The sequence below is a fragment of the Ruegeria sp. CDSC068 genome, assembly GCF_059610545.1.
Genome location: NZ_JBXWNV010000001.1, coordinates 908,642 through 963,915 on the forward strand (window position 1 = coordinate 908,642; position 55,274 = coordinate 963,915).

Consider the following 55,274-nt stretch of genomic DNA (forward strand, 5'->3'; position numbering starts at 1 on the left):
TTTGCCGGTGGCATTGTGGTGCATGAAACGGCAGGTCTGGCCGCGCTGATCATCGCCGTGGTCCTTGGCCCGCGCCGCAACCGCACAACCCCGCCACACAACCCTGGCTACGTCATGATCGGCGCCGCGATGCTTTGGGTTGGCTGGTTTGGCTTCAACGGCGGTTCACAATTGGCGGCAGATGGCGGTGCCGCTATGGCGATAACAGTCACTCATATCTCAGCCGCAACCGCATCGCTGACATGGGCGCTGTATGAACGCATCAAATACGGCAAAGCCTCGATGGTGGGCCTGGTTACAGGTACGATTGCGGGTCTGGCCTCTATCACCCCAGCCTCGGGATATGTTGATCCGGTTCAAGCGCTGATCATCGGTGCCCTAGCAGGCGTGTTGTGTCAGGAGGCCGTGAACATCATCCGTAACAAGCTGAACATCGACGACACTCTGGACGTGTTCGCGGTGCACGGCGTAGGCGGCATCTTTGGCACCATCATGATCGCTGTGTTCGGCCTGGGTGCCTGGACCGCGCAGTTGGGCGGGCTGGTCATCGTAGGTGTCTTTACGGCAGTTGTCACATTTGTGTTGATCAAGGTGGTTGCGCTGATCACCCCGCTTCGCGTAGATGCAGAAACCGAGACAAACGGGCTCGATCTTTCGGTACACGGCGAGCGTGCCTATGACATGAGCAGCTAAGCCCACCTTGGCTGCCTCTTGCCCGCAAGGGCCAAAGCGGGCCTCTTCGTGAGGTCCGCTTTTCTTTTGCGCACACCCCTCTCGACTCTGGGACGGGGGACAGGCTATCAGCCCGCAATGCCATTCAGTCCAGAGGTACCGTTATGATCCCCAGTTCCTTCCCCGACAGCACCGAGATTGCCCGCCTGACCGCGCGGATGTTGCTGGAGATCAAGGCTGTCCATTTCAATTCGCGCGAGCCTTTCACACTGGCCAGCGGCTTGCCCAGCCCGACCTATATCGACTGCCGCAAACTGATCTCGTATCCGCGCATACGGTCGACCCTGATGGATTTCCTGACGGTCAACGTGATGCGGGATGCCGGGTTTGAGGCATTCGACAATATCGCCGGCGGTGAGACCGCGGGCATCCCATTCGCCGCTATGGTCGCAGAGCGTATGGCGCTGCCGATGACCTATGTGCGCAAAAAGCCAAAGGGTTATGGCCGCAACGCCCGTATCGAAGGCGCGATGAGCGAGGGAGAGCGCGTGCTGCTGGTCGAGGATCTGACCACCGATGGCGGGTCCAAGCTGTCCTTCGTGGATGCGATCCGCGAAACAGGTGCCACTTGTGGGCACACGGCGGTCATTTTCTACTATGGCATCTTCCCCGAGACCGAAAAAACCTTGGGCGACCACGGCATCCAACTGCATCACCTGTGCACATGGTGGGATGTTCTGGCCGAGGCCAAAGCGCAGAAAGCCTTTGATCAGGAAACACTTGACGGTGTCGAAGCCTTCCTGAAAGACCCGCGTGGCTGGCAGGAAGCAAATAAATCCACGTGAACCTCTTGTGGACAGATTGGGGATAAGCCCAGAAGAATCGGTCGACCAGCCACGATATCTGGTGACTTTTTCCCCAATTCCTACATAATAAGCTACGCATACGCAGGTATCCAAACTGTCAGGAAAGTTATCCCAAGGCTTTATCCATAGTTAGCCACAGGTATTTCCAGATAGCCGACACGCCAAAATAGCGTGTAGAAAGCGCCGCAGGGCAGCGGGGACAAAATGAACGAGATAAGCAGCATCGAGCAGGCAGCAGCTCGGATTCAGAACGCCGAAACCATGCCGCATTCCATTGAGGCCGAACAGCAGCTTCTGGGTGCGATCCTGACCAATAACGATCTTTATGATCGGGTCGCTTCAATCATCGGGGCCGAGCATTTCTATGACCCGGTTCACTCCCGGATTTATGAGGTCGCCTCTACCCGGATCGCCAAGAATGCGCTGGCCTCGCCCGTGACGTTGAAATCCTTTATGGCCGAGGATGAGGGCTTGCAGGAACTGGGTGGCCCGGCCTATCTGGTCAAACTGGCGGGTGCATCGATCAGCGCCTTTGCGGTGCATGACTATGCCCAGATGATTTATGATCTGGCAATCCGGCGCGAGCTGATCCGCCTGGGCCGCGATATCTCGGACAAGGCAGCGCGGGTCGACATCAGCAGCGAACCAAAAGAACAAATCGTCGAAGCCGAGCAACAGCTTTATCAGTTATCCGAGCAGGGCCAGACCGAACAGGGATTTCAATCCTTCCTCAAGGCGGTCACAGAAGCCGTCAACGTCACCAACGAAGCGTACCAGCGCGGTGGTGGCATGGCAGGGATTTCCACCGGTCTGGCCGACTTGGACAAACAACTGGGTGGCTTGCACCCGTCTGACCTGATCATTCTTGCCGGTCGTCCGTCGATGGGAAAAACCTCTCTGGCGACCAACGTGGCATTCAATGTCGCCAAGGCGTACAAACGTGGGCTGAAACCAGACGGCTCAGAGGGCGCGGTTGACGGCGGTGTCGTTGGCTTTTTCTCATTGGAAATGAGTGCCGAACAGCTGGCAGGCCGAGTTCTGGCCGAAGCCTCCGAAATCTCATCCCATAAGATCCGCCAGGGTGACATGACCGAGTCCGAGTTCCGCCGCTTTGTCGACGCGGCCAAGGAACTGGAAGCCTGCCCGCTTTTCATTGACGACACGCCCGCCCTGCCGATTTCGCAGTTGGCGGCTCGGGCACGCCGTTTGAAACGGACACATGGTTTGGACCTGCTCGTTATCGACTACCTGCAGCTGTGCAGGGGAATGGCCGAAAACCGCGTCAACGAAATTGCCGAAATTTCGATGGGCATGAAAGCCATCGCCAAGGAATTGCAAATTCCGGTGATCGCCCTGTCCCAGCTTTCGCGTCAGGTTGAAAACCGCGACGACAAGCGCCCACAACTGTCCGACTTGCGGGAGTCAGGCTCGATCGAACAGGACGCCGACGTGGTGATGTTCGTGTACCGTGAGGAGTACTACAAGGAACGCGAAAAGCCCGGCGATCACGAACTTGAAAAGATGGAAGAGTGGAAGCAGGCCATGGAGCGTCTGCACGGCAAGGCCGAAGTCATTGTAGGTAAGCAGCGCCACGGTCCCATCGGCACGGTTGACCTCTCGTTCGAGGCGCAGTTCACCCGTTTTGGAAATCTGGTCAAACCCTGGCAACAGGACGGACAGATTGAGGGGTATTAATCCTCACCACAGCTCGGGTTTGTTGAATGCACTGACACATTGAGATGGCCCCTTGAACGGCGCCATCTCAGCCCCTGTCAACGATTGCCCCAACCACCCGTGCGGATGGCTTAACGGCAGAGGAGCTTGGGCGACTTTTTCTGAAATCGGAAAAAACCCGGTTTTGCCGTAGTAGTTCGGATCGCCGTAAGTCACCACAAAATCCACTTTGTCACGGCGCAGCTCGTCCAACCCAAACGCGATCAGTCGCTGCCCTATCCCCGCTTTCTGGCGATCCGTACGCACGGCAACCGGCGACATCAGGAACACCTGTCGCGGATCTTGGTCAAAGAGCAGCCGCGAAAACAGGATGCAACCCAGCACTTGGGGGCCAGCATGGGCAATGGCTGCACTCAAATCGCCGTCAGGCGTTGTGGCCAACAGATCCGAAACCAACGCGCCGATCGCGGTCCCTTCTTCATCGCTTTCTGAAGCCGTGAACACCCTCCTGAACAAGCCGGGCAGCGCGGCCTCCCAACCATCTTTCCCTGTCGTGAATTTCATGGTGAACTCTCTTCAATCGTCCGTGGGTCTGTATCTGGTTCAACGATTACACGCCGATGCACCCGGTTGAACATAGGACGGATACAATGGCGATGCAGAGGCGAGCCGAACATGTTTTTACGCCAATGCCTTGCACCGTTGGCCAATAGTTGCCCATGAACGCGGACAAGTTTGCATTTATAGCCGTCTACCCCCTTGACCTGCCGTGATCCAATGTCATGAACGGTTCCATGAGTACCGCACGTTTGACGATTAATCTTCAGGCGCTGGCCAGCAACTGGCGCGCGCTCGATGCAAAAACGGATGTCGAAACCGGCGCCGTGGTCAAAGCTGACGCCTACGGCCTGGGGGCCGAGCCTGTGTCCGCGACCCTGGCAGAGGAAGGCGTTCGAAAATTCTTTGTTGCAGTTGCCGAAGAAGGGGTTGCCGTGCGTAAAGCCATCGGCCCCGGACCGATGATCGCTGTATTCTCGGGTCATATGGAAGGTGACACCGATCTGCTGCGCGATCACGATCTGACGCCGCTGATCAATGCGCCCGAGCAATTCATGCGCCATCAACAGGCGCTTCCGGATCATCCCTTTGGTATTCAGCTGGACAGCGGCATGAACCGCTTGGGTCTGGAACCTGCTGACTGGGCTGAATTGCGCCCAAAGGCCGAGGCACTGAACCCCGTCGTAATGATGTCGCACCTAGCCTGTTCGGACGAACCCGATCATCCAATGAATCGCCAGCAACTAAAGACCTTCCGCGAGATGACTGATGGCACCGCATCACCAAGGTCGCTGGCGGCCACAGGCGGTACGTTTCTTGGGCCCGAATTCCACTTTGATTTCTGCCGCCCCGGCGTCGGCCTGTACGGCGGCATGCCTTTTGCCGAAGCGAAACCGGTGGTGACGGTTGACCTGCCGGTCATCCAAGTTCGCCCTGTCGAGGTCGGTGAATCGGTCGGGTACGGCAATAGCTGGATCGCGCGCCGCCCCTCTCGCATTGCGACCGTTGCCGCTGGTTACGCAGACGGTTTGCACCGTGCCATCGGCGGTGGGATCGACGCGTTTTCCGGCAGCCAGCCCTGCCCTGTTGTCGGACGCATCTCGATGGATCTGATCACGGTAGACGTCACCGATCTGCCCGAAGATCCCGAACGCCTGCGCATTCTGAACGGACATCAAACAGTCGACGACCTGGCCGAAGCCGCCGGCACCATCGGATATGAAATCCTGACGTCGCTGGGCGCGCGTTTTTCCCGGGGATACGTCGAATGAACCCTTTGGCCGTGCTGGGTGGGCTGGGCCGTGCTGTCCTGTCCATGCTTGCCAACTTTGGCAAGGTGGGAATTTTCGCGCTGGACGCGATCTCACACATCTTTCGGCCGCCCTATTATCCGCGCGAGTTTGCCGTTGCCCTGATGAATGTGGGCTGGCTTTCGCTGCCGGTTGTTGGCCTGACCGCAATCTTCACTGGTGGTGCGCTGGCCTTGCAAATCTATGCGGGCGGCGCGCGTTTCAACGCCGAGGCCGTGGTACCCCAGATCGTCGCCATCGGCATGGTGCGTGAACTCGGGCCGGTGCTGGTTGGCCTTATGATCGCCGCGCGCGTGACCTCGTCCATCGCGGCCGAAATCGCGACCATGAAAGTGACCGAGCAGATCGACGCGCTGGTCACCCTGTCTACCCACCCGATGAAATACCTGACGGCGCCGCGTGTTCTGGCCGCCTTGATTACAGTGCCCCTGCTGGTCGGTATCGGAGATATCATCGGCATTGCAGGCGGTTACGTGGTCGCGACCCAAAATCTGGGTTTCAACGCGGCGACGTACCTGCAAAACACGGTCAATTTCCTTGAAACCAAAGACATCGTGTCATCGCTGGTCAAAGGCGCAGCCTTCGGCCTGATCGCAGCCATCATGGGCTGTTACTTCGGCATGAACTCGGGTCGGGGTGCGCAAGGCGTTGGCCGAGCGACCAAGTCCTCGGTCGAATCCGCCGCGATCATGATCCTCGCTGCCAACTTCATTCTCACAGGGGTGTTCTTCTCGGTATGATCAGGATGGAGAACGTAGCAAAAGCCTTTGGCGACAATCAGGTTCTGCAGAGCATGAGCCTTGAGATCCCCAAAGGCACCTCGATGGTCATCATCGGTGGTTCGGGCACCGGCAAGTCCGTGGCGTTGAAGTGCATTCTGGGCCTGATCAAACCCGATAGCGGGATGATCTACGTCAATGGCAAAGACGCGGCCAAGGGCGACCGCGATAAGTTTCTGGCCCGCTTCGGAATGCTATTTCAGGGGGCGGCTTTGTTCGATTCCCTGCCCGTCTGGCAGAACGTTTCCTTCCGCCTACTGCGCGGTCCGTTGAAGCGCCCCGCCGAATACGCGCGCGAGATCGCCATCGAGAAGCTGCGCCGTGTGGGCCTGAAATCCGACGTGGCCGACCGCTTTCCGTCCGAACTGTCGGGTGGCATGCAGAAACGCGTAGGCCTTGCCCGCGCCATCGCCGCCGAGCCCGAAATCATTTTCTTCGATGAACCCACCACCGGCCTCGACCCGATCATGTCCGGCGTCATCAACGACCTGATCCGCGAAATCGTGACCGAGATGGGCGCCACCGCGATGACCATCACCCACGACATGAGCTCGGTCCGTGCGATTGCCGACAACGTGGCCATGCTGCACGGAGGCGTCATCCAGTGGACCGGCCCGGTCAGCCAGATGGACGCCTCGGGTGATCCCTACGTGGAGCAGTTCATCAGCGGGAGCGCAGAAGGGCCAATTGAGGCGGTAAGATAACCAAAGGTGAGTATTTTATGGATCCTTTTCAGCAAATTGAAATAGCCATTGCGTATGCAAAACGTTTGAATGGCGGTAACTTGAATGGAACCGAAGGCATGGATCACGCAACTAACATTGCGGGAGATCTGTTTGAAATATATGGGCAAATTTATGCGTTATCGAGCATAATCGAAGCTCCAATAACGCTATTGGATCCTTCTGAATCAGAGGATGTTGAAAAAGCCTGCGACAAAGCACTATTGCAAATTGCACAACTGGAATTGAAGGTAGCAATAAGAAAAGGTAACAATACTATCCGTGCAAACTACGATAGTCATTTAGTAGCCCTGTCTCTTGAGCAAGTTGAAGAGATAGAGAAACACATTCAAGCAGCGCGGACTAAAATTCGTTCCTCAAATGTATTTGAAGATTCGCATAAGAGACGTCTTCTAAAGCGTCTCGAACGACTTCAATCAGAAGTTCACAAAAAGGTTAGCGATCTGGATGTTATGCTTGCTGGCGTAACAGAAGTCACAGCCGTAGCAGGTCAAAGCGCTAAAAACCTGAACCCTGTTGTTGACCTGTTCAATAAGATTTTCAAAATCGCAGAAGGCGAAACGGACGAGCCCCTTGGTCTTCCAGCGCCGCCCAAGCAAATTGAAGATAAATCTGGAGAACAGGTATCTTAAAGATCGCCACCCTATCCCTTCTGATCCTCTACCCCATCGCTTGGTTCGCCCCGCTGATACGCGCAGGGTTCCTGCCGATCTTCGGCCTCAGCGAGATCAGCGTCATTACCGGCCTGCAGTCGCTGTGGAAGTCAGACGTCTTTCTGGCACTGATCGTCACCATCTTCGCCCTCTTCGCGCCCTATATCAAAACAATCGGCACCGCCCTGATCCAATGGGACATGCTGGACCCACGCGTCCAACCCGCACTCAACATCCTCGGGAAACTGGCTATGGCCGACATTTTCCTCATCGCGCTTTACATCACGCTGGCCAAGGGAATCTCTTACGCCACCATCGAAACTGCGTGGGGTCTTTACCTGTTTACGGCGTGCATTCTGGCCTCGCTCGCATTGGGCCACATTACCGAAATGACACGCAGATCACGAAATCCTCAGACGTAATTGATTGAAAACGCTTATCTGAGTATCATCTTTATATTTCGAGCAGAAAATTTTTGTAGTTTCGGTCCTGAGCGGATCATTCTGTGTGTGTTAGATGTTTCCCGCTTTGGGCTGGTGTGTTCCGGTTTCAAAAGGAGTTCGTCTAAGATGACCGCCCTCCACAACATCACATTGCAATTTCAGAATGTCTTTTTAAGATTGACTTTTTTCCTCATTTGCACCGCAGCCTTTTTCTCGGTCGGTGCCTGTCTTTTATCTGCCTTGGGGGTTCTGCCCTGGCTGTCCATGCAGGCCGGTTTTGGCACAGCTCCGGCTGTGGACGCAGGTATGTATGTCCAGATTGGTCTGACGGTGCTGATTCTCATGCTGGCGTTCTATCTGCCTGCAAATGCCCGGATGATGGCCCTTGAGAGGTCTCATCGTAAGTTCTCGCTAAACATGCACGACGTTGCTCAGGCCTACCACTTGGCCCATACTGCAGATCGCGGCGAAACGTTCCTGCTGTCGTCTGAGTTTGACGCAGTCAAGGAAAGAATGGCCTTCCTACGCCACCACCCAGACCTGCAATCGCTCGAACCCGAAATCCTGGAGCTGGCCGCACAGATGAGCCATATCAGCCAAGAGCTGGCAGAAACCTATGGCGATGCACGTGTCAGCCGCGCCCGCACGTTCCTGCAGCAACGTCAGGAAGAGATCGAAACGTTTCAGAAGCGGATCGAAGAAGCGCAGGTCATCCAGCATGAGCTGCGCCAATGGACCCACGATATCGAGATGGAAGAATCCATTGCCAAATCGCAGCTGGCGCGTTTGCGGGACGAACTGTTTGAACTGCTGCCCGAATTGTCGGCACAGCTTCAATCGCCCGTCGACGACCGCGATCCCAAGAAATCGAGCGTCATAGCAATGTCGCCGCCCCGCGCCGCCGAATAGGCGCGACAGCGCCCGCCGGGAACGATGGCCCATCGGGCCTGAGGACGCGGTGCGCCATCGGCAGAGATGAAAGCCCTGCTAGGGCTTGAAGAACCGCCCGCGCTCGGGCACCAAGGCCGAATGGCAAAGACAACTTTCTCCTGCTCGGCCTGCGGCGCAACGCATTCCCGGTGGTCCGGTCGGTGCGACGGCTGCGGTGAATGGAACACAATCACGCAAGACGTGCCTCTTTCGGCTGGCCCTGCAAAGAAATCCCTCGGCGGCAAACGTGGCCAGTCCATTACACTCACGGACCTGTCGACCGAGGAAACACCGCCGCCGCGCACCTTGTGCGGCGTAGAAGAACTGGACCGCGTTTTGGGTGGCGGTCTGGTCCCGGCCTCGGCCCTGCTGGTTGGGGGCGATCCAGGTATCGGCAAGTCGACGTTGCTGTTACAGGCCGCAGCGCGGTTTGCACGTGCTGGCGTCAAGACGATTTACGTGTCTGGCGAAGAAGCCAGCGCTCAGGTGCGCATGCGCGCGCGCCGTCTGGGTCTAGAAGACGCACCGGTTCAACTAGCCGCCGAAACCAACCTGCGGAACATTCTGACGACGCTTGAGGCTGAGAAACCCGGTCTGGCCATCATCGACTCGATTCAGACCATGTGGGCCGACAATGTGGACAGCGCACCGGGCTCGGTGTCACAAGTCCGGGCCGCGGCGCATGAATTGACCACGTTTGCGAAACGACACGGTGTTTCAATCATCATGGTCGGCCACGTCACCAAAGAAGGTCAAATTGCAGGTCCTCGCGTCGTCGAACATATGGTCGACACCGTCCTTTACTTCGAAGGCGAGCGCGGCCATCAGTTCCGCATTCTGCGGGCGGTCAAGAACCGCTTTGGCCCTGCGGACGAGATCGGCGTGTTCGAAATGACAGGCAAAGGCCTGGCACAGGTGACCAACCCATCGGCCTTGTTTCTGTCCGAGCGCGGCACACCCAGCCCTGGGTCAGCCGTATTTGCCGGGATCGAAGGCACACGCCCCGTTTTGGTTGAATTACAAGCGCTTGTAGCTCCGTCCCCGCATTCACAACCGCGCCGGACCGTTGTCGGTTGGGACAGTGGCAGGTTGGCGATGATCCTCGCCGTGCTCGAAGCACGCTGTGGCATCCCTTTTGCAGGTCTCGATGTGTACCTCAACGTCGCCGGCGGATTGAAAATCGGTGAACCCGCCGCAGATCTGGCCGTTGCCGCAGCCCTGCTGAGTGCCCGAGAAGACACAGCCCTGCCCGCAGATACCGTTGTTTTCGGAGAAATCTCGTTATCTGGGGCACTTAGACCGGCCCCACAGACCGAAAACAGGTTGAAAGAAGCCCAAAAACTTGGTTTCACATCGGCAATCGCTCCGGCGGGCGGCAAAACCGGTACTGTGGCAGGTCTGACACTCACCCGACCCTCTGATTTGGTTGGGTTTGTTGGCGAAACCTTCGGAGCAGGTTAAAGTCGCCCCCTGAGGGGCAGAAAAAAACAGGCGAGGGCCATGGAAGGTTTTACAATAATTGACGGGGTCGTTGCCCTGATCGTCGTCGTTTCAGGCATTCTTGCCTATTCGCGCGGCTTCTTACGTGAGGTTCTGGCCATAGCAGGCTGGGTCGCAGCCGCAGTGCTGGCCTTTATTTTCGCACCCCAAGCGGTGCCACTGGTCAAAGAGATCCCGGTTGTTGGGGATTTCCTGCGCGACAGCTGCGAATTGTCCGTCATCACGGGCTTTGCTGCGGTATTCGCAGTTGCACTTATTATTGTCAGCATCTTTACGCCCCTGTTTTCGTCGATCGTCCAGCGATCTGCTTTGGGCGGACTGGATCAGGCACTTGGCTTTTTCTTCGGCATCGCCCGCGGCATCCTGTTGGTTGCCATCGCGTTCTTTGTCTATGACACGGTGATGACGGGTCAGTCCTATACGATCGTTGACGAAAGCCGCTCGGCCAAGGTGTTCGAGCAGTTCAGCGACAAGATCGAAGAACAGAACCCCGAAGCGGCTCTTGGCTGGGTCACCCGGCAATATGAAGAACTGGTCGCCAGCTGCGCAGAAGGTTCCGCACCGGCCGAGGATCTGACAGCCCCCACAACTACGGAATAAATGCCTGGCACGGGTGCCACCCATGCTGCAATTGTTGAAACGAGCCGCCGCTTTGCCGGCGGCTCGTTTTCGTTTGTGCCCGTGCTTTTTTTGTAATTGTTTGGAAGATCTTTCCCTGAACGGTTGTCATTAAGTACTTCTTGGGTGTCTTGCCGGGTCTTCAAAAAACCCACACATCCCGATCAAAATCCTCCTAAAAGCGCACTTCTACTTGAGCTTCCAAGTGTTCTTTTTCGGTTGTCCGTTTTCGTAGATCCGAAACTCATTTGCGCCGATGCGTTCGACGCTCCAGCACTTTTGCCCCCAACTCCCTTTCTCACACCACTGATCGTCTTTGACGAACCAGTCCCCCGTGTATTTGTCCTTACCGTCCCAAAGCCCGTTGAGTTTGCCGTTCTTCTTGCTTGTTGCCTTGCTGTATGCCTGAATCCACGGCGTCTTTCCGTCATTGTTAGAGACGCCAGACAACTGGCCGCCAGGTATTGTGGCAAGAAGCTCTTCCTGAGTCATGAAAACCTGCGCAAACGCTGTTGTCGTCGTCATGGCTCCAAAGCCTGCAGCAATGACTGCCACGCTCAGAAATGAACGCACACTTTTGAGTTGAAAATTACAAAGTCCGTAAGACATGAAACACATCCTTTTCGACAAATCCGAGATTGTAATGACTACTTTTCCCGTTGAGCTACCAGAGAGTCTCAACGCTAGGATTGTATCATAATGACACTAAAACCCCAAAAACTGACGCTGATGGCGCACTGTGGAAGGAAATCACGTCTAATCCGGTCCCATTCCGGGCGCCCGACCAGAGTCACCGGATATCCGCTTGTCAGAGCCCAGTACAAAAACAATTAGCTGAAAAGTTTTCGAGATCTCTTTTCGACAAAAAAGGGCACTGGTTCGCAGCTACACCCGTTTTTTTTGCTTAGTAGATCTTCGGGCTCAGACGAACCCTTCGCCTGCACAAACCGTGCATCTGATCGTCTTCAAACCGAAACAACCGTCGCAGCGATTAAAAATCGGCTTTCCGTGAATGTCGCGACTTTTGATGACTTCACCCGATCCGTTACAGATCTGGCAAGGTGCCCGCCCCATACCCCTGCATCGGTGACACCGGCGCTTTACCGGTTCTTCTTTTTTGTTTCCTTGTTTGTGCTGCCACATGGCGGGTATCCGATCGAACCTTTATCATTGCCGAAAACTCACTATGTCGACCATGACACCACATGCCTGCGGTCCCTGTCACCTTTTCATGTTGTTTTTGACAAAATCCGCATGCGTCAAATCGCGAATGTGATCCTTTGATGACACAGGCGCGCTTAGGCATTATGTGAGTGGCGAACTGACATGGAATCGGAGCTGCCGATCTTGCTGTATCTGTTTTCTTACGCGCTTGCCCTTGCGACGCTGGCGTGTTTGCGCCGCCAATCGGCCGGGCGACAATGCGTACAGATACCGCTGTCCAGACGGCCCGACCCGCACACCTAATCAACATAAACACGTCATGGAAATTGGAGCCCGTATATGTGTGGCATTTTAGGGATCGCAAGCAGGACACATGATGTCTTTGCGGAAATCTATGACGGGCTGCTGATGTTGCAGCACCGGGGTCAGGATGCCTCGGGGATCGTGACCTATACCGGTGAGTTCTTCCGTGAGAAGAAAGCCAACGGGCTGGTCAAGGACGTCTTTAACGCCAGTGACGCCGAGACCCTGCTGGGACAGGTCGGTATAGGACATGTGCGCTATCCTACGGCCGGATCGCTCAGCGCGGCCGAGGCGCAGCCGTTTTTCGTCAACGCGCCTTATGGCATCTATTTGGTCCATAACGGCAATATCACCAACACCGCCGAGCAGCGCGAGAAAGTCACCGCCAAATACAGCCGCCATCTGCGCACCACTTCGGATTCAGAGATTCTGCTGAATGTTCTGGCGGACAAAGTGGCCGACGCAATCAAGGTCAATGGCAATGCCGAACCCATCCGCAATATCTTTGCCGGTGTAAAGATGACAATGGAACGCGTTCAGGGTGCTTATTCAGTGATCTGTCTGGTGGCCGGCGTTGGTATGCTGGCGTTCCGCGATCCCTACGGCATTCGCCCCCTGTCGGTTGCCAAGCGCGATGTGGATGGGGACGGCGACGATTATGCCTTTGCGTCCGAGGATGTCGCCTTCGGTATCAACGGGTTTGAAAAGCTGCGCGATGTGAAACCGGGTGAGGCCATCCTGATTGACCTCGACGGCAACATGCACACGTTCCAGGCAGTCGATGGTCAGCTGACCCCTTGTATCTTTGAGTACGTCTACCTGGCCCGTCCGGATTCGCTGTTGGATGGTGTTTCGGTCTACAAAACCCAGATGCGTATGGGTCAGACGCTGGCGCGCCAGATTGAGGCTGCAGGGCTAGAGATCGACCGCATCATCCCGGTACCCGATAGCGCACGCCCAGTGGCGCTTGAGGTCGCGAAAGCCACGGGCATTCCTTACCGTGAGGGTCTGGTCAAGAACCGCTATGTAGGCCGCACATTCATCATGCCCGGTCAGGAAGAGCGGCAGAAATCCGTGCGCCGCAAGCTGAACGCCGTTCCGTTGGAGTTCAAAGGCCACAACGTATTGCTGATCGACGACTCCATCGTGCGCGGCAACACGATCAAAAAAATCGTTCAGATGTGCCGCGAAGCCGGGGCCAAGAAGGTGTTCATCGCCAGCGCCTCGCCACCGGTAAAGTTCCCCAACGTTTATGGTATCGACATGCCCACAAAGCATGAGTTGATCGCAAACGGTAAGAACATTGAGGATATCCGTCAGGAGCTGGGCGCAGACGCCCTGTTCTATCAGGATCTCGATGACCTGATTTGGTCCGCCAAGGAAGGTAACCCGGATATCGAATCCTTCGATTGCTCGTGCTTTGACGGGAATTACATTACCGGCAGCGTCAGCGAAGACTATCTGGACAGCCTCGAAAACAGCAGCCGGGTCAGCAAGAAAAAGCAGGACATGCAGGTGCCCGGCGGGTCCTGGAATGCGGCCAAACTGGCGTCCGGCTAAGAATACGCCCCCGAATCAGATTGCAGTGATGGCCCGTTTCGCAATTGCTATGCGGGCCTTTTCACGTATTGGCTGCGCCTGATCGGTTGGTTTTCGCGCACAACTTTTCGATGAAGAAACCGCAATTGCAGGAACTTCGGCGACGCAGCTATTCAGCCGCGCTATCGCGCAATCCCCGCCTCTTTAGTTCCTGTCCTTCGTTTGATAGCGCATTTGCCGAACCACTTATAAAACAAGGGGTCAGGCCAACGTGGCCAGGCCGAAAATTATGTCAAACGCCAACGTCAAAAACGCGGCCACACAGACGGGCGCGCTAAAGAAGAACTCAGTCTCTGTGCTGGGCGTCTTTGGTCCAAAAGCTGACATGCGTGCGTTGGTGCGCCTGTCGTCAGGCCGGGTCAAAGAGGTCAAGCCCGGCAGCCGGGTGTCGTCGGGCACTGTGATTGCCATTGATGACGAAGGCGTCATGCTGCGACAAAGCGGCCAGACCAAGCGGATCGTCATCCCCGGAAGTTAATCTGTCTTGACGCCCTGCGCGCATGGGTTCAAACCGCCCTTATGACCGATCAGACTAAAATTGCCCTCATCACCGGGGCTTCGCGCGGATTGGGTGCTGCCCTGGCCGAAGCTCTGGCACCCGAGTATCACATCGTCGCCGTTGCCCGCACCACTGGTGGGCTGGAAGAGTTAGACGACCGGATCAAAGCCAAAGGTGGCGCGGCCACGCTTGCGCCGATGGACATCGCGGACCCGAACGCCATGGCGACCCTGTGCCGGGGAATCCATGACCGATGGGGCAAAGTTGATCTGTGGATGCACACTGCAGTCCACACCTCGGCCCTGACGCCTGTGCATTTCGTGGACCCCAAGGAATGGACGAAGGCGGTCAACATCAACGCAACAGCCACGTCGGTTCTGATCCCGTATATTGCGCCCCTGTTGGGCGACAGCGGCCATGCGGTGTTTTTTGACGATCCCAAAGCGGGTGAGAAGTTCTATGGCATCTATGGAGCAACCAAGGCCGCGCAACTGGCGCTTGCCCGCAGCTGGGCGGTGGAGACAGAACGCACGGGTCCGCGCGTGTCGATCGTGGAACCCGCGCCGATGCCCACGGCTGTGCGCGCTCGGTTCCACCCCGGCGAAGACCGCGATGTGTTGACCAGCCCTGCGGATGAGGCAGCCCGAATTCTGACGCTATTGTAGGAATAGCCCTTAAGGCCATGCCTCCGGTGGGGATATTTAGGCCAGATGTAGCGGGCGGTCTACGCGATATGTACGCCGTTGCGCCCAGCCAGATCGACAAAGAACTGCCATGCCACGCGACCCGAGCGTCCGCCCCGGGTGGCTTGCCATTCGATGGCCTCGGCGCGCAGGATATCGGCGTCGATGGACACACCATGAGCCGCGCAATACCGGTCAATCATCGCAAGGTATTCATCCTGATCGCAGGGATGGAAACCCAGCCACAGGCCGAACCGGTCAGAGAGCGAGACTTTTTCCTCGACCGCCTCTGACGGGTTGATTGCGCTGGAGCGTTCGTTTTCGATCATGTCCCGCGGCATCAGGTGACGGCGGTTCGACGTCGCGTAGAAAACAACGTTTTCAGGACGGCCCTCGATGCCTCCGTCCAGCACCGCCTTGAGTGATTTGTAGTGCTGGTCATCGTGGCTGAACGACAGATCATCACAGAATAGGATGAACCGGTGTGGGGCTGCGCGCAGATGGTTGAGAAGACGCGCGACCGAGCCCATGTCTTCACGCTGAAGTTCGACCAGTTTGAGGTCCGGAAAATCCTCCTGCAACGTACCGTGGACGGCTTTGACGAGGCTGGATTTACCCATGCCCCGTGCACCCCACAACAGCGCGTTGTTGGCCTTGTATCCGGCCGCAAAGCGGCGCGTGTTGTCCAGCAGCGTATCACGTGAGCGGTTGATGCCCACCAGCAGGTCCAGATCGACCCGGTTGACCTGTTTGACCGGCTCCAGCCGGTCCGGCTCGACTTGCCAGACAAAAGCCGGGGCTGCTGCGAAGTCGGGCGCAGCCAATGGGGCCGGTGCCATGCGTTCCAGGGCGTCAGCGATACGGTTCAGGGCTTGGTCGTTCATAGGCGCCTCCGGTCGGTTTTGGTGGTTTCAAACCATGTTCCGCCGGACGCAACAAGAGCTACGCACAAAAAAGGCGCGCCCCAACGGGCGCGCCTGATTGTTACCGATCAACAGGATTACTTGCCTTCTTCTTCCTGAATGATCTCTTCATCCGCTTCTTCTTCGTCGTCATAGTATCCATCGGCGCGCAGTTGTTCCTCGCGCTTCTTCTCAACACGTGCGACCAGGAAGATCGAAATCTCGTACAGCCCATAGACGACCACGAACAGGATGACCTGCGTGATCACGTCAGGCGGTGTCACCAGCGCGGCCAGAACCAGAATGGCAACCACAGCGTATTTGCGCACGCCCCCCAGACCTTCGGCAGTTACCAACCCGGCTTTGCCCATCAGGGTCAATAGAACCGGCAGCTGGAAACACAGCCCAAAGGCCACGATGAACTTGATCGTCAGGTTCAGGTATTCCTGTGCCGAGCCCTGGAAGACCACGCTCAGCGGCGCTGTGACCGTGCCGTCAACCACTGCCTCGCCTTCCGCTCCGAACTGCTGGAAACCCAGGAAAAAGTCGTAAGCTAGTGGCGTGACCACGTAAAACGCAAAGCTTGCCCCCAGCAGGAACATGAACGGCGACGCCAGCATGAACGGCAGGAACGCATTCTTTTCTGTCCGGTACAGGCCAGGTGCCACGAACCGCCACATCTGCATCCCGATATAGGGGAATGCCAGTATGAAGCCGCCCAGCAGCGAGACCTTGATGGCGACGAAGAAACCTTCCTGCGGTGAGATGAAGATCAGCCCACAATCCTGTCCCCGATCAGCTAGAACCTGACACAAGGGATTCGTCAGGAAGTTAAACAGCGGCGTAGCGACCGTGAAACAGATTATCATCCCGATCAGGAACGCCACGACGCAGTGAATCAACCGTGTGCGCAGTTCTGCCAGATGCTCGATCAATGGGGCCGAGCTGTCTTCGATCTCGTCGGTATTGCTCATGTCTTGCTTTCAGTATTCAGCGCGGCTTCGGCCTCTTCAGCCTTGGCTAGCGCATCCGCAGCTTCTTTGGCCTTACGCTCGGCAGCGGCACGCGCGGTCGAGGCCTGAATCTTCTTGGCCTGCTCGGCACGTTCTGCAGCCAGCTTGCCTGTCTCGCTGTCGGGGTCGAACTTGGTCGGGTCCATGCTCTTGGCCATTTCCTGCGCGGCTTCTTTGACACCGTCCATGGCGGTGTTCACAGGATTGGTGGCCGCATTCAGACCCTTCTTGATCTCGTTCACGCCCGCCTGATCCGCCGCCTCGTTCATGGCGCTGCTGAACTCGCGCGCCATGCCACGGGCCTTGCCAACCCAGCGGCCGACATTGCGGAACAACACCGGCAGATCCTTTGGCCCCACAACGATCAGGGCAACAACGCCGATGACCAGAAGCTCGGTCCAGCCCAGATCAAACATCTGCGCTTAGACCTTGTCTTTGTCTGTCTCGGGCGTGACGTCTTTGGCCACCTCGGACGCGTCCTGCTCCAACTCGTCCGCACCTTCTTTAACGCCCTTCTTGAACGAGGTGATGCCTTTGCCCACTTCGCCCATAAGCGAGCTGATTTTGCCGCGGCCAAACAGCACCAGCACCACAACGGCAATCAGCAGAAGACCGGGAAGTCCGATATTGTTAAGCATGTCTCTTCTCCTTTGAAGTCGGCGCAAGCGCGCCGGGAATGTGATCTGGCACTGTGTTTACGCCCGTGCGGTCCATCGCAAAAGCGTGTTGGCCCGGTTCTGTGCCCAAAAACGAACGGATCACGCGATTTTTGAGGACTCGCATTTCTCAACTGACAGGTTTATGTCAGTTGTAAACACGTACAACAGCCCTGTCTCATCAAAACAGGAGCATGACGTGACACAAATCGCAGAAACCGTAACCTTCAAACTCGCAGCCGATGTAACAGAAGAGGATTTCGTGAACATCATGAAAGGCACAGAATCCTTTGTTCGGAACGCGGACGGCTTTGTCTTTCGACGCCTCAGCGCAGGGGATGATGGGCTTTGGACCGACACAGTCATCTGGGCCAACATGGATTGCGCTCAATCCGCCGCCGCAGCCTTTCCAAAGCAGGATTTCGCTCCTGCGGTGATGGCCGCAATCGCGCCGGACACGGTCACCATGCGCCACGATGCAATCCATTGGACCATCGGAGCGTCATGACACACAGGACATCCCATGCGCCGCTCTGACCGGCTGTTCGATATCATCCAGATCCTGCGCGACGGTAAACTTCACCGTGCGCAGGACATCGCGGACCGGCTTGAGGTGTCGGTTCGCACCATCTATCGCGACATGGATACGCTGGTTGCCTCGGGCATCCCCGTCGAGGGCGAACGCGGTGTGGGCTACATGGTGCGTGAGCAGATCACCCTGCCCCCGCTGAATCTGACCCCTGCCGAGCTTGAGGCGTTGAACCTCGGTATGGCCATCGTAGCCGAAGCCGCAGACCCCGACCTCAAGGCCGCAGCCACGTCGCTGGCCGACAAGATCGACGCCGTGTTGCCCACGCAGGTCGTGGCCGAGGCTGACAGTTGGAAATTTGCAGTCTATCCCTTTGCCGATGCGGCGCGTGGGCTGGCGCATATGGCCCCGATCCGCGCCGCCATCAAATCCCGCCAGAAACTCCGTCTGTCTTACCGTCGGATCGACGGCGTTCTGACTGATCGGGTCATACGCCCGCTGCACATGGAATACTGGGGGCGCGTCTGGACCCTGACGGCATGGTGCGAGTTACGTCAGGGGTTCCGTGTTTTTCGCATAGACCTGATCGAAACAATCTTGCCCCTGCCCGAGGTCTTCGCAGACGAGCCCGGCAAGAGCCTAAGCGATTATGATCCGCACGCGTGACGGGCTTCATCTTTTCTCAAATACTCTGGCAGGAGGTACGGCCCGCTCAGGGCCATAACCCTCACCGCAGATAGGGTTCCGGATCGACAGATTCGAACCCTTTACGCACCTCGAAATGGACGTAGGCATTGTCGCCGCCGCGCAAGGAGGCGATCTTTTGGCCGCGCTTGACGCGAGCACCCTTTTTCACAGTGATGTTCTCGACATTCGCGTAGACGGTCAACAGATCGCTGTTGTGCTTTACCACAATGATCGGCACCTGATCTGCGTCGGCCGTGATTGCGGCGACGGTGCCCGCAGCGGCAGCGTTAACCGGGCTACCCGGCGAGGCCGCAATGTCGATGCCTTCGTTCGAGCCCTTTTTATAGGTGCGGATGATCGTTCCTGTGACAGGCAGTCCAAGCGCAGAATTGCTTTGCGTAGTCGGCGCTTCGGCGGTCACGTCAGGTGCGGGCTCGGCGGGCTTGATGACTTCATCCGGCAGAGGTTGCGTCGCGCTGGGCGGCGTCGGTGTCGGCGATCCCTGCCCAGGTTGGGTGATCGTAGTCGCAGGGACTGTTGTCACGGCGGCCGCCTCCTGACGGGGCGCAGGCTGGTTCTTGATGGGAATCAGCAGAAACTGTCCTTCGCGCACGGTAAAGTCAGACCCCAGCCCGTTCCACTCGGCCAAGGCATCTACCGGCACGTTATACAGGCGCGCGATCGTATACGCGGTTTCGCCGCGCTTGACCTTGTGGCGAATGGGTTCGGGTCCCGCCGGCGCAGAGGCCGGAGCAGGCGCGGCGGTTGGTTGTGCCGGTTCCAGCGTCGATGTGCGCACCGACCCATCCGCCGGAGCTGCGTCAATCGCAGTGCCTGCAATTGTCGCGATATCGACAGAGCTGGCCGCGCTGACGGTACGGGGCAAGGCGACCACCTCGCCATCACGCAGCTGGTCTGCAGCTTGCAATCCGTTAAAACGCGCGACTTCCGCTGCCGGTAATCCAACCCGGGCGGCGACATCGCCAACCGTGTCGCCCCGGCGCGCAACGGCCACTTGATAATTGGGATAGGTGATCACGCCACGCGCATCCGGAGCAGGCCGGTTCGCGGTGGCCGCCTGCGCCGCATCGGCCGTAGAAAACCCGCCGACGTTGCCTCGCAGGTCATAATCTATGGGGCCCTCGCATCCCGCGAGGAACGCCAAGGACGCAACACCTGCTGCGACTGCTGATTTGGAAACTGCTCTCATTTTACTGTCCTCACCGCCTGCCCCTGTTGTCCGGGGTTCCAGCGCTTATCGCGAAATATTTCTTTACGCTCCGTCTTTACCAAGCCCTTCTAGCAGGGGCACGAACCGAACGGGCAACAATTCATCATAGTCCAGGCCGGTTTCAGTGCGTCTGACCCGGATCAGGGTCTGAACCGCATCCGACTGTCCCACCGGCAAAACCATGATACCGCCGATTTTGAGCTGCGCCAAGAGCGGCCCGGGCGGGTCCTCGGCAGCGGCCGTCACAATGATACGATCAAACGGGGCTTGTTCCGACAAACCGAACGACCCATCCGACAGCATCGCCGTCACATTGGTCATCCCCAATTCGCGAAAAAGCTCGCCAGTTTCGCGAACCAGACGTTTATGACGTTCGACCGTGTAGACCCGGCGCGCCAGCTTGGACAGAACCGCGGCCTGATAACCCGAGCCTGTACCAACTTCCAGCACCGTGTCACGAGGGCGCACATCCAGCGCCTGCGTCATCAGCCCCACCACCGAAGGCTGGCTGATCGTCTGACCGCAGGCAATCGGCAGCGGTGTATCCTCATAAGCGCGCTCCGCGAACAGGCCCTTGACGAAACGGCCCCGATCGACCTGTTCCATCGCGGCCAGAACGCGCGCATCCGTTACCCCGCGCGACCGCAGGGCAAAGAGGAATTGCATGGTTGTTTCTGGATCAAGTCCGCTCATTCGATCGACTTCAGTTGTTCCAGAACGTCATGGGCCGTCAGGTCCGCACGCATCGGTGTGACCGAGATGTAGCCTCCCAGATTGACCGCTGCATCAGTACCGGGTGCTGTCGGGTTGTGCTGATAGCCACCCTTGATCCACAGGAAGCGGCGGCCCGAGGGCGAGCTGTGTGGTTCAACTGAGAAATTGGTATCCCGGCGAAAGCCCTGCGGCGCGATGCGCGTCCCCAGAACCTCATCCGCCGGCACAGGTGGGAAATTCACGTTGTAAAACAGGCGGTAATCCCCCTGCTCTTCAGGCGTTGCTTTCAGAATTCGCCGCACGAGGTCGGCCCCGTAACGCGTTGCAGCCTCAAAAGGATCATCCAGACCCAGGTTGCGCGGCCCGAAATACTGCGACAAGGCAATCGCAGGAATACCCTGCAGGGCGGCTTCCATCGCCCCACCCACCGTGCCGGAATACAGCGTGTTCTCGGCCGAGTTGTTGCCCCGGTTCACACCGGACAACACCAGATCGGGCGGCGTGTCTTTCATGACGTCGTGCAGCCCGGCCAACACACAGTCAGCGGGCGAGCCTTCGGCGGCAAAGCGGCGTTCGCCCAGCTTGGCGACCATCATCGGGTGGGTATAGCTGATGCAGTGGCCGACACCCGATTGTTCGAACGCGGGTGCCACGACCCAAACCTCGCCATCCGGGCCTGCCAGATCGGCGGCAATCGCCTCAAGTGCGATCAGCCCTGGGGCATTGATCCCGTCATCATTGGTCAGAAGTATACGCATAAGCCCCATCCACCCGGCGTTTTGCCCTTGATAGACCCGCCCCCGCGTCGCGGCAAGCAAAGCGCGCGTCCAATCTGATGCTTTCGCGCACCACTTGGCGCTAAACTGTGGCTTTCCAGCCTAAACCGGGAAAACGAAACACCTGTCACGTCGGATGGTCAGCCACATGACCCGTCCCGGACTGGGAACAAAGACATTGGGCACCGTCGCCCTCAGGATCGAGCCGTCATGGTCCATCCGAAATTCAACAAGGCTTTCGTTGCCCAAAAACCGTGCCCGCTCGACTACGCCCCGCGCGGCAACGCCGTCGGTCGGTGTCGGCAGCGGCCCCTTGCCGTTACGGTCAAAGTCCAGCCGCACGTGCTGAGGGCGGAATACGATTTCGACATCTGTATTGTCCGGAACGCCGGGTGCCAGAAATTGCCCGAATGGCGTTTCGGCCAAGGCTCCATTCACTTTGGATTGCAAAACATTGATATCACTAAAAAACGCCACCGCCGCCTTGTCCGCCGGGCGGGTGAAGACGTTGTAGGGCGCGCCTTGTTGCACGACTTTACCGCGCCGCATCAGGGCGATTTCATCCGCCATGCGCATCGCTTCTTCCGGCTCGTGCGTGACAAGAACAACAGCGGCATCCTCTTCCTTGAGGATCGCAAGCGTTTCATCCCGAATGCCGTCCCGCAACCGGTTGTCGAGGCCCGAGAAAGGCTCATCCATCAGCATGATCCGCGGACGCGGGGCCAATGCGCGGGCCAGTGCCACACGTTGCTGCTCGCCACCTGACAGATGATGCGGGTAGTCGTCGACGAAACGCATCAGGTCGACCTTGCGCAGCAGCGCTTCGACGCGGGCGCGTTTTTCGTCCCTATGCCCCTTCAGGCCAAAGGCCACATTGTCGGCAACGCTGAGATGCGGAAACAGGGCAAAGTCCTGAAACATCAGCCCTATTTCGCGCCGCTCGGGCGGCACACGAAACACCGTGTCACAGATCAACTTGCCATCGACATAGATTTCACCGGATTCCTGCATCTCGACCCCGGCGATCATGCGCAGGGTTGTCGACTTGCCGCAGCCCGAAGGCCCCAACAGACAGGTCACCTGCCCCGCCCGCACCATCAGCGAGACGTCATCCACAACAACCCGCCCTTCATACCGGGCGATCAGATTTCGGATTTCCAACCGAGGAGGAGTAGCGTTTTCTGTCACCGATGGGCCCCGTTGCATTTCCCGATCAATTCCATCGGGCTTAGGCGGGGATAACAACCCCGCCCCTCAGGTGCAAGAGATCAGCAACAGCCGCTGGATGGAGCCTCGCCCATGGCTTCAAACGGGCTTTCACCGCCACAGCCTTCGAAAATGCCGTAGTGGGTCGAGAAATCGCCGATGAACTGAAAGTGCCGGGCGAAACGGGTATCTTTCAACATCATCCAGGTGTTGCCGCAGACAGGAAATACCTTGCCCGCCTCGATCGCGTGGTGATCATCCAGTTCGAACAGATGCGGGGCGTTCGGGATGGTGCCCTTGTAGATCACGGCCTGGCCGTAATCCTCGCACGCAGGCTCCAACTCGGGCAGCTTGAACAGACGGTAGGTGGCGGAAAGGAATTTAAGAGGCGCAACACGCTCTTCGAGCACCACGTTTTCAATAGTCAGCGGACGATGCGTGACCCGGCGCGGATCATCAAATCCTGCCTTACGCGACATCGACAGGAAATCGTTCCAATACAACGCGCCGGACAGGCATTCACCGTACAGAACCTCATCCTCGGCCATCTCCTTGGGCACGCGGCGGTCTGAATAGACGTCCGAGAAATACATCTCGCCCCCGTCTTTCAACAACCGGTGCGCACCGCGCAAAACAGCCTCTTTATCGGTGGCCAGATTGATCACGCAGTTCGAGACGATGATGTCAAAAGAACCGGGTTCCAGATCAAGCTCATCCAGCTTTTCGATATAGCCATGGTGGAATTCTACATTGCTGGCAGAATGCCCAAAGGCCTGCGCGTGATAGTCCTGATGCGCGCGCGCGATGTCCAGTTGCTCCGGCGTCATGTCCACACCGACAACGCGCCCCTTTTCGCCTACCATTGCAGACAAGGCATAAACATCACGTCCCGCACCACAGCCGAGATCCAGAATGCTCATCCCCTCAAGGTCGTGCGGAGCGATCAGACCGCAGCCATAGTAGCGCGTCAGAACTTCGTCATGAATTTTCGACAAGATCTTTTTGACATGATCCGGCATGTCATCAGGCGTACAACACGCGTTTGTCTGCAAGTCCGAGCTGCCCTGCAGGACCTCGCCATAGTAATTCTGCACTGCCTCATGCTTCATCGCGGCTATCCTTCTGTCTGATGGCTGCATAGCAGCTAATGCAGTGCGGGGATTGGCGCAATCCGGACCTTTAGAATCTGACGAAAGCGTGAGGGCGTGTAGGGGTTATGCCAGCAGTTCGAAATCAACGCCCGCGCGCAGTTTGCCGTTCACCTGAATCTCAAGCCGATGCGCACCGGGGATCAGTTTGAACGTGGTCGCATCACCTTTAAGCTTGTGCTTTTTGATCAGGGTAAGAGCACCATCCGCTAACGCGGACCGTTTCAGCTTGTGAACTTTGGCTGACGTTTTGCCCCCAGGCCTTTGAAAATGAACAATATAATCCACCAGAACAGGTTGGTCGCCGTTTCCACTCAGCACTACATCGAATTCCAGCGCGCCGCCGATCTGAGCATCACCCTTAATGGTGACATCGGCCGAAACCTTCGCATCAGGGTCAAAGCCAAGCATTTTCATAGCGCGCGGATGGCCTGCTTTCACAAGCCCGCGCAAGGTATGCGAGGTCATCCAGTCCATCTCGGCCTGATCCTGCTGTCCGTTCCTAGTCCAGTCCTGCAACCGGTCCAAAACCAGATCCGGGTCTTTCTTGGTGATGTCATTCAGATGGTTGGCCACCGACCGGGTGACATAACGCGTCCCATCGGCATGCAGGCGATCCAACAACGGCAGCGGATCGGTCAGTTCCAGCGCAACGCCCTGCCCCCAAGGCAAGCGCGGCCGTGTGCCTTCGCTAACTAGTCGTCGCACGTGATAGCTGTCATGCGCGCACCATTCCTGCATCCGCGCCAGCACCTGTTCCTGATGGGTATTGAGGAACGGACGTATGGCCCATTCCATTGAAAACCTCTGGGTCAGTTCCTCAAGCACATCCAATGACTGCTTTGGATGATCCATCCCCACGGCAACAACCCAGTCACCCAGTGGCGCAAAGATGAAATCACCAAAATCATCATCCATTTTGCCGGGATCCAAGGGCGGAGGCAGGGCGCGCAGCAGCGTTGGTGCGATCTGAGGCAAGTCGCCCGGCACCGCCTGTTGCAGGCATTCGGCGATCCAGGCCATCCTCTCTTTCAGCTCCAGATCCAGCAGACGCGACATGACCTGCGCCTCAAACGCCTCGGCATCAAAAGACGGGTCCGCGCCCGCGAAAAGCCCCGCCAAATAGCGGGTCTTTTCGACATTAAACAGTTGATCTTTAAGCGAGAAGTTTTGAGCCATGATCACATCGTCAGGTTGGTGGCGCCACCATCCAGCAGTATGTTCTGCCCGACAATGAAACCGGCATTCTGCGAACACAGGAACGCACAGGCTGCACCAAATTCTTCACGCGTTCCATACCGGCGCGCCGGGATGGTTGCCGCGCGTTCAGCGCGCGCCTCGTCCATCGAAATTCCTTTTTGCGCGGCGACACCACCATCCAATGAGTCCGCCCGGTCAGTGGCATGAATGCCCGGCAGCAAGTTGTTGATCGTCACACCTTTTGGTGCAACCTGACGCGCAGTTCCGGCAACATAACCTGTCAGTCCGGTGCGGGCTGCATTCGACAGACCCAGCGCAGGGATCGGTGCGCGCACAGATTGCGAGGTGATATTCACCACCCGGCCCCAGCCCTTGTCCATCATCCCCGGCAACAGTGCCTTCATGAAGGCAATCGGCGTCAGCATGTTAGAGTCCAGCGCTTTGACAAAATCGTCACGATCCCAGTCCGACCACAAACCGGGCGGCGGACCACCGGCATTTGTCACAAGAATATCAACATTCTGCGCGACTTTTATCACCTGTTCTTGCCCGTCAACCGAGGTCACATCGCAGGCGACAGTTTGCACGTCCACCCCATGTTCAGATCGCAGGCGCGTGGCCTCGGCTTCCAAAGCCTCAGACCCGCGCGCGTTCATCACCAGATCAACACCCGCCGCGGCCAGTGCCTCGGCACAACCCAGACCCAAACCTTTGCTACTGGCGCAGACCAGCGCACGTTTACCTTTGATCCCAAGATCCATCTGATCCTCCCTGTCTTTGCCGCACATCTAGCACCAGCCTTTCAGGGAAGACCAGAAACCAAAACACGTTAGTAAAAGAACTCTTCGCGCACGATCTTGCCGTCCGCCACGTGGTAAATGGCGACTTCGCGCATATCAAAGCTGTCACCGCTTTCCAGCACAGTACCCTTCACTTCAAAAATTACGGCAAAGCGGTCCTCACCATGCACAAATGGGTCACTTACTGAAGCTTCGGTTACATCATGTGCGCCTTCCCACCATTCGTGTTTGCCGCGGATTGCGTCGCGCCCGGCGACTTCGCGCCCCATACCCGAGTAATCCACAGCTTCGACAGAAACGGCATTGTCTGCATAGAGCTTATCCAAATTCGCTTTGGCCCGGCCCTCGCGGCAACCAGCGACCAGTTCGTTTGCGATTTCTTTTAAATTCATCACACCTCTCCATCATTTGTTCACTATATGTTCTTTTTGCCATCGTCAGGCGATTCTGAACACCCCCTTTGTCTTGCCTCGGCAGAATTCCCCGCATATACGCGCGTTCATGCTTGATACCGCCTCGAACCAACCCGTTTTGCCGCCCGAGATCGCCCGGCGCCGGACATTCGCCATCATCTCGCACCCGGATGCGGGCAAAACGACGCTGACTGAAAAGTTCCTGTTGTACGGGGGCGCTATTCAGATGGCCGGTCAGGTGCGCGCCAAGGGCGAAGCCCGGCGCACCCGTTCGGACTTCATGCAGATGGAGAAGGATCGCGGCATCTCGGTTTCCGCATCGGCGATGTCTTTTGACTATGACACCTTCAGGTTCAATCTGGTGGATACGCCCGGCCACAGTGATTTCTCTGAAGACACCTATCGCACGCTGACCGCTGTGGACGCCGCCGTGATGGTCATCGACGGCGCGAAAGGTGTGGAAAGCCAGACGCAGAAACTGTTCGAGGTCTGTCGCCTGCGTGATCTGCCGATCCTGACCTTCTGTAACAAGATGGACCGCGAAAGCCGCGATACGTTCGAGATCATCGACGAAATTCAGGAAATGCTGGCCATTGACGTCACGCCTGCCGCGTGGCCCATCGGCGTCGGCCGCGATTTCATCGGCTGCTACGACATGCTGCGCGACCGGTTGGAGCTGATGGACCGCGCCGACCGTAACAAAGTGGCCGAAAGCATCGAGATCAACGGTCTTGATGACCCCAAGCTCGCGGAACACGTACCCGAGCACCTGCTGGAGAAGTTCCTGGAAGAGGTCGAGATGGCGCGCGAGCTGCTACCCGCCATGGACCCGCAGGCGGTGCTTGAGGGGCATATGACCCCGATCTGGTTCGGTTCGGCGATCAACTCGTTCGGTGTCAAGGAACTGATGGAGGGCATCGGCGCTTATGGCCCGCAGCCGCAGATCCAGTCTGCCGAACCGCGTCAGATCGCACCCGACGAAAAGAAAGTCGCCGGTTTTGTCTTCAAGGTTCAGGCCAATATGGACCCCAAGCACCGCGACCGCGTCGCCTTTGTCCGCATGGCATCGGGCCATTTCAAGCGCGGTATGAAGCTGACTCATGTTCGTTCGAAAAAGCCGATGGCGATTTCGAACCCTGTGCTGTTTCTGGCGTCCGACCGCGAATTGGCCGAAGAGGCCTGGGCCGGTGATATCATCGGCATTCCCAACCACGGCCAGCTTCGCATCGGCGACACGCTGACCGAAGGCGAAGCGATCCGGGTGACCGGCATCCCCTCTTTCGCGCCTGAACTGCTGCAAACCGTGCGCCCCGGCGATCCGATGAAAGCCAAGCACCTGGAAAAAGCCCTCATGCAATTTGCCGAGGAAGGTGCCGCCAAGGTGTTCAAACCTTCGATCGGGTCAGGCTTCATCGTCGGCGTCGTCGGCGCGTTGCAATTCGAAGTGCTCGCCAGCCGGATTGAGATGGAATACGGCCTGCCAGTGCGCTTTGAGGCGTCGCAATTCACCTCGGCCCGCTGGGTCAGCGGCGGCAAAGCCGAAGTCGAGAAGTTCGTCGAAGCCAACAAGCAGCACATCGCCCATGATCATGACGGCGATATCGTTTATCTGACGCGCCTGCAGTGGGACATCGACCGGGTCGTCCGCGACTACCCCGAACTGAACCTGACGGCCACGAAAGAGATGATGGCGTGATGGCACGGGCCGAAAGCACGAATGGATGATGATCTAACGTATTCGGGTGGCTTGCCCGCCCTGCAAGACAGGTTCGAAAGGCGACGAGCGCCTTTCGACTTCTCGGACGAGGTACTGCCGGCAGAAGATGTCGATCTGACCCATTTGACGCGTCAGATTGTTCCTGAAAGCGCGACACGGCCGCAACCCGGCCAGGCGGATACATCCTGGACGCGCAAACGCCGACACATCGCGCAGGAATTCGTCGGAAAATCTGAACTGGCGTTTCTGAACGCGCAGCTTATTTCGAACTTGCGGAAACGATCCTGGCCGAACCACGCCCCCGCCTTGTTTTGCCGGTTGTGGGCCGAGCATTCGGATCATCTGTTCAAGGCTTTGAATCGCGATCCCGGGACAGTGTTCCGGCGCCTGGCCAAAATGCGTGAGACTCGTGCAGCGCGTAGGGAAGCGCGCCAATGACGACCTGGGGTATCGTCTCAATGGTTCGCGGATCGACCCGCGACATACTCAGGTTCGCGGCCCATCACCTCGATCTGGGTGCGGATTATCTGTACATTTACCTGGACGAACCTAATCGTGAGGCGCACCGGGCCCTCAGGAAACACCCGAAAATCAGGGCGCGAATCTGTGATGATGTCTTTTGGGATAAACGCAAACGCGACCGCCCGGACCGCCATCAGGTTCGTCAGACACTTCATGCCACATTCGCCTATCGCAACACCGATCTGGACTGGCTGGCCCATATCGACGTGGATGAGTTCCTTTGGTCTTCAAAACCCATCCGGGAGCAGTTGCAATTCGTCCCCGCGGAAATCCCTGCCGTCCGCGTCCGGCCAATGGAGGCAATGGCAGGCGGCGAGGATCTGTTCAAGGCGCATATCCCCAGCGGCCCGGACCGCTCAGCCATAGTACAGTCCGTCTATCCCAACTATGGCAGCTTTGTACTCGGCGGGTTCCTCAGCCACGTTCAGGGTAAGCTGTTCGTCCGCACAGGCATGGAAAAGCTGAACTTTCGCATCCACAACCTGTTTCAAAACAAAAAACTTCTGCCCTGCAAATTCGAACTTCCGGGGTTAGAGCTGTGTCATCGCCACGCCCCTGACTGGGACCACTGGGCCGCGCACTATCAGTTCCGGATGGCGCGTGGGTCCTATCAACCCGGCATGTCCCCGAACGTTCCGCGCGAACTGGGCGGTCTGAACAAGAATGAGTTGTTCAACTGGATCGAGACAGAACAGGGCCAGGACGGTTTGCGCGCGTTCTATGACGAAATTAGCGGTGCCGATCCTGGCGTACGCACACGTCTCGAAGAATATGGGTTGATCCGGCACAGACCGCTGGATCTGGACGCTAAGGTTGCGAAACACTTTCCCGGAAGCTGCTGAATTGTTGCGGAAAACCAGCAGTGGGCGTTAGCGACGTCAGGTTAAGGGCTCTTCATTTGACCCTGCCCCATGATTTTGTTATGTCCGCGCAAAGCCGAAATGCGCGTGACAGCGTATGGCCATCCGGGCCCGGCATTCCTTTGACGCGCGGGCTAGGTCTAGTGTCCGCATGAACCGGACATACATGACAAAATTCAACGAACTGAACCTGAACCCGAAGGTCCTCAAAGCCATTGAGGAAGCCGGATACGAAACGCCCACGCCAATTCAGGAAGGCGCGATACCCGCTGCCCTTGAAGGTCGGGATGTTCTGGGCATTGCTCAGACCGGTACCGGCAAGACGGCCAGCTTTACGCTGCCGATGATCACCTTGCTGGCCCGTGGGCGCGCCCGTGCACGGATGCCGCGCTCGCTAGTGCTGTGCCCGACCCGGGAACTGGCCGCGCAGGTGGCCGAGAATTTCGACACCTACGCCAAACACCTGAAACTGACCAAAGCGCTGCTGATCGGCGGCGTCAGCTTCAAAGAGCAGGACGCGTTGATCGACCGGGGCGTTGACGTCCTGATCGCCACGCCGGGTCGCCTGCTGGACCATTTCGAACGCGGCAAGCTTCTTTTGACCGGTGTTCAGATCATGGTTGTCGACGAAGCTGACCGGATGCTGGACATGGGGTTCATCCCCGATATCGAACGCATCTTCTCGCTGACGCCGTTCACGCGCCAGACCTTGTTCTTTTCGGCCACTATGGCGCCCGAGATTGAGCGGATCACCGACACCTTTCTGTCCGCACCCACGCGGGTCGAGGTTGCGCGTCAGGCCACTGCTTCGGAAACTATTGAACAGGGCGTTGTCATGTTCAAAGGCGGTCGTCGGGATCGTGAGGCCAGCCAGAAACGCAATGTCCTGCGGGCGCTGATCGACGCTGAAGGCGAGAAGTGCACCAACGCCATCATCTTCTGCAACCGCAAGACCGATGTGGACATCTGCGCCAAGTCTCTCAAGAAATACGGCTATGACGCCGCCGCGATCCACGGCGATCTGGATCAATCCCAGCGCACGAAAACACTCGACGGCTTCCGGGATGGGTCTTTGCGCCTACTCGTGGCCTCGGACGTGGCCGCGCGCGGATTGGATGTGCCATCCGTCAGCCATGTGATCAATTTCGACGTCCCCGGCCACCCCGAAGATTACGTCCACCGCATTGGCCGCACCGGTCGCGCCGGGCGTGAGGGCAAGGCGATCACGATCTGCTCTTCCCGCGATGAAAAGGCGCTGGCGGCGGTGGAGAAGTTGATTCAGAAGGAAATTCCCCGCCTGAACAACCCGATTGAGGCGGATGAATCCAAAGCCGATTCCCCAAAAACCGAGAATCAGCCCAAAGCGGCGGACACCAAAAAGTCCGATCGGCGCAAAAGCGAGCCCCGTACGGAAAGAGAGCCTCGTAAGGATAGAGAACCGCGCAAGGATAGAGAGCCCCGTAAGGACAAAGAGTCCAAAGGTCGCGGCCGCAGAGACGACAGGGGCCCTGCAGTTGTCGGCATGGGCGATCACCTGCCCAGCTTCATCGCCCTCAGCTTTGACGAGCGCCGCGCAGGCTAAATCGTAAGCACCAGTGCCAGTATCGAGGCACCAAGCAACGTCATCCCGGCGATCTCGCGCCGGGTGATTCTTTCGCGGAAAAACAAGATCGAGGCGAACAGGCTGAAGATCAGCTCGACCTGCCCGAGAGCTTTGACATAGGCCGCGTTTTGCAGAGTGAAGGCAAAAAACCAGCAGAACGAACCGCATAGACTGGTTAGCCCGACAAAAACGCCCGTTCGGCGTGTGTCCCAAACTGCGTGCAGCTCAGCCCGGTCGCGCCACAGCAGCCACAACCCCATGCTGAGGAATTGGAACGAAACCACCACTGCCAAAGTGACCAGCGCCCGGAACCAGGCGTCTAAATCCCCAAGCTCCAACGAGGCACCGCGATAGCTGACGGATGAGAAAGCAAACAAAACGCCCGAACCCAGCCCAAGGCGCGATGCACGGTTGGTGAGGTGTGCCCACCAAGCCCCTTCTCCACCAGGACTTTTCGACAACAGCAAGACAGCCACCAGTCCCAGAACAATCGCAAACAACGCACCCGAGGACACCTGATCGCCCAGGACCAGAAATCCGACGATGGCGGTTTGGATAACTTCGGTCTTCTTGAATGTAATACCGACGGCAAAATTGCGTTGTTTGAACAGGGCCACCACGCAGATGGTCGCCAATATCTGCGTTGTCCCGCCGATCACTGCAAACAACCAGAACCGCCCCGTCAGGGCCGGTAGGCTGAAACCAGTCAACTGCATCGCCACGATCAGGCCTAGAACGGCCAGTGGCATGGAATAGGCAAACCGCGCAAAAGTCGCGCCGGCTGCCGAAAGTTTCGCGGTGCTCAGCGACTTTTGCAGCATGAATCGTACGGTCTGAAATGCTGCGGCGGCGATGGTGATGGGAATCCACAAACTCATGGATTCCCTTGTGTCGTCAAATCACCCCTTTGGCCAGAGCGGATGCTCGACCGGGTCCTTGGCACGCCAGAAATACGATCGGAAAATCTGCCCGTAAGACCGATAGACATAAGCGTGGTTGCTGGCCAGATAGCGGTCTTTTCCGGCACGATAAAGCGCAGGCAATCGGTACCACGGAGCGCCGGGATTCATGTGATGAACGACGTGCAGATTGTTGTTCAGAAACAAAAAAGCCAACAATCCACGATCTTCGACAATGACCGTGCGGGCACTGGAGTTTTCGTGCGCTCGGTGTTCAAGAAACGTCCGGATCTTTACCAGGGCCAAACCAATGTAAGCAGACAGAACAAAGGCCCATACAGGCATTGGAGACCCAGCAACCACCCACAAAACCGCGGCCACCCCAATCAGGTGCAGCCCCCATGCCAACAGTACGGCTCTGTCTCCGCGTTTGGCGCCACGCAACTCATCCCGAAAGAAGATATACTGACCAATCGCCGGGCCCAGCACCATGCGCCCAAGCAGCGTGTTGTTCGCCCTCAGCAGCCGCTTCTGCCAGCTTTTGAGCGTATTCCAAACCTTCGGGTCCAGATAGTTCGACTCAGGGTCGTCATAGGGGTCGGTCAGCGTCGAATCCCTGTGATGCGCCAGATGCAGATCGCGGAACCGGTTGTACGGAATGAACAAGGTCAGAGGCAGCGCCATCAGCGCCTCGTTCACCCAGCGCGTACGGAACGGGTGCCCGTGTAGCGCCTCGTGCGTCAGTGATGAATGCAACGCTGCGACCAAACCCATGGCCGGGATGGCCAGCCAGATGGGAAGTGTGAATATCACTGCCAGCCACGCTGCATAACACGCAATGATCAGGGCAAAGGTGCCCCACTCGGGACCCGGCCGCTCAGACATTTCGGCCCCATGTGATGCCCGCCCAGACGCGCTCATAGATCACGTACATCGTCAGGCCGATGCCCGTGTTCACAATCGCCAACGTCCCGCCAACTGCAGCAGAGCCTGTCGCGATAAGACCCACCAGCGTCATCATGACCAGGCCCATCGCATTCCACACCACAGCCTTCACGACCGATCTTCGTCGCGTTTCCATTCCGTCACCCATATTATTGTTATGCTTTAAGAATTACGGATCGTGGCCGAGTTGAAAATTCTGAATATGATTAACAAAATTCATCATCCATGATATAAATCACCATATGACGGATAAATTAGACAAACGAGACCGCGCTGCACAGTTTCGCCAACGCCTTGCCCGCGCGATGGAAGAACGTGATATCAGCCAAAGCGCGCTGGCCCGGGATATCGGTGTCGACCGATCGACCGTATCCCAACTTTTGACTGGCGAAGGTGCGCGCCTGCCGAACGCGCATGTCGTTGGCAGCTGCGCCACAGCGCTTGGTGTTTCGGCTGACTGGCTGCTGAGCCTATCAGATCGGCCAGAAAGCGCTGCAGAGCTTCTGGCGCTTTCTCTGAGTATGACCAAGGCGCCACGCGCGCTGGTCGATGAACGTATTTTCGAATGGCACAAAGAGGCGGCTGGCTACAAGGTTCGCTATGTACCCGCCACCCTGCCCGACATGCTGAAAACCCGCGCCGTGCTAGAGTGGGAATACGCCCCCCATCTGGGGCGAACAGCGGATCAGGCCATCGGCGCATCAGAAGACCGGCTGACGTGGATGCGCAGCGCGCAATCAGATTATGAAATCGCCATGCCACTGTATGAGATCGACAGCTTTGCCCGCGCGACCGGATACTACGAAGGCCTGTGCCCGAAAATCAGGATGGATCAGATCGACCACTTGTTAGAGCTGAGCGACCAGCTTTATCCCCGCATGCGCATCTATCTGTTTGATGCCAAACGCCTCTATTCTGCGCCCGTCACGATTTTTGGCCCGCTGCTGTGCGTGTTCTACGCGGGCAGTCACTATATGGCCTTTCGAGACCGCGACAGGATCGAAGTTTTTTCCCGTCATTTCGATACGTTGGTGCGAGAAGCGGATGTGACGGCGCGGGACTTCCCCGATCATCTCAGGCAGCTGCGATCAACGATTTCCGCCTGATAACGGCCTCATAGATGCGTAAGCGACCAAGGTGTGATATCGTCACTTGGCGCGAACTATCGAGCGATCCGATCACAGACGGAGGACCATAGGAATGGACGCATTAAAAACTGCTCAATACGCACGGGCGCTTTATTCCGCCCACGGAGATCAGGCCGAGGCGGAAGCTGCGCAGAAGATGCGCGAATGCAAAGACGCCGGGAACATGCAGCAAGCCCGTGACTGGCAGGCGGTTCGCCAGAGCATCCGCCAGATTCGCGGACCCAATCAGGGTTAGATTTTCGGGTCGGGGTTGACGGTGTGCCCATCAACGGCAATCACCTGCCCCGACACCAACCGCGCCGCATCCGATGCAAGGAACACGGCCATATTGGCGATGTCGTGACCTTCGACAAAGCGACCCATTGAAGTGCCCGAGGCGTAACCGTCATAGACTTGGTCACGCGTCATGCCCTTGGCGTCGGCTTCTCGCTGCAGCACGCCTTCCATCCGTGGGCCTTCTACTGAGCCAGGGCAGATGACATTGCATCGCACGCCATGCGCGCCAAGCTCCATCGCCAGGGTCTTGGCCAGACCGATCATCCCCCACTTCGCCGCAGCATAAGGCGCGCGATTAGGGTACCCATATTGGCCAGCCGTCGAAGACGTAATGACCACCGCGCCACTGCCCTGACGTTTCAGGATCGGCGCCGCGTGTTTGGCGCACAGAAAGGCACCCTCCAGATTTACTGCAAGGCACATGCGCCAATCGTCCAATGCAACGTCTTCAACCGAAGCGGTTGGTCCCGCGATTCCGGCATTTGCGCACAGGGTATCCAAACCACCCCATTCCGCCTCGATGTCTTGGAACAAGGTGGCCACGGCATCCTCATCCGCGACGTTCGCCTCGGACCGCTGCCAATGGGCCGAACAATCAGACAGGGCATTCGGGTCAACATCAGCCACCCAAACCTGCGCACCGGCTGCATCAAAGGCCTCGGCCATTGCACGGCCAACGCCCGAGGCGCCAGCCGTGATCAGAACGCGCCCACTCATGCCGGTTTGCGGATCGCAGCACCCGCACCTTCAGGATAAGGCAATCCAGCCTGAGCTTCGGCGATCCGGGCCATAGCCGCTTCGATCTCGGCCGAAGGTGCGCTCGGACGACGGGTTTCCAGACTTACATGCAACAGGAAGCTTTCGCCCGTGGCCAAAAGCTTGTCGCCTTCGTACATGGAATGAAACACGTGCAGCTTCTTGCCCTGCCCCAAAAGCAACTGCGTGCGCACTTCGATCTTTGCACCCGCGTGGACTTCGTCGATATAGCGGAGGTGGTTTTCGGCCGTAAAGTAACTGCCACCCGAGGAGATGTAATCCGCATCGCAGCCCATGATTTCCATGAAGCGGTCGGTCGCTGCGGCGAAGGCTTCAAGGTACCGGGCCTCGTTCATGTGGCCATTATAATCCGTCCAATCCAACGGCACTGCACGCGCCAGTGTCAGAATTGGCTGGCTCAGATCGGCCTGATCCATCGTCGGAAGTGCGCCCGGTTTCAGCGCAACGTCATGCTGGTTCAGAACAGCACCGGCCCCATAGTTCTGCGCCTTGAGCGCCCGCATCATGCCAACGAGGTTATTGTCGCGAATACGCTCCAATTCGCGGATCGAGTGCATGCCCGATTGTGCGTCAGACTGATCCGCGATCATGTCGACCAGCTCATCAGTGAACTCGGGCACATCCATCAACTTGGTCCAGGGCCATTGCAACGCCGGGCCGAACTGCGCCATGAAATGCCGCATCCCTGCCTCGCCACCGGCCACGCGATAGGTTTCGAACAGACCCATCTGTGCCCAGCGAATGCCAAAACCCATGCGAATTGCTTCGTCGATCTCTTCAGTCGTGGCGATCCCGTCCTTGACCAACCACAGCGCCTCGCGCCAGACAGCTTCGAGGAACCGGTCAGCAATATGCGCATCGATCTCTTTTTTGACATGCAGAGGGAAGAAACCCACCGATTTCAACAGGTCCTTCGCGCGGTCGACCATCTCGGGCGTGTTCTTGTTGGTCGGCACCAATTCGATCAGCGGCAGCAGGTAAACCGGGTTAAACGGATGCGTAACCACGATTTGTTCAGGGCGCAACGCGCCTTCCTGCAACTCGGACGGTTTGAACCCGCTGGTTGACGACCCGATGATCGCCTCCGGATTGCAGGCCTCTTGCAAGCTTTTGTAAACCTTCAGCTTCAGATCCAGCCGTTCAGGTACACTTTCCTGAATCCAGATGGCGCCTTGCACGGCGTCAGTCAGATCGTCATGGAAGGTAAGCGCCCCCTCAGACGGCAAAAGCACATCACTCAACCCCGGCAGAGACCGGCGCGCGTTATCGAGCACCTCGCCAATCTTGCGCTCGGCCTCCGGGTCCGGATCGAACACGCGGACATCCCAACCGTTAAGCAAGAACCGCGCGGCCCACCCGCCGCCGATTACACCACCACCGATGATAGCTGCTGTTTTTGTCATTTCTTTTCCTAGTCGATACAGATCACCAGCTCGCGTCCCGTCTCATCCAGATGAGGAATGCACCCGAACTGCGGCGTGACCGCGCTGCATTGTTTGGTCGCGGACAGGCAAAAGCCTTGACAGTCCGAACCTTTTTCACAGGTCTTGCCCGCATCTGCCAGCGGCAGAACGCACACATATTGCTGGGCTTTGCCTGCAACCTCGTAGACACCGCCTTTGGCTTCGCAGGCCTGCCTCCCATTGTTCACAGAAGCCGCCTCCGCCTTTTCATCCGCCGGAAGGCAAGCCGCCATAAGCCCCGCTCCAACGACAGCCAGACACCGCAACATCACTTTCATGAGTCTCATTCCCTCAGTTGATGCCCCGGTGTCCTAGCAAGGCGAACTTCCTACAAGGAGAAAATTCAGCCCTTAGGTGCTCGTTTCACCAGCCCCAGCTTCTCACGCACTTCCTGCGCGCCGATCACCCGCGCGCCCATGTTCGAAACGATGGTGTTCGCCCGCTCAACCAGCTGCCAGTTTTCCGCAAGAACGCCTTTATCGAGGAACAGATTGTCCTCAAGGCCAACGCGCACATTGCCGCCCGCCAGCACCGAAGCCGACGCATATGCCATCTGGTTCCGCCCAAGCGCGAATGCGCTGAAGGTCCAGTCATCAGGCACGTTATTCACCATGGCCATAAAGGTGTTCAGATCATCCGGAGCACCCCACGGCACGCCCATGCACAGCTGAACCAGTGCCGGGCTGTCCAGAACGCCGTCCTTCACCAACTGCTTGGCGTACCACAGATGACCGGTATCAAAGGCCTCGATCTCAGGCTTCACGCCCAGATGCGTCATCATCCGGCCCATCGCCTGCAGCATGCCTGGCGTGTTGGTCATGACATAGTCGGCTTCGGCAAAATTCATGGTGCCGCAATCAAGAGTACAGATTTCGGGCAGACATTCAGCCACATGCTCCACCCGAGCAGCCGCGCCGATCATGTCGGTGCCGTCCTCGTTCAACGGCAGCGGAGATTCCGTCGGGCCAAAGATCATGTCACCGCCCATCCCGGCGGTGAGGTTCAGCACAACGTCGACCTCGGCTTCACGAATGCGATCAGTCACCTCGCGGTACAGGTCCAGACGACGGCTGGGTGCACCGGTTTCCGGATCACGCACGTGGCAGTGCACGATGGCCGCGCCTGCCTTGGCCGCGGCGATCGCACTTTCGGCAATCTGCTTGGGCGAACGCGGCACATGCGGGCTGCGATCCTGTGTTCCGCCCGAGCCGGTGACAGCGCAGGTGATGAAGACTTCGCGGTTCATTTCCAGTGGCATGGTGTTTTCCCCAACTTATACCCGGTTTTGACCTAAGTTATCCTCAGGCTTCTCCCCGGATTCCGATTTGCGTTCATCCCCGACTCTGGCGCAGCTTTATGGAAACAACTTGCCAGAATGCGAATCGAACTTGATGAAATCCGCAAAAAACATATTGCAGCCCGAACATCGCGCCCTAAAAACGGCCGTGCTGGTTCTGGATGAATGCAACACGCTCAGCTTTGCCTCGGCCGTTGATCCCATGCGCGCCGCCAACCGTCTGGCGGACCGCCCAGCCTTTGACTGGGATTATGTGACGGCCACAGCGGAACCGGCGATGCTGACCAGCGCCCTGAATGTTCCAGGCACACCGCTGGCTCGGTTGCAGGGTTGCGACCTGATGATCGTCATTGCAGGTTTCCAACTGGCCCGTCACGCCACACCCAGCTTGCTCGCCGGACTGCGCCGCATTGCCGGTACCGGAGCCACCATGGCTGGCATCGACGGCGGCCCCTGGTTGTTGGCTGAAGCCGGCCTGCTGAACGGCCACTCCGCCACAACGCACTGGGAGGATCTGGACAATTTCGCGAACCGCTTCCCCGAAGTTGATGTTCGCCCTGACCGATTTACTGTGTCCGGCAACCGGCTGACTTCAGGCGGCGCGATCCCCGCAGTCGAGATGATGCTACACATCATCGCCGCGCGCCACGGCGCAGGTTTTGCCGCCCGCGTGTCCGGCCTGTTCCTATACGAGGGCGCACCCGAACCGTCCAAGCCACAAAGCCGTACAGGCGCGCCGCATCGTCATACGGCTCTGACAGCAAAGGCGAACTCGTTGATGGAGACATCGCTCGAGGACCCGCTACCGTTGGCCGTCATTGCCGACTCTCTGGGCACCAGCCCTCGTACTCTGCAACAACAGTTCCGTCTGCGCCTGAACACAACGCCGCAGGATCACTATCTGCAACTGCGCCTGGCCGAAGCGCGGCGTCTGGTCACCGATACGGATATGCCACTGATGGACGTGGCACTCGCCACAGGCTTTGCCTCACAATCCAGCTTTGCCCGTGCTTTCCGCACCGCGCACGGCCTGTCGGCCAGAGACCTCCGTCAGGACCGGATCCAGCCCACACATCACTGACCGGATCCGCTTCATCTGGCTAAAAATTTCCCGGGGGAGTCGCGCAAAGCGCGGCGGATGCAGAGCCCCCTTAGAACGGCATCGGATGCGCGCGATGCGCGGCACTGATATCCGCCAGGACATCATCCGCCAACACCACCTCCGTGCCCCCCAGAATATGGGCCAGCTGCGAAATTGTGGTCGCGCCAAAAATAGCAGACATCATGAACGGGCGTGTCCGGCACCATGCCAGCGCCATATGCACCGGATCCAGGCCATGCCGCTGCGCTATCTCCAGATAGGCATCGACGGCCCCAAACACACGCTCGTACTTTCGCCCACCCATGGTCGGAACAAGATCCATGCGCGAGCCCTTAGGCACCGCTCCGCCCTGATACTTGCCCGTCAGAAACCCTGCCGCCAACGGAGAAAACGCCATCAGGCCGACATCTTCGTGCACGCTTAGCTCGGCCATATCGGTGTCGAAGTGGCGGCACAGCAGAGAATACTCATTCTGGACCGAAGCGACCCGTGGCGCGCCCAACTGTTCGGCCAGCCGCAGCCATTGCGCGGTGCCCCATGCGCTTTCATTCGACAGGCCGAATGCGCGGATATTGCCCTTGTCGACTTGCTGTTGCAGAGCTTCAAGACACTCCTGCATATTCGCCAACACCTCATCGGTGTTGTGACCAGACGGCGCATAGTCCCAGTTCTGTCGAAACATGTAACTGCCGCGATTGGGCCAGTGAAACTGATACAGATCGATGCAATCTGTCTGCAATCGACGCAGAGACCCCTCGATCGCTTCGGGAATCGTTTGCGCAGAAATTGGTGCCCCGTCGCGGGCATGCGCGAAACCTGCACCGGAGTGTTTGGTCGCCAGAATATACTCCGCCCGCCGCGCGGGGTTCACCGCGTTCCAGTTGCCCAGGATTTCTTCGGTCCGCCCCACGGTCTCTTTCGAGATCGGGTTCACCGGGTACATCTCAGCCGCGTCAACGAAATTGATCCCAGCCTCCAGCGCCATGTCGATCTGGGTGTGTGCATCCGCTTCAGAGGTCTGCGTCCCAAACGTCATGGTGCCAAGGCACAGATCCGTCACTTCAATACCAGTGCGCCCCAATGGGTTCTTTTTCATCTCAAAATCCTTCTGCTCGCAACGCCGCGCACCCTAAAGCAGAGAACCGTCAGAGCAAGGGTGCAGGCGATCAATTCCGGTGCAACAAGGGGTTGGGCTTATTCAAACCTCTCTGCAGAAAGCGGAATAAAGCCAAACGCAGCACACGGCGTTTCTGCCCCCTGTGATACGGGTATCCATGCCGATTCCAGCGAATGCGCTTTCCTTTCAAAGTTTTGGTCCGCCATGCGGACCAATGCTTCCGGTCACTGCAGCTGCGCCAATGCCGGCTTTAGGTTGCTCGTGAGATTCCGCTGAAATGAGAGTTCCAAACCTCTCGTCGAACCTCATCTCTGGCCTCGTATGCCGCTATTGCTTCGTCTAGATCATCTGGTTCAAGCGCGTCCTCACCTCTGGCGATCCGAGTGACTTGCATCGTGTACCATGCAGTCACACCGCCTTCCGGTGGGTTTTTGAAACGCGGGAATTGCGGCTCGTCGCGTTGATCGGAAAGCCAAAATGATGGCAATTCTGGATCAACGACAAGTGCGCGGGCCAATCCAACGAGATCAGCCTTGCCTTCTGCAATGGCGCTTTTGGCCTGTGCAAGCGTCTTGAAACCGCCCGTCACCATAAGGGGAATGTTCGTTTTCGCACGCGCACGTTCAGCAAAATCAAGAAAATAGGCGCCGGAACCCGCACGATCCGATGATGACGCAGCACCCGGAAAATATGTGCCACCGCTGACATCGATCAGATCAATTGTTGTTTTGTCTAATGCCGCAATGACCTCAAGGGATTCATCTTCAGCAAAGCCGCCTTCAAGTTGATCTGTCGCGTTCAACTTGATGCCCACAGGGAAATCCGGGCCAACGGCATCGCGCACGGCGCTGATCACTTCCAGCAGCAGTCTCATCCGGTTTTGCAAAGAACCGCCATAGGCATCTTCGCGTTTGTTGAATAGCGGAGACAGAAACTGGTTGAGCAAGAATCCATGGGCCGCATGCAACTCAACGCCACCGAACCCGAGCTGCTTGGCAAGGTTTGCTGTGCGTGCAAATTCGGCCGGCAGTGCATGGATCTCATCCAAGGACAGCGCGCCACATTTCAGACCGGGCAAATCAAGTCTACTCGGCCCCTTCGGCGAGCTGATCGGAGCATCCGCCATCGCACCTGCATGTCCAAGTTGCGGCCACAAATGAGCGTCGTTGGTTGCCCCTGCCTGTGCAAGTTTTCTTAGAAATGCGAAATCGGATTGATCGTTCAAAACCAAATTGCCGGGCTTCTCTGCGAAATGAGGTGTGCCTTGCACTTCGCCGATGATCGACAGGGCGAGGCCGCCAGTTGCCCAACGCTCATAGAGCTTGATTTGATCATCACTTGGATTGCCTTTGCCGTCACCAAGCGAGTCAGACATCGCCGATTTAGCAATTCGGTTTTTAAGAGTTACGCCGCAGGGCAGAATTAGCGGCTGGTGCAAGAGGGACTGGGTTCTATGGGACATTTGGTTCCTCAAACTTTTGCCTTAACAATCGAAAGCAGTCATTTTTGCCTTGCACCGCATCCGTCAATTTGGGCTTCAATCCAGCCATTTAGGCATTTCTGATCGCACATCTTTGCGCAAAAACCGCCACGCCTTCCGGAAAGCGGCTCGGGCCCTAAGCCTCAGCTTTCTTTTCCCAGCGCCCGGATTCTTCGGACCAGTATTGGGCGGAACATCCCGCACCGGTCAAAGCCTTCCACTGCCCGCGCGCGCGTTGAACGGCCTCTGCGTCATTACCGTCAAACAGGATACATACGCGGTCCAGTTTCTTGATCTCGTCGGGGTCGACCACCGCGCCATCTACCGCCATGACACAAGACGCATCATTGGCAGCCTGCGCCTCGGTCGTCAGCAGGATCGGCTGCGCGGCATCGTACGGACCGCCTGCGCGGCCATGTGGCAGGAACCCTTCTTCGGGCCCCTGCCACAGCTTTTCATCCAGCCAGTCCATCCGCGCGGGATCGCTCCCCCGCACGGCAATCTTCCACCCGGCCTGCCGTGCCTTGTCCAGCAGCACCGGCAAGGTATGCTCCAACGGTTGGCGGGTCAGGTGATAGAAATAGACGGCCCCCATCGGCTTACTCGAAGTTGTCCTGAACGAAACGGCTCAGCGCGCGTACGCCCCAGCCGGTTGCGCCCTTCGGGGCGTAGGATGTCTCGGACGAGACCGAAGCCACACCGGCAATATCCAGGTGAATCCACGGCATATCTTCCTTTACGAACCGCTGCAGGAACTGCGCCGCCGTGATCGAACCCGCAGGGCGTCCGCCCACGTTCTTCATGTCGGCAATCCGCGACTTCAGCTGCTTGTCATAGGCTTCGCCCAACGGCATGCGCCATGCGCCTTCGTCCTCGGCCCCTGCCGCCTTCAGGAAGGCATTGCAGAACGTGTCATTGTTCGAAAACACGCCCGCGTTCTCATGCCCGAGGCCGATGATGACCGCTCCGGTCAAGGTGGCCAGATCGACCATTCCCACAGGCTTGAACCGCTCTTGCGTGTACCACATCACGTCGCACAGAACCAAACGGCCTTCGGCGTCGGTGTTAATGATCTCGACCGTGTCGCCCTTCATGGATTTGACCACATCGCCCGGACGCGTGGCGTTGCCCGAAGGCATGTTTTCCACCAAACCGACCAAGCCGACAACGTTGGCCTTGGCCTTGCGCTTGGCCAGCGCGCGCATGGTGCCTGCCACTACGCCAGCGCCGCCCATGTCCATGGTCATGTCTTCCATGCCGCCCGCAGGTTTCAGCGAAATACCACCGGTGTCGAACACCACGCCCTTCCCGACCAATGCCAGCGGCGCGTCATCTTTGTCGCCGCCATTCCATTGCATCACCACAACCTTCGAAGGGCTGTCCGACCCCTGCCCGACGCTTAGCAGCGTACGCATGCCCAGCTCGGCCAGTTTGTCTTCTTCCAGCACTTCGACCTCAAGCCCCAGTGCCTTCATTTCGTCCAGCCGGTCGGCGAATTCCGTGGTGGTCAGGATATTCGCAGGCTCGTTGGTCAAATCGCGTGTCATGCGGACACCGTCGGCGACCGCGTAGAGCGGTGCAAACGCAGCCTCGATCTCACCCGCCTTCTGGTGGGTTATGATGACTGAACCGGCCTCATCAGACTCCTTAGTCTTGTGCGCATCAAAATCATAGCTGCGCAGCGCGATGCCCATCGCCAGATCCTCGGCCTTGACCTGATTGCCTGACATCACCAGCAAGTCCTTGCTGCCCGCCAGCTTGGCCAGCGCGGCACCTGCCTTGCGGGCCTCGGCGGGTTCGGGGCGGCGCGGCAGAACCAGAACGTCCAGCGCCTCGGCTGCCATGCCGGATGGCCACGCCATCGAGATCACGTCACCGGTTTTCACCTTTTCGAACCGCTCGCTTTCGACCAGCCGTGTCACAGCCCCGCGGGTCAGGCGGTTGGCGCGACGGGCGGCGGGGTTCATTTTGCCGTCAGACGGGATGATAATGGCCACGCGCCCTTCGGCCTGCGCCATCGTATCCATGTCGGGGTCCTGGAAACGGATCGGTACAAGACTGCTCATTGCGAACTCCTCAAAATCAGTTCCCCAAGACCTAGCCCGCGCCGCGCGGCTTGACCAGATAGCAGTTTTCCCCGGCCCGCATTTGGACTACAGTCCCGGAAAAAATTCGACAGGCTCGGGGGAGAAGGTTTTGGCAAGACAGAGCAGGCATAGGCTGTCGCGCACAATTGCGTGCAGCGGTGATTCTGGTCTGCACCCGACCAAAGGCTGTTTGCGCGTCTTTTCGGCAGGAGTTCCTTCGTGATCCTCGACCGCTACTTCGCCCGCCGTTTCATTCAAAGTTTCCTGGTCATCGGCAGCATTTTCCTGACACTGATGATTCTGATCGACTTGATCGAACAGGTGCGCCGCTTTGACGATGCAAATCTGTCCTTTGGTCAGCTGCTTCAGTTGACGCTGTTGAATACGCCTGCCGCGATCAGCGAAATGCTGCCGCTGCTGGTCATCCTTTCCACGATCGCGTTGTTTATCGGTCTGGCCCGCAGTTCGGAACTGGTTGTCACCCGTGCCACTGGCCGTTCAGGAATCCGCGCCCTGTTGGCCCCTGTGGTGATCGCCCTGATCATCGGCGCACTGGCGGTTGGCATGCTGAATCCCATCGCAGCCGCCACGTCGGAAGAGTACAAGCAGCTCGCCGAATCCTACAAAAACAACGGCGGATCAACGCTGTCGATCAGTGCAGATGGTCTTTGGTTGCGGCAGGGTTCGGCCAATGGCCAATCCGTGATCCACGCCCAGGACACATCTAACGGCGACAGGTTCACCCTTAATCAGGTGACGATCATTACTTTTGCCCCGGATGGCACACCAACCCAGCAGATCGTAGCCGACCAGGCGGATCTGGAGAACGGTACGTGGGTCCTGACCAATGCCAAGATTTGGGCGCTGGAAGGCGGTGTGAATCCAGAAACCCACGCCACTGAACACGCGCGGCTTGAGGTTCCCACATCGCTGACACGCCAACGGATTCTGGACACGCTTGGCGATCAGGATTCCGTATCGGTCTATGACCTGCCGGAACTGATCCGCGACCTGCGCGAAGCCGGGTTTTCGACCAAGCAATATGAGGTCTGGTTGCAGGTCCAACTGGCCCGCCCCTTGTTTCTGATGTCGATGGTCCTGATCGGCGCGGCCTTCACCATGCGCCACGTGCGATTTGGCGGCACCGGGATCGCGGTTTTAACCGCCGTCCTGCTGGGCTTTGGTATCTACTTCATTCGCAACTTTGCCCAAATTCTGGGGGAAAACGGTCAATTGCCTATCTTAGTCGCGGCCTGGGCCCCGCCCTTCGCAGCCATTCTTCTATCCCTCGGCCTTTTGCTGCATGCGGAGGATGGCTAATGCGGCTTATTGCCAGTTTGTTTCTGTCCGGTGCAGTCGCACTGACCATGCCCGTGGGCGCATTCGCGCAATCTCAACCCGCTGCTGGTGCCGCACAGGGTGCCACGCAAGAGGATCAGCCTGCCCTCCTGGTGGCCGACCGGATCTTTATCACACCCGAGCGTAATCTGGTGGCCGAAGGGAATGTCGAAGCCTTTCAGGGCGACGCCAAGGTCACGGCCACGCGCATCACCTATGACCGCGAAACCGGCAATCTGTCGCTGGAAGGCCCGGTCCGCATCGATCAAGGCGGCGAAACCACGTTGCTGGCTGATTCCGCCGAACTGGATGACGGGATCATGAACGGTCTGCTGATCGGAGCCCGCATGGTGTTCGATCAGCAGGTTCAGATCGCCTCGGTCCAGGCTGCGCGCGCGGGGGGGCGTTACACACAGTTCAGCAAGGTCTCGGCGACGTCCTGCCATGTCTGCGCCAATGGCAACCCTCCGCTGTGGCAAATCCGCGCCCGCAAGGTCACGCATGACCAATTGGAACGCCAACTGTATTTCGAAGGAGCACAGTTCCGAATACTGGATTTCCCGGTTTTCTACTTCCCCTATCTGCGCCTGCCCGACCCGACACTGGACCGCGCAACAGGATTCCTTGTCCCGTCGATTCGCACCACATCGCAGCTGGGAACCGGCGTGCAGGTGCCGTATTTCTTTAAGCTTGGCGACCACAAGGACCTGACGCTGACCCCCTATATCTCGGGAAAAACAAGAACACTGGGCTATCGCTATCGCCAGGCATTCAAACGCGGCCGGATTGAGCTGAACGGCGCTTTCACCCGCGACGACCTGCAGGAGAACGAGGATCGGGGCTATCTCTTTGCCAACGGTTATTTCTTCCTGAACAACGACTTCCGCCTTTTGTTTGATGTAAAGACAACCTCGGATAACGCTTATCTCGCAGACTATGGCCTGCCTGATTTTGACCGGTTGCGCAGCGAAATCGCGCTTGAGCGGATCAAACGCGATACCGCCTTCCGCACCAGTTTCATCCATTACAAATCCCTACGAGACAGCGAAAATGAGGAAGTGATCCCATCGCGGATCTTCGACCTGTATTTTCAGAAACGCTACTTCCCAACCTCTGTTGGCGGCGAAGTTCGCTTAGGCTTTGTGGCCCACAATCACACACGCACCAGCGATCAGGATATCGTTGGCCGCGATGTCGCGCGTGCCACGTTCGATGCCGACTGGATGCGCAGCTGGATTTTCGCATCGGGCCTCAGGGCTGATGCCCGGTTCGGGACATCGGTGGATATCTTTGACATCCGAGATGACAGCCAGTTTCCTGACCAGGTGACCCGCGCGGCCCCCCGCGCCGCACTCACACTGCGTTATCCGATGACCCGTCGGGAAAAGTCAGGCGCCACGCAGGTGCTTGAACCCATCGCGCAAGTCGGTTGGACGAACGTGACAGATCAGGACGTTCCCAATGACGAAAGCACCTTTCAGGAATTCGACCAGGGGAACCTGTTGTCCCTGTCACGCTTTCCGGCGCCGGATCGCCGCGAAGATGGTGCGACGGCGGTGTTCGGGGTCAACTGGGCGCGCTATGGCGTAAATGGCTGGCGCGCGCTTGCCACTGTCGGACAGGTCTTCCGCTCGACCGCTGACCCCAACTTCAACCTGACGTCGGGCCTGCAGGGTACCGCCTCCGACGTGTTGTTGGCCGGTCAGTTGCAAACCGCCAATGGCTGGTCTTTGGCGGGTCGCGGCCTGTTGAATGGTGATTTCAGCTTTGCTAAGGCCGAGGTGCGCGCAGGCTGGAACAAGCCAAATGTCGGCCTAACCGGCAGCTATGTGTGGCAGGAAAAAGATCCGGCAGAAAATGCGAATGACGAAATATCCGAAATCTGGATGAATGGCCGCTACCTTGTTGACCAGAACTGGCTGACACAGGCCTATGCGCGCTATGACCTCAGCGAATCCGAACCGATCCGATATGGGCTGGGCGTTACCTACCAGAATGAGTGTGTAAAAGTTAACATGACCGTCAGCAGGCGATTTACCTCATCATCAAGTATTGAGCCTTCGACAGAATTCGGGTTTACCGTTGCCCTGACAGGTTACTCCGTCGAGGGTGGCGGCCAACAGTACAAGAGAAGATGCAGTTGATTTCACGTTTCTCGCGAATAGTCCGTTCCGGTTGGTTAAAGCCGGTTGCACCGGCACTGGCTGCCGCTTTGCTGGCCCTGTCCACTGGTCACAGCCAGGCTCAGAGCCTGTTTTCACCTGCGATCAAGGTCAACCAGGACATTGTCACTTGGTACGAACTTCAGCAGCGCCAGCAATTCCTGACTGTTCTGGGTGCCCCTGGCGCCACCGAGGACGAAGTCCGCGACTCGCTGATCGACGAACGACTGCGCAAACAGGCCATGCGCGACGCAGGAATCGAGGTCGCACCTGAAGACATTCAGGTGGGCATTGATGAGTTTGCAGCCCGTGGCCGTCTTTCGACCGATGAGTTCCTGCAATTGCTGGGCGAATCTGGCGTTTCCCCCGAAACCGTGCGGGATTTCGTCGCTGATCAGCTGTCGTGGCGCGACTACGTCAGTTCGCGCTTTCTGTCGCAGGCCAGGCCGAGCGAAGACGAGATCAACCGGGCTTTGGGACAGGCCGGGAGTGGCGGGCTTCAAGTCCTGATGTCGGAAATCATTATTCCGGTCACGCCGCAGACCTTGGCCCAAGCCGAATTGCTAGCCGAAGAGATCGCACTGCTTGAAGGTTTCGATGCGTTTTCCTCTGCCGCCACACAGTATTCTGCAGCTGGCACACGCGATGACGGCGGGCGTTTGGAATGGCTTAACCTGACCGACTTGCCGCCTGCCCTGCAACCCGTGATTCTAGGTCTCAAAACGGGCGACATCACACAGCCCTTGTCGTTGCCCAACGCGATCGCCTTGTTCCAGCTGCGCGGATTGCGCGAAGTAAGCACCAGCGCGCCGCGTTACTCCAAGATCGACTACGCGATTTACAACATGGCCGGCGGTCGCAGTGCCGAAACCCTGGCCAAGGCCGCCAAGCTGCGCGAACAGATTGATAACTGCGACGACCTCTACGGTATCGCCAAGGATCAACCTGCCGGGGTACTGCAACGTATCGAAGCCAGCCCGTCCGAGATCCCCCGCGATGTGGCGCTTGAGCTGTCCAAGCTGGACCTGAACGAAGTTTCGACGACGCTGACGGGAAACAATGGTCAGACTCTGAAATTCCTGATGCTGTGTACGCGCACATTGGACCGGGGCGAAGACACGACGCGCGTGGATGTAGCCAACGCCCTGACGCAACAGCGCCTGCAGGCCTTTGCCGAAAGTCTGGTTGAACAGCTCCGCGCCGACGCGACGATCATCGAGCAATGACCGCGCCCATCGCGCTTAGCTGTGGCGATCCCGCTGGAATAGGCCCCGAAATCGCCGCCAAAGCCTGGTCAAAACTGCGCGCGAGCTGCCCGTTTTTCTATATCGGCGACGCAGCGCATCTGCCGGCAGGCACGCCTACGCAGCGGATCAGCGATCCGGCACAGGCCATTGATATCTGCGCGAATGCCCTGCCTGTTCTGCAATTGAGCTTTCCCGCCACAAACGCAGCAGGCCAACCGGACCCGTCCAATGCGCCCAGTGTGATCGACGCAATCGAAACCGGTGTTTCCCTGGTGCAATCCGGTGCCGCATCGGCGCTGTGCACTGCACCGATCCACAAAAAGGCCCTGATCGACGGGGCCGGGTTCGCCTATCCTGGCCATACCGAATTTCTCGCCGCTCTGGCCGGGCGCAAGCGCGTCGTGATGATGTTGGCCAGCGAGCAGCTTCGCGTGGTGCCCGCAACGATTCACATTCCGCTGTCGCGCGTCCCGTCCGAGCTCACCCCCGACCTGCTGCGCGAAACCATCGCCATTACCGCTGAAGGCCTGCGCAGACAGTTTGGTATCCCCCATCCCCGCATCGCCATTGCAGGCCTCAACCCGCATGCGGGCGAAGGCGGTAAAATGGGGCATGAAGAACTGGACTGGATCGCCCCTCTGATATCTGATTTGCCGGGCGATACCTGCACGGTTACCGGCCCATACCCGGCGGACACGATGTTCCACGCTGCCGCCCGCGTCCGATATGACGCCGCAATTGCCATGTATCACGATCAGGCATTGATCCCGATCAAGACGCTCGACTTCGACCGTGGCGTCAACGTGACCCTCGGCCTGCCCTTCATTCGCACCTCGCCCGATCACGGCACGGCACTGGATATCGCCGGACAGGACATGGCAAACCCCACCAGCTTGATCGAGGCGCTGAAACTAGCCCAACGGATGGCACAAAGCGCTTGATCCTTCACCTGGCTGAAAATATCCCCGCCGGAGGTAAAAAATCACTGGCGTTCCCCCCCGGACACGCGCCACGGTAATCGGATCATGAGTTCAATCGACACCCTTCCCCCTCTGCGCGAAGTTATCGCGACACATCAACTCTCGGCGCGTAAATCGCTGGGGCAGAACTTTCTGCTGGACCTCAACCTGACAGCCAAGATCGCGCGGCAGGCAGGGGATCTTACGGAATGCGACGTGCTGGAAATCGGCCCCGGCCCCGGTGGTCTGACCCGAGGTCTGTTGTCCGAAGGTGCGCGCAAGGTCGTCGCGGTCGAAAAAGACACCCGCTGTATCGCTGCCCTGAACGACATCGCTGCTGCTTATCCGGGTCGTCTTGAGGTCATCAACGGCGACGCCCTGGAAATCGAACCGCTGGCGCATCTGACCCCGCCGATCCGCATCGCCGCAAACCTGCCGTATAACGTTGGCACCGAATTGCTGGTGCGCTGGCTTACCCCGCCCGAATGGCCGCCGTTCTGGCAAAGCCTGACGCTGATGTTCCAACGCGAAGTCGCAGAACGCATCGTTGCCCAACCCGGGGGCAAAGCCTATGGCCGCCTTGCGATCCTTGCCCAATGGCGGGCCGAGGCGCGCATCGCCATGTCCCTGCCCCCCGGGGCTTTTACGCCGCCACCAAAGGTCTCAAGCGCGGTTGTGCACCTGACGGCGCTGCCCGAACCGCGCTATCCGGCGGATGCCCGGGTTCTGTCGCGTGTCGTGGCCGCAGCTTTCAACCAGCGCCGCAAGATGCTGCGCGCATCGCTAAAAGGCGTGGCGCCGGATATCGAGGACCGCCTGCTCGCGGCTGGGATTCAACCAACAGAGCGCGCCGAACAAGTCCCGCTGGAAGCTTTCTGTGCATTGGCTAGAAACATCAGAAATTCATAAGATTTCTGGTCTCAATGAATCTTCAGCTTTATCATGTTCACAGGCGGGGATATTTAAAAAAGAGTTAATCTCAAATCGCGGGAAAATCAGTTGAAGGTTTTAGTGACACTTTTGACGATTCTATTCGTCCAAGTACCGTTGTCAGGCCACGCGGCTCAGATAAAACTACGTTGTACATATGAACCAGACCGTCAGGGTTGGATTCCCAATGAAGCGTTCTACGAAATAGACACCTCATCTAGATCAGCATCGGCGTATGATGGATTGATACACCATGTCCACGGCGCGCCTCTTGGCACGAAGTATGCTGAAAGGAGGGACGGTCGATATAGGCTCAAATGGAAGTTGAAGCTGCCTACTAAAGTAACGCGAAGCCTCGACAACAGCGTGTATAGAAAATACGAGACTTACCGCACGATCACATACACAATTTTCATTGATCTAGACGCAAAGTCAGCCCAATTGAAAACAAGTTTGGGTAGGCCGGCAGAAGGCAATGGGCCTTGTCAAATTATTGAATAATCCGACCGCTGCCTGAGCGACTATCAAAGTTAGACACCAACAGAATTTGGTATCAAAACAAACAAAAGAAAGAGCCCTACATATTTTACATGTAGGGCTCTTTTCGATTAAATCATGGACCAAGTTTTACTCAGCCGCTTCCGGTGCATCGCCGTTACTTGTCGGCGCGTCCTCTGCCCCCTCTGGCGCGGGCTTTGGCTTGCGCGTACGCGGACGACGCGGTGCTTTTTCTTTTTTCGCCGGTGCTTCGGTGGCCGCCGCCGCAGCAGCATCCTTGCTCTCCGGGGTCTCAACCAAACCGGATTCTGGGGTAGCTGCCTCGGGTGTGAAATCCATCACGTCCGGTTGCGGCGCTTCGGCCGGGTCCGACTGACGGGCGGCAGCTTCGCGCTCCTGGCGCTCGGCGCGTTCGCGATCCCGCTCGGCCTGACGCTCGCGGTTCTGGCGGTCTTGCTCTTCGCGGCGCGCTTCCATTTCGCGCTGTGCCTCACTCAGCAGGCGCAGATAGTGTTCTGCGTGCTGCTGAAAGTTCTCAGCGGCCACACGGTCATTGGACAGTTGGGCGTCGCGCGCCAACTGATTATATTTGTCGATAATCTGCTGGGGCGTACCGCGCACCTTGCCTTCGGGACCCGAGCTGTCAAAAACCCGGTTTACGACATTGCCCCCAGAAGGACGGTTGCGGTTATTCTTGACCCGAGAGCGGGATTTGGAAGATCTCATTTACTTTACGTCAGCCTTGTCATTCGCTGTCGATCATCTCGCATCCTGCACTGCTCAAAAGCTTAGCTGTGACGCGATGTCGACTATTTTGGGCTTGGCGTCCGGGGCCCGCTGAACCAGCGTCAGCCCTCCGACTGGTGTTGAGTAAACACGTCCTGTGCGTACAGACAAGGGGGTTGTCCAAAAATTCGCAGCTTTTTTACATTAATCGGCGTATTTCGGCCTCAGGTTGCCGCATTAAAGCGGCATTTTGGCAAAAACGACGCGATCGCGGCCGTCTAGATCGGGAACGATCCGTGTGGCTGTCAGGCCTGCCGACTCGAACAATGCTGCGACACTGCGCCCCTGTGTCGGCCCGATTTCCACCAGCAGACGGCCGCCCGGCAGTAGGAAATCCGGTGCGCCTGCGGCGATGCGACGGTAAGCGCCCAGCCCGTCCCCTTCGTCCGTCAACGCCAGTCGCGGCTCGTGCTCGCGCACTTCTGGTGAAAGGTCGTCCATTTCCGTCAAAGAAATATAGGGGGGATTCGAAACGATCAGATCAAACTGGCCGTCAATATTCTGAAACCAGTCAGATTGCAGGATTTCCACCCGACCCTGTACCTGATGTTGCACTGCATTTGCGCTGGCCTGTAGACAGGCGGCCTCGCTCAGGTCCGCACCCACGCCCGAGGCACTGGCCCGTTCGGCCAGCAACGTGATCAGGATACAGCCTGAGCCGACACCCAGATCCAGTACATGATCGAACGGTTCGCTGAGCGCGGCTTCGATCAGTGCTTCGGTTTCCGGGCGTGGGTCCAGCACATCGCGACTGACGCGGAACCGTCTGCCATAAAACTCGCGCTCGCCCAACAGATGCGACACCGGAACACGCACCGCACGCAGCGAGATCAACTGATCATAACGCTCTGCAACCTCAGGAGAGAGCTCTTCGGGCGCAATCAGAGTAACCCGGCTGGCTTCGATCCGCGCCGCATGGGCCAGCAGAACCCGCGCATCCCGCGCCGGGTCAGCCACGCCAGCCGCCCGCAATCGCGCTGTGGCTGCAACCATCGCCTGGGCGGCTGTCAGCGCGGCGATCATTGCGCCATATCGGCCAGCAGCCGCGCCTGATCGTCAGCCGTCAACGCGTCGACCACCTCATCCAGATCGCCTTGCATGACCTGATCCAGCTTATAAAGCGTCAGGTTGATGCGGTGATCGGTCATGCGCCCCTGCGGGAAATTGTAGGTTCGGATCCTCTCGGACCGATCCCCCGACCCCACCTGGCTCGCACGATCGGCCGACCGTTCACTGTCGATCCGCTGACGCTCCTGATCATAGAGCCGGGTTTTCAGCACCTGCATCGCAATCTCGCGGTTGCGGTGTTGCGATTTCTCCGAGCTTGTCACAACGATCCCCGTCGGCAGGTGGGTAATCCGAACCGCCGAGTCGGTTGTGTTCACGTGCTGCCCCCCCGCGCCTGAACTGCGCATGGTGTCGATGCGAATATCATTGGCGTCGATCTGGATATCCACATCCTCGGCCTCGGGCAAAACCGCGACCGTCGCAGCCGAGGTGTGAATGCGTCCGCCACTTTCGGTTTCGGGCACACGTTGCACCCGGTGCACGCCGGATTCGTATTTCATCCGGGCAAACACGTTCTCGCCCTTGATGTGGGCGACGACCTCTTTGATCCCACCCAGATCCGAGGCCTGTTCTTCGATGACCTCAAACTTCCATCCCCGCGCTTCGGAATAGCGCTGGTACATGCGCAGAAGGTCCCCGGCGAACAGTGCGGCCTCATCTCCGCCAGTTCCGGGGCGGATTTCCAGCATCGCCGGACGCGCATCCGCCGCATCACGGGGCAACAGCGCAAGCTGCAAGGCGTGTTCGGATTCGGGGATGCGAGTCTTCAATGCCGGAATTTCTTCTTCCGCCAGTTCTTTCATGTCCGGGTCGGCCAGCATCGCCTCGGCCTCGGCCAGATCGGCGACCAGCTGACGCCACGCCATGATCTGATCCACAACCGGTTTGAGGTCGGAATATTCTTTGGCCAAGGCCGCAATATCTCCACCCGAGGCACCATCTGCCATGGCCGCTTCGAGGTACTGGAATCGCTGGGTTATCTGTTCAAGTCGTTCTTCGGGGATCATCACGGCGGTGTCTATCAATCCGGCCCTTTGGTCAAGGCCCCTCACTATGCTAGGCTAATGCACATGAAACGGTTGATATTTGTTTTTACACTGATCGTAACACCCGCCCTAGCCGATGTGGTCGGCCCCGGCGGCAAGGTTCAGGACTGCTATTGCACCGACAAATCGGGAACCCGCGTCGAACTGGGCGAGATGATCTGCCTGCAGGTCGACGGCCGCATGTTCATGGCCCAATGCCAGATGTCTCTGAACGTACCGATGTGGCGCGAGGTTCAGGAGGGGTGCTTGTCCTCAGGGCTGCAACAGAGCAAGCCACTCATCAACACGAGCGCGGTTTACCCCAAAATCTGACCGGCCAAACCTGAGACGAGCATAGATGCGAAGCGTGTCTCCGTCCTGTTGCACTGTCGTGTAGTCCGGAAAGCCGATCACTTTCGTACGCGTGATGTAGGTAATCATACCTTCATCAACAGACCCGGCCAGAACTGATGTTCGGTCTGAAACGCGTGCGAACGCATCCAGCCGCAGCAGGCCATCCGGCCCCGTTTCGACCACACGGACGACTCCTCCATCAAGATCACGGTCCTGATCACCTATCGGTGCCACATGCCATTTTGCCGGGTCTGATGGTGCAAAACGAATGTATGCTCCAAGCAAAATTACCAGAACAACAATCAGCCACAGCACCATTTTTTTCATCCCCGGACCAGCCCTTTCGCCGACCATATTCGGATCGCTTTGGCAGACAAGGTGCGAACTCTTTTACCGTGACGTCACGCCTGGCAATATGCACAGCAGTTCAAACAACAGGTTTGCTGCGGTCAGCGCCGTGTTGCCGCTGGGATCATAAGGTGGGGACACTTCGACCAGATCGCATCCGACCACGTTCACGCCTGCCAGCGCATGGATCAGCTGCAGGGCTTGCGGCGTGGTCAGCCCACCAATTTCCGGTGTTCCGGTGCCGGGGGCATATGCTGGGTCCAGGCTGTCAATGTCATAGGTGATGTAGACCGGATGATCTCCAATCGTTTTACGGATTTGCGAGCCTATCTCCGTAAGGTTTTGTTGCCACAGCTCCCACGCCGGGAATTGGCGAAAACCCCAGTCCCTGGCTTCGTTGAAGTCACTGGCGGCGTAACCAGAACCGCGAATGCCAATCTGGAATGTCTTGTCCGGAACAATGAGCCCTTCCTCATAAGCCCGCCGGAAGACGGTGCCGTGGGTCTCACGCTCACCAAACATCTCATCATTTACATCGGCATGGGCATCCACGTGGACCAGCGCCACCGGTCCGTGCTTGGCGGCAATGGCGCGCAGGATCGGCAACGTGATCGAATGATCACCTCCCATCGCAACCGGGATAACCGCCTGATCGAGAATGGAAACATAGCTTTCCTTGATGATCTTCAGGCTTTCGGCCAGCGAAAAGGTATTGATCGCCAGATCGCCGATATCCGCAATCTGTAAGCTATCGAATGGAGCTGCGGAATTGGCCATGTTATAAGGCCGGATCATCGCGCTTTCGCTGCGGATCTGTTTCGGCCCGAACCGTGTACCTGACCTCCAAGAGGTGCCGATATCCATCGGGATGCCCAGCACGGCCACATCCAACCCGGCCAGCGAGTCAGCCTGCGGCAACCGCATGAATGTATTCGGCCCAGAAAACCGCGCCAGATCATTGCCGCTGATCGGTTGGTTAAAGTCTGTCATGCCCGTA

Annotated in this window: 60 protein-coding genes (1 of these 60 cut by a window edge); 30 read left to right on the top strand and 30 right to left on the bottom strand. The window is 58.0% G+C overall.

The annotated features are described in order from the left end of the window. The 3 genes from AC2FID_RS04385 to AC2FID_RS04395 form a co-directional block, all read left to right on the top strand. Positions 1-693, top strand: the 3' portion of a protein-coding gene (locus AC2FID_RS04385; RefSeq protein ID WP_496835547.1) for an ammonium transporter. The gene continues 489 nt to the left of window position 1, outside the view; only the last 693 of its 1,182 coding nucleotides appear in the window; its start codon lies off the left edge, out of view; it ends in the stop codon at positions 691-693. Between the two features lie 143 nt (positions 694-836). Further along, positions 837-1,517: an orotate phosphoribosyltransferase gene (locus tag AC2FID_RS04390; RefSeq protein WP_496835549.1), complete on the top strand. Its 681-nt coding sequence runs from the start codon at positions 837-839 to the stop codon at positions 1,515-1,517. Positions 1,518-1,742: 225 nt separating this feature from the next. After that, a complete protein-coding gene (locus AC2FID_RS04395; protein WP_058278098.1) occupies positions 1,743-3,233 on the top strand; it encodes a replicative DNA helicase in 1,491 nt (496 codons plus the stop codon). 3 nt (positions 3,234-3,236) lie between these two features. On the opposite strand, the gene AC2FID_RS04400 is transcribed toward AC2FID_RS04395, so the two are convergent. Beyond that, positions 3,237-3,776, bottom strand: coding sequence for a GNAT family N-acetyltransferase (locus AC2FID_RS04400; protein ID WP_496835551.1), 540 nt, complete (start codon positions 3,774-3,776; stop codon positions 3,237-3,239). 230 nt (positions 3,777-4,006) lie between these two features. Here AC2FID_RS04400 and alr point away from each other — a divergent pair, with 230 nt between their 5' ends. The 8 genes from alr (at position 4,007) to AC2FID_RS04440 (ending at position 10,728) form a co-directional block, all read left to right on the top strand. Next, positions 4,007-5,041 (top strand): alanine racemase, encoded by a 1,035-nt coding sequence (gene alr, locus AC2FID_RS04405; protein ID WP_496772039.1) that lies wholly within the window; start codon positions 4,007-4,009, stop codon positions 5,039-5,041. Then, positions 5,038-5,820, top strand: coding sequence for an MlaE family ABC transporter permease (locus AC2FID_RS04410; RefSeq protein ID WP_496835554.1), 783 nt, complete (start codon positions 5,038-5,040; stop codon positions 5,818-5,820). The genes alr and AC2FID_RS04410 overlap by 4 nt, the downstream gene beginning before the upstream one ends. After that, positions 5,817-6,563: an ABC transporter ATP-binding protein gene (locus AC2FID_RS04415; RefSeq protein WP_108858454.1), complete on the top strand. Its 747-nt coding sequence runs from the start codon at positions 5,817-5,819 to the stop codon at positions 6,561-6,563. Before AC2FID_RS04410 ends, AC2FID_RS04415 begins: the two co-directional genes overlap by 4 nt. Positions 6,564-6,580: 17 nt before the next feature. Beyond that, positions 6,581-7,234 carry a hypothetical protein gene (locus tag AC2FID_RS04420; RefSeq protein ID WP_496835556.1) on the top strand — a complete coding sequence of 218 codons (654 nt, stop codon included), beginning with the start codon at positions 6,581-6,583 and terminating at the stop codon, positions 7,232-7,234. Then, entirely contained in the window at positions 7,228-7,677 is a 450-nt protein-coding gene (locus AC2FID_RS04425) for a paraquat-inducible protein A (protein ID WP_496835644.1), read from the top strand. The genes AC2FID_RS04420 and AC2FID_RS04425 overlap by 7 nt, the downstream gene beginning before the upstream one ends. 147 nt (positions 7,678-7,824) lie before the next feature. Beyond that, positions 7,825-8,607 (top strand): DNA repair protein, encoded by a 783-nt coding sequence (locus AC2FID_RS04430; RefSeq protein WP_496835559.1) that lies wholly within the window; start codon positions 7,825-7,827, stop codon positions 8,605-8,607. A 120-nt stretch (positions 8,608-8,727) separates the two neighbouring features. Then, the gene (gene radA, locus AC2FID_RS04435) at positions 8,728-10,089 is read left to right on the top strand and encodes a DNA repair protein RadA (protein ID WP_058278214.1); all 1,362 of its coding nucleotides are present in this window, start codon (positions 8,728-8,730) and stop codon (positions 10,087-10,089) included. A gap of 39 nt (positions 10,090-10,128) precedes the next feature. Continuing rightward, a complete protein-coding gene (locus AC2FID_RS04440) occupies positions 10,129-10,728 on the top strand; it encodes a CvpA family protein (protein ID WP_058271814.1) in 600 nt (199 codons plus the stop codon). A 207-nt stretch (positions 10,729-10,935) separates the two neighbouring features. Here AC2FID_RS04440 and AC2FID_RS04445 read toward each other — a convergent pair whose 3' ends face one another. Next, on the bottom strand, positions 10,936-11,355 hold the full coding sequence (locus tag AC2FID_RS04445; RefSeq protein WP_496754253.1) for a hypothetical protein: 420 nt from the start codon (positions 11,353-11,355) through the stop codon (positions 10,936-10,938). Between the two features lie 717 nt (positions 11,356-12,072). Here AC2FID_RS04445 and AC2FID_RS04450 point away from each other — a divergent pair. The 4 genes from AC2FID_RS04450 (at position 12,073) to AC2FID_RS04465 (ending at position 14,976) form a co-directional block, all read left to right on the top strand. Then, positions 12,073-12,213: a hypothetical protein gene (locus AC2FID_RS04450; RefSeq protein ID WP_160116486.1), complete on the top strand. Its 141-nt coding sequence runs from the start codon at positions 12,073-12,075 to the stop codon at positions 12,211-12,213. A gap of 36 nt (positions 12,214-12,249) precedes the next feature. Next, positions 12,250-13,773 carry an amidophosphoribosyltransferase gene (gene purF, locus AC2FID_RS04455; RefSeq protein WP_496835562.1) on the top strand — a complete coding sequence of 508 codons (1,524 nt, stop codon included), beginning with the start codon at positions 12,250-12,252 and terminating at the stop codon, positions 13,771-13,773. A 268-nt stretch (positions 13,774-14,041) separates the two neighbouring features. Beyond that, positions 14,042-14,290 carry a hypothetical protein gene (locus AC2FID_RS04460; protein WP_058271935.1) on the top strand — a complete coding sequence of 83 codons (249 nt, stop codon included), beginning with the start codon at positions 14,042-14,044 and terminating at the stop codon, positions 14,288-14,290. Between the two features lie 41 nt (positions 14,291-14,331). Beyond that, positions 14,332-14,976: an SDR family NAD(P)-dependent oxidoreductase gene (locus AC2FID_RS04465; RefSeq protein ID WP_496835564.1), complete on the top strand. Its 645-nt coding sequence runs from the start codon at positions 14,332-14,334 to the stop codon at positions 14,974-14,976. 59 nt (positions 14,977-15,035) lie between these two features. On the opposite strand, the gene AC2FID_RS04470 is transcribed toward AC2FID_RS04465, so the two are convergent. The 4 genes from AC2FID_RS04470 to AC2FID_RS04485 form a co-directional block, all read right to left on the bottom strand. Continuing rightward, complete coding sequence (locus AC2FID_RS04470; protein WP_496835566.1) at positions 15,036-15,878, bottom strand: ATP-binding protein; 843 nt, start codon at positions 15,876-15,878, stop codon at positions 15,036-15,038. 116 nt (positions 15,879-15,994) lie between these two features. After that, complete coding sequence (gene tatC / locus AC2FID_RS04475; protein ID WP_496835568.1) at positions 15,995-16,870, bottom strand: twin-arginine translocase subunit TatC; 876 nt, start codon at positions 16,868-16,870, stop codon at positions 15,995-15,997. Continuing rightward, positions 16,867-17,325 (bottom strand): Sec-independent protein translocase protein TatB, encoded by a 459-nt coding sequence (tatB, locus tag AC2FID_RS04480; protein ID WP_058271821.1) that lies wholly within the window; start codon positions 17,323-17,325, stop codon positions 16,867-16,869. The genes tatC and tatB overlap by 4 nt, the downstream gene beginning before the upstream one ends. Before the next feature lie 6 nt (positions 17,326-17,331). Continuing rightward, positions 17,332-17,547, bottom strand: a complete 216-nt coding sequence (locus tag AC2FID_RS04485; RefSeq protein WP_058271822.1) for a twin-arginine translocase TatA/TatE family subunit — start codon at positions 17,545-17,547, stop codon at positions 17,332-17,334. A gap of 217 nt (positions 17,548-17,764) precedes the next feature. On the opposite strand from AC2FID_RS04485, the gene AC2FID_RS04490 reads away from it, so the two are divergent. Beyond that, positions 17,765-18,073: a hypothetical protein gene (locus AC2FID_RS04490; protein ID WP_496835571.1), complete on the top strand. Its 309-nt coding sequence runs from the start codon at positions 17,765-17,767 to the stop codon at positions 18,071-18,073. A gap of 15 nt (positions 18,074-18,088) precedes the next feature. Next, positions 18,089-18,760 (top strand): helix-turn-helix transcriptional regulator, encoded by a 672-nt coding sequence (locus AC2FID_RS04495; RefSeq protein ID WP_282118278.1) that lies wholly within the window; start codon positions 18,089-18,091, stop codon positions 18,758-18,760. A gap of 61 nt (positions 18,761-18,821) precedes the next feature. On the opposite strand, the gene AC2FID_RS04500 is transcribed toward AC2FID_RS04495, so the two are convergent. The 8 genes from AC2FID_RS04500 to AC2FID_RS04535 form a co-directional block, all read right to left on the bottom strand. Continuing rightward, the gene (locus AC2FID_RS04500) at positions 18,822-19,991 is read right to left on the bottom strand and encodes a LysM peptidoglycan-binding domain-containing M23 family metallopeptidase (RefSeq protein WP_282118277.1); all 1,170 of its coding nucleotides are present in this window, start codon (positions 19,989-19,991) and stop codon (positions 18,822-18,824) included. Positions 19,992-20,054: 63 nt separating this feature from the next. Further along, positions 20,055-20,705 carry a protein-L-isoaspartate(D-aspartate) O-methyltransferase gene (locus AC2FID_RS04505; protein WP_058271826.1) on the bottom strand — a complete coding sequence of 217 codons (651 nt, stop codon included), beginning with the start codon at positions 20,703-20,705 and terminating at the stop codon, positions 20,055-20,057. Continuing rightward, complete coding sequence (gene surE / locus AC2FID_RS04510) at positions 20,702-21,484, bottom strand: 5'/3'-nucleotidase SurE (protein ID WP_496835573.1); 783 nt, start codon at positions 21,482-21,484, stop codon at positions 20,702-20,704. Before surE ends, AC2FID_RS04505 begins: the two co-directional genes overlap by 4 nt. A gap of 120 nt (positions 21,485-21,604) precedes the next feature. After that, positions 21,605-22,708, bottom strand: a complete 1,104-nt coding sequence (locus AC2FID_RS04515; RefSeq protein WP_472723896.1) for an ABC transporter ATP-binding protein — start codon at positions 22,706-22,708, stop codon at positions 21,605-21,607. Positions 22,709-22,770: 62 nt separating this feature from the next. Continuing rightward, positions 22,771-23,817 carry a methyltransferase domain-containing protein gene (locus tag AC2FID_RS04520; protein WP_496835576.1) on the bottom strand — a complete coding sequence of 349 codons (1,047 nt, stop codon included), beginning with the start codon at positions 23,815-23,817 and terminating at the stop codon, positions 22,771-22,773. A gap of 105 nt (positions 23,818-23,922) precedes the next feature. Then, entirely contained in the window at positions 23,923-25,035 is a 1,113-nt protein-coding gene (locus tag AC2FID_RS04525) for a YhaZ family DNA alkylation repair protein (protein ID WP_496835577.1), read from the bottom strand. Positions 25,036-25,037: 2 nt separating this feature from the next. Further along, entirely contained in the window at positions 25,038-25,817 is a 780-nt protein-coding gene (locus AC2FID_RS04530; protein WP_496835579.1) for an SDR family oxidoreductase, read from the bottom strand. Between the two features lie 68 nt (positions 25,818-25,885). Further along, positions 25,886-26,248: a nuclear transport factor 2 family protein gene (locus tag AC2FID_RS04535; protein ID WP_113790112.1), complete on the bottom strand. Its 363-nt coding sequence runs from the start codon at positions 26,246-26,248 to the stop codon at positions 25,886-25,888. Positions 26,249-26,357: 109 nt separating this feature from the next. On the opposite strand from AC2FID_RS04535, the gene AC2FID_RS04540 reads away from it, so the two are divergent. The 4 genes from AC2FID_RS04540 to AC2FID_RS04555 all read left to right on the top strand — a co-directional run bounded on the left by AC2FID_RS04540 (position 26,358) and on the right by AC2FID_RS04555 (position 30,950). Then, the gene (locus AC2FID_RS04540; RefSeq protein WP_058271831.1) at positions 26,358-27,965 is read left to right on the top strand and encodes a peptide chain release factor 3; all 1,608 of its coding nucleotides are present in this window, start codon (positions 26,358-26,360) and stop codon (positions 27,963-27,965) included. A gap of 21 nt (positions 27,966-27,986) precedes the next feature. Then, positions 27,987-28,424, top strand: a complete 438-nt coding sequence (locus AC2FID_RS04545) for a hypothetical protein (RefSeq protein ID WP_058271832.1) — start codon at positions 27,987-27,989, stop codon at positions 28,422-28,424. After that, positions 28,421-29,350: a glycosyltransferase family 2 protein gene (locus AC2FID_RS04550; RefSeq protein ID WP_496835582.1), complete on the top strand. Its 930-nt coding sequence runs from the start codon at positions 28,421-28,423 to the stop codon at positions 29,348-29,350. Before AC2FID_RS04545 ends, AC2FID_RS04550 begins: the two co-directional genes overlap by 4 nt. A gap of 184 nt (positions 29,351-29,534) precedes the next feature. After that, entirely contained in the window at positions 29,535-30,950 is a 1,416-nt protein-coding gene (locus AC2FID_RS04555) for a DEAD/DEAH box helicase (protein WP_496835584.1), read from the top strand. Here the strand turns inward: AC2FID_RS04555 and AC2FID_RS04560 are convergent. From AC2FID_RS04560 to AC2FID_RS04570, 3 genes are read right to left on the bottom strand one after another with little or no spacing between them, the layout of a single operon-like run. Further along, positions 30,947-31,849 (bottom strand): EamA family transporter, encoded by a 903-nt coding sequence (locus AC2FID_RS04560; protein ID WP_496835585.1) that lies wholly within the window; start codon positions 31,847-31,849, stop codon positions 30,947-30,949. The two genes, AC2FID_RS04555 and AC2FID_RS04560, sit on opposite strands and share 4 nt — an antisense overlap. Before the next feature lie 21 nt (positions 31,850-31,870). Next, a complete protein-coding gene (locus AC2FID_RS04565) occupies positions 31,871-32,755 on the bottom strand; it encodes a fatty acid desaturase (RefSeq protein ID WP_496835586.1) in 885 nt (294 codons plus the stop codon). Further along, positions 32,748-32,951, bottom strand: a complete 204-nt coding sequence (locus AC2FID_RS04570) for a DUF2061 domain-containing protein (protein ID WP_058278218.1) — start codon at positions 32,949-32,951, stop codon at positions 32,748-32,750. The genes AC2FID_RS04565 and AC2FID_RS04570 overlap by 8 nt, the downstream gene beginning before the upstream one ends. A 106-nt stretch (positions 32,952-33,057) precedes the next feature. Here AC2FID_RS04570 and AC2FID_RS04575 point away from each other — a divergent pair, with 106 nt between their 5' ends. Both AC2FID_RS04575 and AC2FID_RS04580 read left to right on the top strand, forming a co-directional pair. Next, positions 33,058-33,921 (top strand): helix-turn-helix domain-containing protein, encoded by an 864-nt coding sequence (locus tag AC2FID_RS04575; RefSeq protein WP_058271837.1) that lies wholly within the window; start codon positions 33,058-33,060, stop codon positions 33,919-33,921. Positions 33,922-34,015: 94 nt separating this feature from the next. Continuing rightward, complete coding sequence (locus AC2FID_RS04580; protein ID WP_058271838.1) at positions 34,016-34,198, top strand: hypothetical protein; 183 nt, start codon at positions 34,016-34,018, stop codon at positions 34,196-34,198. On the opposite strand, the gene AC2FID_RS04585 is transcribed toward AC2FID_RS04580, so the two are convergent. The 4 genes from AC2FID_RS04585 to bcoG all read right to left on the bottom strand — a co-directional run bounded on the left by AC2FID_RS04585 (position 34,195) and on the right by bcoG (position 37,737). Further along, a complete protein-coding gene (locus tag AC2FID_RS04585; protein ID WP_496835588.1) occupies positions 34,195-34,956 on the bottom strand; it encodes an SDR family oxidoreductase in 762 nt (253 codons plus the stop codon). The two genes, AC2FID_RS04580 and AC2FID_RS04585, sit on opposite strands and share 4 nt — an antisense overlap. Further along, entirely contained in the window at positions 34,953-36,419 is a 1,467-nt protein-coding gene (locus tag AC2FID_RS04590; protein ID WP_496835589.1) for a carnitine 3-dehydrogenase, read from the bottom strand. Before AC2FID_RS04590 ends, AC2FID_RS04585 begins: the two co-directional genes overlap by 4 nt. 8 nt (positions 36,420-36,427) lie before the next feature. After that, positions 36,428-36,757 carry a hypothetical protein gene (locus tag AC2FID_RS04595; protein WP_472723906.1) on the bottom strand — a complete coding sequence of 110 codons (330 nt, stop codon included), beginning with the start codon at positions 36,755-36,757 and terminating at the stop codon, positions 36,428-36,430. A gap of 65 nt (positions 36,758-36,822) precedes the next feature. After that, complete coding sequence (gene bcoG, locus AC2FID_RS04600; RefSeq protein ID WP_282151376.1) at positions 36,823-37,737, bottom strand: 3-dehydrocarnitine:acetyl-CoA trimethylamine transferase BcoG; 915 nt, start codon at positions 37,735-37,737, stop codon at positions 36,823-36,825. Between the two features lie 133 nt (positions 37,738-37,870). Between bcoG and AC2FID_RS04605 the strand changes: the two genes are divergently transcribed. After that, positions 37,871-38,857, top strand: a complete 987-nt coding sequence (locus AC2FID_RS04605; protein ID WP_496781265.1) for a GlxA family transcriptional regulator — start codon at positions 37,871-37,873, stop codon at positions 38,855-38,857. Positions 38,858-38,927: 70 nt separating this feature from the next. Here the strand turns inward: AC2FID_RS04605 and AC2FID_RS04610 are convergent, their stop codons facing one another. From AC2FID_RS04610 to AC2FID_RS04625, 4 genes are all read right to left on the bottom strand, one after another. Beyond that, on the bottom strand, positions 38,928-39,974 hold the full coding sequence (locus AC2FID_RS04610; RefSeq protein WP_496754281.1) for an aldo/keto reductase: 1,047 nt from the start codon (positions 39,972-39,974) through the stop codon (positions 38,928-38,930). A 271-nt stretch (positions 39,975-40,245) separates the two neighbouring features. Further along, positions 40,246-41,457, bottom strand: a complete 1,212-nt coding sequence (locus AC2FID_RS04615) for an NADH:flavin oxidoreductase/NADH oxidase family protein (RefSeq protein ID WP_496835591.1) — start codon at positions 41,455-41,457, stop codon at positions 40,246-40,248. 154 nt (positions 41,458-41,611) lie between these two features. Next, positions 41,612-42,070: a DNA polymerase III subunit chi gene (locus AC2FID_RS04620; protein WP_496696634.1), complete on the bottom strand. Its 459-nt coding sequence runs from the start codon at positions 42,068-42,070 to the stop codon at positions 41,612-41,614. 4 nt (positions 42,071-42,074) lie between these two features. Next, positions 42,075-43,541 (bottom strand): leucyl aminopeptidase, encoded by a 1,467-nt coding sequence (locus AC2FID_RS04625; RefSeq protein ID WP_496835593.1) that lies wholly within the window; start codon positions 43,539-43,541, stop codon positions 42,075-42,077. A gap of 240 nt (positions 43,542-43,781) precedes the next feature. On the opposite strand from AC2FID_RS04625, the gene lptG reads away from it, so the two are divergent. From lptG to rsmA, 5 genes are all read left to right on the top strand, one after another. Beyond that, positions 43,782-44,882, top strand: coding sequence for an LPS export ABC transporter permease LptG (gene lptG, locus AC2FID_RS04630; RefSeq protein ID WP_058277603.1), 1,101 nt, complete (start codon positions 43,782-43,784; stop codon positions 44,880-44,882). Then, on the top strand, positions 44,882-47,044 hold the full coding sequence (locus tag AC2FID_RS04635; protein WP_496835595.1) for an LPS-assembly protein LptD: 2,163 nt from the start codon (positions 44,882-44,884) through the stop codon (positions 47,042-47,044). The genes lptG and AC2FID_RS04635 overlap by 1 nt, the downstream gene beginning before the upstream one ends. Beyond that, positions 47,035-48,288, top strand: coding sequence for a peptidylprolyl isomerase (locus tag AC2FID_RS04640; protein WP_496835597.1), 1,254 nt, complete (start codon positions 47,035-47,037; stop codon positions 48,286-48,288). Before AC2FID_RS04635 ends, AC2FID_RS04640 begins: the two co-directional genes overlap by 10 nt. Beyond that, positions 48,285-49,250, top strand: coding sequence for a 4-hydroxythreonine-4-phosphate dehydrogenase PdxA (pdxA, locus tag AC2FID_RS04645; protein ID WP_496835599.1), 966 nt, complete (start codon positions 48,285-48,287; stop codon positions 49,248-49,250). Before AC2FID_RS04640 ends, pdxA begins: the two co-directional genes overlap by 4 nt. Before the next feature lie 84 nt (positions 49,251-49,334). Then, positions 49,335-50,177 carry a 16S rRNA (adenine(1518)-N(6)/adenine(1519)-N(6))-dimethyltransferase RsmA gene (gene rsmA, locus AC2FID_RS04650; protein WP_496835600.1) on the top strand — a complete coding sequence of 281 codons (843 nt, stop codon included), beginning with the start codon at positions 49,335-49,337 and terminating at the stop codon, positions 50,175-50,177. A gap of 648 nt (positions 50,178-50,825) precedes the next feature. Here the strand turns inward: rsmA and AC2FID_RS04655 are convergent. From AC2FID_RS04655 to prfA, 3 genes are all read right to left on the bottom strand, one after another. After that, complete coding sequence (locus AC2FID_RS04655; RefSeq protein ID WP_108858419.1) at positions 50,826-51,422, bottom strand: DUF4167 domain-containing protein; 597 nt, start codon at positions 51,420-51,422, stop codon at positions 50,826-50,828. Between the two features lie 237 nt (positions 51,423-51,659). Further along, the gene (gene prmC, locus AC2FID_RS04660) at positions 51,660-52,505 is read right to left on the bottom strand and encodes a peptide chain release factor N(5)-glutamine methyltransferase (RefSeq protein ID WP_496835603.1); all 846 of its coding nucleotides are present in this window, start codon (positions 52,503-52,505) and stop codon (positions 51,660-51,662) included. Continuing rightward, positions 52,502-53,557, bottom strand: coding sequence for a peptide chain release factor 1 (prfA, locus tag AC2FID_RS04665; RefSeq protein ID WP_496835646.1), 1,056 nt, complete (start codon positions 53,555-53,557; stop codon positions 52,502-52,504). The genes prmC and prfA overlap by 4 nt, the downstream gene beginning before the upstream one ends. A gap of 63 nt (positions 53,558-53,620) precedes the next feature. On the opposite strand from prfA, the gene AC2FID_RS04670 reads away from it, so the two are divergent. Next, on the top strand, positions 53,621-53,908 hold the full coding sequence (locus AC2FID_RS04670; RefSeq protein ID WP_282168161.1) for a hypothetical protein: 288 nt from the start codon (positions 53,621-53,623) through the stop codon (positions 53,906-53,908). On the opposite strand, the gene AC2FID_RS04675 is transcribed toward AC2FID_RS04670, so the two are convergent. Continuing rightward, positions 53,849-54,256 (bottom strand): DUF1499 domain-containing protein, encoded by a 408-nt coding sequence (locus AC2FID_RS04675; RefSeq protein ID WP_058278155.1) that lies wholly within the window; start codon positions 54,254-54,256, stop codon positions 53,849-53,851. The genes AC2FID_RS04670 and AC2FID_RS04675 overlap by 60 nt on opposite strands. A 63-nt stretch (positions 54,257-54,319) precedes the next feature. Beyond that, positions 54,320-55,267 (bottom strand): agmatinase, encoded by a 948-nt coding sequence (gene speB, locus AC2FID_RS04680; RefSeq protein WP_496835606.1) that lies wholly within the window; start codon positions 55,265-55,267, stop codon positions 54,320-54,322. Between the last annotated feature and the right edge of the window lie 7 nt (positions 55,268-55,274).

Bases quoted from the DNA above. Each gene is read 5' to 3' on its own strand.
- AC2FID_RS04500 (WP_282118277.1), bottom strand. From the start codon at position 19,991: ATGAGAGCAGTTTCCAAATCAGCAGTCGCAGCAGGTGTTGCGTCCTTG.
- AC2FID_RS04440 (WP_058271814.1), top strand. From the start codon at position 10,129: ATGGAAGGTTTTACAATAATTGACGGGGTCGTTGCCCTGATCGTCGTC.
- AC2FID_RS04620 (WP_496696634.1), bottom strand. From the start codon at position 42,070: ATGGGGGCCGTCTATTTCTATCACCTGACCCGCCAACCGTTGGAGCAT.
- AC2FID_RS04430 (WP_496835559.1), top strand. From the start codon at position 7,825: ATGACCGCCCTCCACAACATCACATTGCAATTTCAGAATGTCTTTTTA.
- AC2FID_RS04540 (WP_058271831.1), top strand. From the start codon at position 26,358: ATGCTTGATACCGCCTCGAACCAACCCGTTTTGCCGCCCGAGATCGCC.
- AC2FID_RS04670 (WP_282168161.1), top strand. From the start codon at position 53,621: ATGAAACGGTTGATATTTGTTTTTACACTGATCGTAACACCCGCCCTA.
- AC2FID_RS04625 (WP_496835593.1), bottom strand. From the start codon at position 43,541: ATGAGCAGTCTTGTACCGATCCGTTTCCAGGACCCCGACATGGATACG.
- AC2FID_RS04550 (WP_496835582.1), top strand. From the start codon at position 28,421: ATGACGACCTGGGGTATCGTCTCAATGGTTCGCGGATCGACCCGCGAC.
- prmC (WP_496835603.1), bottom strand. From the start codon at position 52,505: ATGATCGCCGCGCTGACAGCCGCCCAGGCGATGGTTGCAGCCACAGCG.
- AC2FID_RS04635 (WP_496835595.1), top strand. From the start codon at position 44,882: ATGCGGCTTATTGCCAGTTTGTTTCTGTCCGGTGCAGTCGCACTGACC.
- radA (WP_058278214.1), top strand. From the start codon at position 8,728: ATGGCAAAGACAACTTTCTCCTGCTCGGCCTGCGGCGCAACGCATTCC.
- AC2FID_RS04590 (WP_496835589.1), bottom strand. From the start codon at position 36,419: ATGACAAAAACAGCAGCTATCATCGGTGGTGGTGTAATCGGCGGCGGG.
- tatB (WP_058271821.1), bottom strand. From the start codon at position 17,325: ATGTTTGATCTGGGCTGGACCGAGCTTCTGGTCATCGGCGTTGTTGCC.
- AC2FID_RS04615 (WP_496835591.1), bottom strand. From the start codon at position 41,457: ATGTCCCATAGAACCCAGTCCCTCTTGCACCAGCCGCTAATTCTGCCC.
- rsmA (WP_496835600.1), top strand. From the start codon at position 49,335: ATGAGTTCAATCGACACCCTTCCCCCTCTGCGCGAAGTTATCGCGACA.
- AC2FID_RS04675 (WP_058278155.1), bottom strand. From the start codon at position 54,256: ATGAAAAAAATGGTGCTGTGGCTGATTGTTGTTCTGGTAATTTTGCTT.
- AC2FID_RS04565 (WP_496835586.1), bottom strand. From the start codon at position 32,755: ATGTCTGAGCGGCCGGGTCCCGAGTGGGGCACCTTTGCCCTGATCATT.
- AC2FID_RS04605 (WP_496781265.1), top strand. From the start codon at position 37,871: ATGAAATCCGCAAAAAACATATTGCAGCCCGAACATCGCGCCCTAAAA.
- AC2FID_RS04485 (WP_058271822.1), bottom strand. From the start codon at position 17,547: ATGCTTAACAATATCGGACTTCCCGGTCTTCTGCTGATTGCCGTTGTG.
- AC2FID_RS04555 (WP_496835584.1), top strand. From the start codon at position 29,535: ATGACAAAATTCAACGAACTGAACCTGAACCCGAAGGTCCTCAAAGCC.
- purF (WP_496835562.1), top strand. From the start codon at position 12,250: ATGTGTGGCATTTTAGGGATCGCAAGCAGGACACATGATGTCTTTGCG.
- AC2FID_RS04560 (WP_496835585.1), bottom strand. From the start codon at position 31,849: ATGAGTTTGTGGATTCCCATCACCATCGCCGCCGCAGCATTTCAGACC.
- pdxA (WP_496835599.1), top strand. From the start codon at position 48,285: ATGACCGCGCCCATCGCGCTTAGCTGTGGCGATCCCGCTGGAATAGGC.
- AC2FID_RS04410 (WP_496835554.1), top strand. From the start codon at position 5,038: ATGAACCCTTTGGCCGTGCTGGGTGGGCTGGGCCGTGCTGTCCTGTCC.
- AC2FID_RS04535 (WP_113790112.1), bottom strand. From the start codon at position 26,248: ATGAATTTAAAAGAAATCGCAAACGAACTGGTCGCTGGTTGCCGCGAG.
- AC2FID_RS04575 (WP_058271837.1), top strand. From the start codon at position 33,058: ATGACGGATAAATTAGACAAACGAGACCGCGCTGCACAGTTTCGCCAA.
- AC2FID_RS04585 (WP_496835588.1), bottom strand. From the start codon at position 34,956: ATGAGTGGGCGCGTTCTGATCACGGCTGGCGCCTCGGGCGTTGGCCGT.
- AC2FID_RS04525 (WP_496835577.1), bottom strand. From the start codon at position 25,035: ATGGCTCAAAACTTCTCGCTTAAAGATCAACTGTTTAATGTCGAAAAG.
- bcoG (WP_282151376.1), bottom strand. From the start codon at position 37,737: ATGCCACTGGAAATGAACCGCGAAGTCTTCATCACCTGCGCTGTCACC.
- AC2FID_RS04495 (WP_282118278.1), top strand. From the start codon at position 18,089: ATGCGCCGCTCTGACCGGCTGTTCGATATCATCCAGATCCTGCGCGAC.
- alr (WP_496772039.1), top strand. From the start codon at position 4,007: ATGAGTACCGCACGTTTGACGATTAATCTTCAGGCGCTGGCCAGCAAC.
- AC2FID_RS04545 (WP_058271832.1), top strand. From the start codon at position 27,987: ATGGATGATGATCTAACGTATTCGGGTGGCTTGCCCGCCCTGCAAGAC.
- AC2FID_RS04640 (WP_496835597.1), top strand. From the start codon at position 47,035: ATGCAGTTGATTTCACGTTTCTCGCGAATAGTCCGTTCCGGTTGGTTA.
- AC2FID_RS04655 (WP_108858419.1), bottom strand. From the start codon at position 51,422: ATGAGATCTTCCAAATCCCGCTCTCGGGTCAAGAATAACCGCAACCGT.
- tatC (WP_496835568.1), bottom strand. From the start codon at position 16,870: ATGAGCAATACCGACGAGATCGAAGACAGCTCGGCCCCATTGATCGAG.
- speB (WP_496835606.1), bottom strand. From the start codon at position 55,267: ATGACAGACTTTAACCAACCGATCAGCGGCAATGATCTGGCGCGGTTT.
- AC2FID_RS04415 (WP_108858454.1), top strand. From the start codon at position 5,817: ATGATCAGGATGGAGAACGTAGCAAAAGCCTTTGGCGACAATCAGGTT.
- AC2FID_RS04610 (WP_496754281.1), bottom strand. From the start codon at position 39,974: ATGAAAAAGAACCCATTGGGGCGCACTGGTATTGAAGTGACGGATCTG.
- AC2FID_RS04465 (WP_496835564.1), top strand. From the start codon at position 14,332: ATGACCGATCAGACTAAAATTGCCCTCATCACCGGGGCTTCGCGCGGA.
- AC2FID_RS04445 (WP_496754253.1), bottom strand. From the start codon at position 11,355: ATGTCTTACGGACTTTGTAATTTTCAACTCAAAAGTGTGCGTTCATTT.
- AC2FID_RS04580 (WP_058271838.1), top strand. From the start codon at position 34,016: ATGGACGCATTAAAAACTGCTCAATACGCACGGGCGCTTTATTCCGCC.
- AC2FID_RS04470 (WP_496835566.1), bottom strand. From the start codon at position 15,878: ATGAACGACCAAGCCCTGAACCGTATCGCTGACGCCCTGGAACGCATG.
- AC2FID_RS04400 (WP_496835551.1), bottom strand. From the start codon at position 3,776: ATGAAATTCACGACAGGGAAAGATGGTTGGGAGGCCGCGCTGCCCGGC.
- AC2FID_RS04570 (WP_058278218.1), bottom strand. From the start codon at position 32,951: ATGGAAACGCGACGAAGATCGGTCGTGAAGGCTGTGGTGTGGAATGCG.
- AC2FID_RS04530 (WP_496835579.1), bottom strand. From the start codon at position 25,817: ATGGATCTTGGGATCAAAGGTAAACGTGCGCTGGTCTGCGCCAGTAGC.
- AC2FID_RS04515 (WP_472723896.1), bottom strand. From the start codon at position 22,708: ATGCAACGGGGCCCATCGGTGACAGAAAACGCTACTCCTCCTCGGTTG.
- AC2FID_RS04420 (WP_496835556.1), top strand. From the start codon at position 6,581: ATGGATCCTTTTCAGCAAATTGAAATAGCCATTGCGTATGCAAAACGT.
- prfA (WP_496835646.1), bottom strand. From the start codon at position 53,557: ATGATCCCCGAAGAACGACTTGAACAGATAACCCAGCGATTCCAGTAC.
- AC2FID_RS04505 (WP_058271826.1), bottom strand. From the start codon at position 20,705: ATGAGCGGACTTGATCCAGAAACAACCATGCAATTCCTCTTTGCCCTG.
- AC2FID_RS04395 (WP_058278098.1), top strand. From the start codon at position 1,743: ATGAACGAGATAAGCAGCATCGAGCAGGCAGCAGCTCGGATTCAGAAC.
- AC2FID_RS04390 (WP_496835549.1), top strand. From the start codon at position 837: ATGATCCCCAGTTCCTTCCCCGACAGCACCGAGATTGCCCGCCTGACC.
- AC2FID_RS04460 (WP_058271935.1), top strand. From the start codon at position 14,042: ATGTCAAACGCCAACGTCAAAAACGCGGCCACACAGACGGGCGCGCTA.
- surE (WP_496835573.1), bottom strand. From the start codon at position 21,484: ATGCGTATACTTCTGACCAATGATGACGGGATCAATGCCCCAGGGCTG.
- AC2FID_RS04520 (WP_496835576.1), bottom strand. From the start codon at position 23,817: ATGAAGCATGAGGCAGTGCAGAATTACTATGGCGAGGTCCTGCAGGGC.
- AC2FID_RS04595 (WP_472723906.1), bottom strand. From the start codon at position 36,757: ATGAAAGTGATGTTGCGGTGTCTGGCTGTCGTTGGAGCGGGGCTTATG.
- AC2FID_RS04450 (WP_160116486.1), top strand. From the start codon at position 12,073: ATGGAATCGGAGCTGCCGATCTTGCTGTATCTGTTTTCTTACGCGCTT.